Annotated in this window: 49 protein-coding genes, 1 pseudogene and 1 riboswitch (2 of these 51 cut by a window edge); of the genes and pseudogenes, 29 read left to right on the top strand and 21 right to left on the bottom strand. The window is 60.1% G+C overall.

Annotation, left to right across the window (positions count from 1 at the left end; genetic code table 11):
• A protein-coding gene (gene puuE / locus B2J69_RS11970) for a 4-aminobutyrate transaminase (RefSeq protein ID WP_081139514.1) crosses the window boundary here: on the bottom strand, positions 1-1,263 show its 5' portion. The gene continues 12 nt to the left of window position 1, outside the view; 1,263 of the gene's 1,275 nt are visible here — the first part of the coding sequence; the start codon lies at positions 1,261-1,263; the stop codon falls past the left edge of the window.
• A 101-nt stretch (positions 1,264-1,364) separates the two neighbouring features.
• Here puuE and pdxR point away from each other — a divergent pair, with 101 nt between their 5' ends.
• From pdxR to B2J69_RS11955, 3 genes are all read left to right on the top strand, one after another.
• Positions 1,365-2,837 (top strand): MocR-like pyridoxine biosynthesis transcription factor PdxR, encoded by a 1,473-nt coding sequence (gene pdxR / locus B2J69_RS11965; protein ID WP_081139513.1) that lies wholly within the window; start codon positions 1,365-1,367, stop codon positions 2,835-2,837.
• Between the two features lie 587 nt (positions 2,838-3,424).
• Positions 3,425-4,750, top strand: a complete 1,326-nt coding sequence (locus B2J69_RS11960; protein ID WP_081139512.1) for an APC family permease — start codon at positions 3,425-3,427, stop codon at positions 4,748-4,750.
• A 59-nt stretch (positions 4,751-4,809) separates the two neighbouring features.
• The gene (locus B2J69_RS11955; RefSeq protein WP_081139511.1) at positions 4,810-6,237 is read left to right on the top strand and encodes an NAD(P)/FAD-dependent oxidoreductase; all 1,428 of its coding nucleotides are present in this window, start codon (positions 4,810-4,812) and stop codon (positions 6,235-6,237) included.
• A 40-nt stretch (positions 6,238-6,277) separates the two neighbouring features.
• Here B2J69_RS11955 and B2J69_RS11950 read toward each other — a convergent pair whose 3' ends face one another.
• A complete protein-coding gene (locus B2J69_RS11950; RefSeq protein ID WP_081139510.1) occupies positions 6,278-7,294 on the bottom strand; it encodes a LacI family DNA-binding transcriptional regulator in 1,017 nt (338 codons plus the stop codon).
• Between the two features lie 65 nt (positions 7,295-7,359).
• Entirely contained in the window at positions 7,360-8,859 is a 1,500-nt protein-coding gene (locus B2J69_RS11945; protein WP_081139509.1) for a PTS transporter subunit EIIC, read from the bottom strand.
• Between the two features lie 347 nt (positions 8,860-9,206).
• A riboswitch (guanidine-I (ykkC/yxkD leader) is annotated at positions 9,207-9,305 on the top strand.
• A 60-nt stretch (positions 9,306-9,365) separates the two neighbouring features.
• Between B2J69_RS11945 and B2J69_RS11940 the strand changes: the two genes are divergently transcribed.
• The 12 genes from B2J69_RS11940 to B2J69_RS11890 all read left to right on the top strand — a co-directional run bounded on the left by B2J69_RS11940 (position 9,366) and on the right by B2J69_RS11890 (position 23,474).
• Positions 9,366-10,424, top strand: a complete 1,059-nt coding sequence (locus B2J69_RS11940; RefSeq protein WP_081139508.1) for a putative urea ABC transporter substrate-binding protein — start codon at positions 9,366-9,368, stop codon at positions 10,422-10,424.
• Between the two features lie 21 nt (positions 10,425-10,445).
• Complete coding sequence (locus B2J69_RS11935; RefSeq protein ID WP_081139507.1) at positions 10,446-11,261, top strand: ABC transporter permease; 816 nt, start codon at positions 10,446-10,448, stop codon at positions 11,259-11,261.
• Positions 11,258-12,037: an ABC transporter ATP-binding protein gene (locus B2J69_RS11930; protein WP_081139506.1), complete on the top strand. Its 780-nt coding sequence runs from the start codon at positions 11,258-11,260 to the stop codon at positions 12,035-12,037. Before B2J69_RS11935 ends, B2J69_RS11930 begins: the two co-directional genes overlap by 4 nt.
• A gap of 3 nt (positions 12,038-12,040) precedes the next feature.
• Positions 12,041-12,769 carry an urea amidolyase associated protein UAAP1 gene (locus B2J69_RS23630; RefSeq protein ID WP_094078505.1) on the top strand — a complete coding sequence of 243 codons (729 nt, stop codon included), beginning with the start codon at positions 12,041-12,043 and terminating at the stop codon, positions 12,767-12,769.
• Between the two features lie 12 nt (positions 12,770-12,781).
• The gene (locus tag B2J69_RS23625) at positions 12,782-13,417 is read left to right on the top strand and encodes an urea amidolyase associated protein UAAP2 (RefSeq protein WP_094078504.1); all 636 of its coding nucleotides are present in this window, start codon (positions 12,782-12,784) and stop codon (positions 13,415-13,417) included.
• Positions 13,418-13,550: 133 nt separating this feature from the next.
• Complete coding sequence (gene uca, locus B2J69_RS11920) at positions 13,551-17,156, top strand: urea carboxylase (protein ID WP_081139505.1); 3,606 nt, start codon at positions 13,551-13,553, stop codon at positions 17,154-17,156.
• 114 nt (positions 17,157-17,270) lie between these two features.
• On the top strand, positions 17,271-18,293 hold the full coding sequence (locus B2J69_RS11915; RefSeq protein ID WP_081139504.1) for a LacI family DNA-binding transcriptional regulator: 1,023 nt from the start codon (positions 17,271-17,273) through the stop codon (positions 18,291-18,293).
• Between the two features lie 144 nt (positions 18,294-18,437).
• Positions 18,438-19,889, top strand: a complete 1,452-nt coding sequence (locus B2J69_RS11910; protein WP_081139503.1) for a sugar porter family MFS transporter — start codon at positions 18,438-18,440, stop codon at positions 19,887-19,889.
• Positions 19,886-20,809, top strand: coding sequence for a TIM barrel protein (locus B2J69_RS11905; protein ID WP_081139502.1), 924 nt, complete (start codon positions 19,886-19,888; stop codon positions 20,807-20,809). Before B2J69_RS11910 ends, B2J69_RS11905 begins: the two co-directional genes overlap by 4 nt.
• A 10-nt stretch (positions 20,810-20,819) precedes the next feature.
• Positions 20,820-21,989: a Gfo/Idh/MocA family protein gene (locus B2J69_RS11900; protein WP_081139501.1), complete on the top strand. Its 1,170-nt coding sequence runs from the start codon at positions 20,820-20,822 to the stop codon at positions 21,987-21,989.
• A gap of 131 nt (positions 21,990-22,120) precedes the next feature.
• Positions 22,121-23,092, top strand: coding sequence for a LysR family transcriptional regulator (locus tag B2J69_RS11895; protein WP_081139500.1), 972 nt, complete (start codon positions 22,121-22,123; stop codon positions 23,090-23,092).
• 172 nt (positions 23,093-23,264) lie between these two features.
• Positions 23,265-23,474, top strand: a complete 210-nt coding sequence (locus B2J69_RS11890; RefSeq protein ID WP_081139499.1) for a YdgH/BhsA/McbA-like domain containing protein — start codon at positions 23,265-23,267, stop codon at positions 23,472-23,474.
• A 109-nt stretch (positions 23,475-23,583) separates the two neighbouring features.
• Here the strand turns inward: B2J69_RS11890 and B2J69_RS11885 are convergent.
• From B2J69_RS11885 to B2J69_RS11870, 4 genes and pseudogenes are all read right to left on the bottom strand, one after another.
• Positions 23,584-24,612 (bottom strand): annotated as a pseudogene (locus B2J69_RS11885) (alpha/beta hydrolase).
• A gap of 94 nt (positions 24,613-24,706) precedes the next feature.
• Positions 24,707-25,297, bottom strand: coding sequence for a helix-turn-helix domain-containing protein (locus B2J69_RS11880; RefSeq protein WP_081139498.1), 591 nt, complete (start codon positions 25,295-25,297; stop codon positions 24,707-24,709).
• A gap of 69 nt (positions 25,298-25,366) precedes the next feature.
• The gene (locus B2J69_RS11875) at positions 25,367-26,488 is read right to left on the bottom strand and encodes a porin (RefSeq protein ID WP_081139497.1); all 1,122 of its coding nucleotides are present in this window, start codon (positions 26,486-26,488) and stop codon (positions 25,367-25,369) included.
• Between the two features lie 104 nt (positions 26,489-26,592).
• Positions 26,593-27,036: a helix-turn-helix domain-containing protein gene (locus B2J69_RS11870; RefSeq protein ID WP_158083432.1), complete on the bottom strand. Its 444-nt coding sequence runs from the start codon at positions 27,034-27,036 to the stop codon at positions 26,593-26,595.
• Between the two features lie 332 nt (positions 27,037-27,368).
• Here B2J69_RS11870 and B2J69_RS11865 point away from each other — a divergent pair, with 332 nt between their 5' ends.
• Positions 27,369-27,578 (top strand): YdgH/BhsA/McbA-like domain containing protein, encoded by a 210-nt coding sequence (locus B2J69_RS11865; protein ID WP_081139495.1) that lies wholly within the window; start codon positions 27,369-27,371, stop codon positions 27,576-27,578.
• 345 nt (positions 27,579-27,923) lie between these two features.
• Positions 27,924-28,553 carry a response regulator transcription factor gene (locus B2J69_RS11860; protein WP_081139494.1) on the top strand — a complete coding sequence of 210 codons (630 nt, stop codon included), beginning with the start codon at positions 27,924-27,926 and terminating at the stop codon, positions 28,551-28,553.
• Between the two features lie 35 nt (positions 28,554-28,588).
• Here the strand turns inward: B2J69_RS11860 and B2J69_RS11855 are convergent, their stop codons facing one another.
• The 5 genes from B2J69_RS11855 to B2J69_RS11835 are packed head-to-tail and all read right to left on the bottom strand — an operon-like array spanning position 28,589 to position 35,830.
• Positions 28,589-34,150: a trifunctional serine/threonine-protein kinase/ATP-binding protein/sensor histidine kinase gene (locus B2J69_RS11855; protein WP_081139493.1), complete on the bottom strand. Its 5,562-nt coding sequence runs from the start codon at positions 34,148-34,150 to the stop codon at positions 28,589-28,591.
• A complete protein-coding gene (locus tag B2J69_RS11850) occupies positions 34,147-34,533 on the bottom strand; it encodes a response regulator (protein ID WP_081139492.1) in 387 nt (128 codons plus the stop codon). Before B2J69_RS11850 ends, B2J69_RS11855 begins: the two co-directional genes overlap by 4 nt.
• 44 nt (positions 34,534-34,577) lie before the next feature.
• Positions 34,578-34,832, bottom strand: coding sequence for a DUF1427 family protein (locus B2J69_RS11845; protein WP_081139491.1), 255 nt, complete (start codon positions 34,830-34,832; stop codon positions 34,578-34,580).
• Positions 34,833-34,834: 2 nt separating this feature from the next.
• Complete coding sequence (locus B2J69_RS11840) at positions 34,835-35,080, bottom strand: DUF1427 family protein (protein ID WP_081139490.1); 246 nt, start codon at positions 35,078-35,080, stop codon at positions 34,835-34,837.
• Positions 35,081-35,137: 57 nt separating this feature from the next.
• Complete coding sequence (locus B2J69_RS11835) at positions 35,138-35,830, bottom strand: hydrolase (RefSeq protein WP_033755763.1); 693 nt, start codon at positions 35,828-35,830, stop codon at positions 35,138-35,140.
• Between the two features lie 338 nt (positions 35,831-36,168).
• Between B2J69_RS11835 and B2J69_RS11830 the strand changes: the two genes are divergently transcribed.
• Genes B2J69_RS11830 through B2J69_RS11820 form a run of 3 tightly spaced genes read left to right on the top strand, consistent with a single transcriptional unit; the run spans position 36,169 to position 40,086 of the window.
• Positions 36,169-38,046 (top strand): amidohydrolase, encoded by a 1,878-nt coding sequence (locus B2J69_RS11830; protein WP_081139489.1) that lies wholly within the window; start codon positions 36,169-36,171, stop codon positions 38,044-38,046.
• Between the two features lie 5 nt (positions 38,047-38,051).
• On the top strand, positions 38,052-38,474 hold the full coding sequence (locus tag B2J69_RS11825) for a DoxX family protein (protein WP_081139488.1): 423 nt from the start codon (positions 38,052-38,054) through the stop codon (positions 38,472-38,474).
• Entirely contained in the window at positions 38,461-40,086 is a 1,626-nt protein-coding gene (locus B2J69_RS11820) for an MFS transporter (protein ID WP_081139487.1), read from the top strand. The genes B2J69_RS11825 and B2J69_RS11820 overlap by 14 nt, the downstream gene beginning before the upstream one ends.
• 97 nt (positions 40,087-40,183) lie before the next feature.
• Here the strand turns inward: B2J69_RS11820 and B2J69_RS11815 are convergent, their stop codons facing one another.
• From B2J69_RS11815 to B2J69_RS11800, 4 genes are all read right to left on the bottom strand, one after another.
• Positions 40,184-40,561: a type II toxin-antitoxin system death-on-curing family toxin gene (locus B2J69_RS11815; protein WP_081139486.1), complete on the bottom strand. Its 378-nt coding sequence runs from the start codon at positions 40,559-40,561 to the stop codon at positions 40,184-40,186.
• Positions 40,558-40,782, bottom strand: a complete 225-nt coding sequence (locus B2J69_RS11810) for a type II toxin-antitoxin system Phd/YefM family antitoxin (protein ID WP_081139485.1) — start codon at positions 40,780-40,782, stop codon at positions 40,558-40,560. Before B2J69_RS11810 ends, B2J69_RS11815 begins: the two co-directional genes overlap by 4 nt.
• 236 nt (positions 40,783-41,018) lie before the next feature.
• Positions 41,019-42,455: an amidase family protein gene (locus B2J69_RS11805; protein WP_081139484.1), complete on the bottom strand. Its 1,437-nt coding sequence runs from the start codon at positions 42,453-42,455 to the stop codon at positions 41,019-41,021.
• Positions 42,456-42,545: 90 nt separating this feature from the next.
• The gene (locus tag B2J69_RS11800; RefSeq protein ID WP_081139678.1) at positions 42,546-43,034 is read right to left on the bottom strand and encodes a GNAT family N-acetyltransferase; all 489 of its coding nucleotides are present in this window, start codon (positions 43,032-43,034) and stop codon (positions 42,546-42,548) included.
• A 94-nt stretch (positions 43,035-43,128) separates the two neighbouring features.
• Here B2J69_RS11800 and B2J69_RS11795 point away from each other — a divergent pair, with 94 nt between their 5' ends.
• Entirely contained in the window at positions 43,129-44,052 is a 924-nt protein-coding gene (locus B2J69_RS11795) for a LysR family transcriptional regulator (protein WP_081139483.1), read from the top strand.
• On the opposite strand, the gene B2J69_RS11790 is transcribed toward B2J69_RS11795, so the two are convergent.
• Positions 44,039-44,977, bottom strand: a complete 939-nt coding sequence (locus B2J69_RS11790; RefSeq protein ID WP_081139482.1) for a LysR family transcriptional regulator — start codon at positions 44,975-44,977, stop codon at positions 44,039-44,041. The two genes, B2J69_RS11795 and B2J69_RS11790, sit on opposite strands and share 14 nt — an antisense overlap.
• Positions 44,978-45,143: 166 nt before the next feature.
• Here B2J69_RS11790 and B2J69_RS11785 point away from each other — a divergent pair, with 166 nt between their 5' ends.
• The 3 genes from B2J69_RS11785 to B2J69_RS11775 all read left to right on the top strand — a co-directional run bounded on the left by B2J69_RS11785 (position 45,144) and on the right by B2J69_RS11775 (position 48,795).
• Positions 45,144-46,481: an MFS transporter gene (locus B2J69_RS11785; protein WP_081139481.1), complete on the top strand. Its 1,338-nt coding sequence runs from the start codon at positions 45,144-45,146 to the stop codon at positions 46,479-46,481.
• Positions 46,482-46,498: 17 nt separating this feature from the next.
• Complete coding sequence (locus tag B2J69_RS11780; RefSeq protein ID WP_081139480.1) at positions 46,499-47,674, top strand: M20 aminoacylase family protein; 1,176 nt, start codon at positions 46,499-46,501, stop codon at positions 47,672-47,674.
• A 74-nt stretch (positions 47,675-47,748) separates the two neighbouring features.
• A complete protein-coding gene (locus B2J69_RS11775) occupies positions 47,749-48,795 on the top strand; it encodes an SDR family oxidoreductase (protein WP_081139479.1) in 1,047 nt (348 codons plus the stop codon).
• Positions 48,796-48,844: 49 nt separating this feature from the next.
• Here B2J69_RS11775 and B2J69_RS11770 read toward each other — a convergent pair whose 3' ends face one another.
• The 4 genes from B2J69_RS11770 to B2J69_RS11755 all read right to left on the bottom strand — a co-directional run bounded on the left by B2J69_RS11770 (position 48,845) and on the right by B2J69_RS11755 (position 53,240).
• Positions 48,845-50,140: a CitMHS family transporter gene (locus B2J69_RS11770; RefSeq protein WP_081139478.1), complete on the bottom strand. Its 1,296-nt coding sequence runs from the start codon at positions 50,138-50,140 to the stop codon at positions 48,845-48,847.
• Positions 50,141-50,430: 290 nt separating this feature from the next.
• Positions 50,431-51,561, bottom strand: a complete 1,131-nt coding sequence (locus tag B2J69_RS11765) for an L-dopachrome tautomerase-related protein (RefSeq protein ID WP_081139477.1) — start codon at positions 51,559-51,561, stop codon at positions 50,431-50,433.
• Positions 51,562-51,573: 12 nt separating this feature from the next.
• Positions 51,574-52,266, bottom strand: a complete 693-nt coding sequence (locus B2J69_RS11760; RefSeq protein ID WP_081139476.1) for an RraA family protein — start codon at positions 52,264-52,266, stop codon at positions 51,574-51,576.
• Positions 52,263-53,240: a hydroxyacid dehydrogenase gene (locus B2J69_RS11755; protein WP_081139475.1), complete on the bottom strand. Its 978-nt coding sequence runs from the start codon at positions 53,238-53,240 to the stop codon at positions 52,263-52,265. Before B2J69_RS11755 ends, B2J69_RS11760 begins: the two co-directional genes overlap by 4 nt.
• A gap of 94 nt (positions 53,241-53,334) precedes the next feature.
• On the opposite strand from B2J69_RS11755, the gene B2J69_RS11750 reads away from it, so the two are divergent.
• The 5 genes from B2J69_RS11750 to B2J69_RS11730 all read left to right on the top strand — a co-directional run.
• Complete coding sequence (locus B2J69_RS11750; RefSeq protein WP_081139474.1) at positions 53,335-54,222, top strand: LysR family transcriptional regulator; 888 nt, start codon at positions 53,335-53,337, stop codon at positions 54,220-54,222.
• A 107-nt stretch (positions 54,223-54,329) separates the two neighbouring features.
• On the top strand, positions 54,330-54,743 hold the full coding sequence (locus tag B2J69_RS11745) for a DoxX family protein (RefSeq protein ID WP_081139473.1): 414 nt from the start codon (positions 54,330-54,332) through the stop codon (positions 54,741-54,743).
• Between the two features lie 45 nt (positions 54,744-54,788).
• Positions 54,789-55,448 carry a sugar dehydrogenase complex small subunit gene (locus tag B2J69_RS11740; RefSeq protein ID WP_081139472.1) on the top strand — a complete coding sequence of 220 codons (660 nt, stop codon included), beginning with the start codon at positions 54,789-54,791 and terminating at the stop codon, positions 55,446-55,448.
• On the top strand, positions 55,445-57,037 hold the full coding sequence (locus tag B2J69_RS11735; RefSeq protein WP_081139471.1) for a GMC family oxidoreductase: 1,593 nt from the start codon (positions 55,445-55,447) through the stop codon (positions 57,035-57,037). The genes B2J69_RS11740 and B2J69_RS11735 overlap by 4 nt, the downstream gene beginning before the upstream one ends.
• A gap of 2 nt (positions 57,038-57,039) precedes the next feature.
• Positions 57,040-57,671, top strand: partial view of a cytochrome c gene (locus B2J69_RS11730; RefSeq protein ID WP_081139470.1) — the 5' end (the start) only. It continues 745 nt past the right edge of the window; only the first 632 of its 1,377 coding nucleotides appear in the window; the start codon lies at positions 57,040-57,042; its stop codon lies beyond the right edge, outside the window.

Below are 57,671 nucleotides of genomic sequence, written 5' to 3'. Positions count from 1 at the left end.
GATTTTTGTCGCAGATGCGATGATCTTCAGCGCCTTGTCAAACTGGGCGTCGGGAATGGTTAAGGGATAGAGAAAGCGGATCACGTTGCCATACTGGCCGCAGGTCAGCAGCAGCAGCCCCTGCTCAAGCGCCCGCTGCTGGATTTTCTGCGCGGCGGCGGCGGAAGGCTCGCCGGTCTGCGCATCGCAGAATTCAGCCGCGATCATCGAGCCCAGCCCGCGGATCTCAGCCAGTTCAGCGCACCATTCCTGACAGTCGCGCAGCGCCACGCGCAGACGCTCGCCCAGCGCGTCGGCACGCTGACAGAGCTGTTCATCTTTGATGATATCCAGCACCGCGTGCGCTGACGCCACCGCCATGGGGTTGCCCGCATAGGTGCCGCCCAGGCCGCCTGGCGCAGGCGCGTCCATGATCTCAGCTTTGCCCACCACGCCAGAGAGCGGCATACCGCCCGCCAGGCTTTTCGCCATGGTCATCAGGTCGGCCTGATGCTGATAGTGATCCATAGCAAACAGCTTGCCTGTGCGGGCGAAGCCGCTCTGCACCTCATCCGCGATCATTACAATGCCATGCTCATCGCAGAGGCGACGAATAGCGGCGATCAGTTCCGGCGGTGCGACATTGAACCCGCCCTCGCCCTGCACCGGTTCAAAGATAATTGCCGCCACCTGACTGGCGTCGATATCGGCCTTAAACAGGCGCTCGATGGCGATCAGGGTGTCGGCGGTGGTGACGTTATGAAGTTCTGACGGATAGGGCACGTGAAAAACCGAGCCAGGGAAAGGACCGAAGCCTTTCTTATAGGGCGCGACTTTGCCGGTCAGCGCCATGGTCATATAGGTGCGGCCGTGGAAGCCGCCGCCGAAGGCGATGATGCCAGGCCGTCCGGTGTAGGCGCGCGCGATTTTCACCGCGTTCTCTACCGCTTCCGCACCCGTGGAGAAAAACGCGGTTTTCAGCTCGCCTTCAACAGGCGCGGCAGCATTGATTTTTTCCGCCAGTGAGATGTAGCTCTCATAGGGGACGATCTGATAGGCGGTATGGGTAAAAGCCTTGAGCTGCTGCTCCATCGCCGCCACCAGACGAGGATGACGATGGCCGGTGTTCAGCACCGCAATGCCCGCCGCAAAATCGATATATTCATTGCCCTCGACATCCGTCAGGGTGCTGTTTTCTGCTGAGCTGGCGTAGAAGTTGCACATTACGCCTACTCCGCGTGGAGTGGCATTCAGACGACGCTGCTGAAGATTGTGATTACCCATTGTAAGCCCCTTCTATCCAAATTTATTTGAAGTACGGGAGACAATCTGTCAGCGTTTGGTACCTTATTCGAGAGCCAAATCATTTTATTTACAGGATCCAAATGCGCTCACTTGCCGGAGATGTGATCAGACAAGCATTTTTTAACCGCGCCGAAGAGAAGCTGCACAAGCGACTCTATCTCGCCATCTGTGACGCTATCCTGTCAGGTAATCTGACCCCTTCCTCGCGCATGCCGCCGACGCGCGATCTGGCTGAGGAGCTGACGCTGTCGCGCAATACGGTGTTGCGGGTTTATGAGCAGCTGCAGGCAGAGGGCTATATTTCATCCCGTACCGGTAGCGGGACATTCGTGACGCACAGCGTGCTGGATAATTTAGAGTGCAGGCCTGCCATCAGAAACCAGGAGGCGACTGTTGAGGAGTATTCACCCCTTTCGGCGCGCGGCTTGCAGCTGCTGGAGCATGCCAGCGCGAGCCCCAGGCAATGGGGCGCGTTCTTACCCGGCGTGCCAGACGTGGCGAATTTCCCGCATCGCGTGCTGAAAAAATTCACCGATCGCCAGGCTCGTCAGCTCTCTCCCGAACTGTTGACCTATGACACCACGGGCGGCTCAGAGCGGCTTAAAGCTGCGCTGACCGATTATCTGCGCACCGCGCGCGGGGTGCAGTGCACGCCGGATCAGATTTTGATCACCGAAGGCATTCATCAGGCGCTCGACCTGGTGACGCGTTCGCTGTGCAACCCTGGAGACAAGGCCTGGACGGAGGAGCCGGGATACTGGGGTATTAAAAATATTCTCCGTATGAACAGCGTCGAGATTGTCACCATGCCGGTGGATGAACAGGGCCTGGTTCCCGACGGTGAAGAGAGCGAGCCGCCCAGGCTGATCTTTGTTACCCCTTCTCACCAGTATCCGCTGGGTTCGGTGATGAGCCTGAGCCGCAGGCAGCTACTGCTGGCGCAGGCACGAAAAACCGCAAGCTGGATCGTCGAGGATGACTATGACAGCGAGTTCCGTTTTGCTGGCCAGCCTATTCCTGCCTTGCAAGGCCTGGAGGCTAATAGCCCGGTGATCTATGTGGGCACCTTCAGTAAAACCCTCTATCCGGCGCTGCGGCTCGGCTATATGGTCTTGCCAGAGCAGTTGAAAACGCCGCTAAAAAGAATGCATAGCGAACTCTATCGCGGCGGCCATCAGCTGACGCAGGCTGCCCTGGCGGACTTTATCCGGGAAGGCTATTACGCGGCTCATATACGTAAAATGCGTCAGCTATACAGCCGACGCAGGCAAATTTTAGTGAATTTAATCAGTGAAAAACTCGGCAGCTGTTTTCTGGGCCAGTACAACAGCAATGCCGGACTGCATTTGATTATGCAGTTACCTGCAGAAGTTGATGATGTCAGTCTGGCGCAGCGCGCAAATGAGCAGGGCATTCTGGTGCGCGCCCTGTCGAGCTACTATGCCAGCGATAAAAAGCTATCAGGATTACTGCTGGGGTTTGCCAGCATGGAAGAAAGCGAAATCAAAACCAGTTTTCATCAACTCGCCGCGCTGATCAACGCGGCGACATAGGTCTATTGCTCTCATTCTGGAGCCGCTTAAGCAAAGCGGCTGCTGTTTATCCTCTCACGCACGCCTTCCCTTACAAACGACCTAACTGATTGAATTTAAATTTATTAATCATCCTAAAGCGATGGGTTTCGTTGGCCAGCTAAAAAAGCTTACAGAACATTAAGATAAAAGAAATTTAACATTTTTGTGACACTAAGCATATACATATATAATATTATGTTTTATATATTACCCCACTGGATTACGCCATTTGATTACCCAGTTAGTAAAGAGATGGATGTTTAAGATAATTCTCAAGATAACGCAGCGAGTAAAGGCGGATCCAGCCAGAAGATGCTCGCTATAAAAATCCTGTGACTGGGGTAAATATCGCTACAAAAATTGCAGGGAGTTTTCGCTACGACTCTTCTCGCGGATTTAGCCACGCGGGCGATAACGTGGTTATCAAAGAAGAACAGCAGGGATGATAAAAAGCCTGAACGGGACACGCTGAGCCGCCGCCCGTTAAAGGCCAGGCATCTGTTTAATTTTTTCCATGCAGCAGAGGTTAAAAGTCATCTAACTGAACGTCTGAGTGAGAGATTGCCATGAGATTAAAAGAGACCAATAAGGCCGGCCTGTCATTATGGCAGGTTGTGATTATCGGCATCGCCTATATGACGCCAATGACGGTATTTGATACTTTTGGTATCGTGTCAAATATAACAGAAGGACGCGTACCACTTGCCTATCTGTTAGCGCTGGCAGCGGTATTACTGACGGCAATAAGCTATGGCAGAATGGTTCGCCTGCACCCCTCGTCGGGATCGGCCTACACCTATACTAAAAAGGTGTGCGGCGATAAATCGGGCTTTATCGTCGGCTGGTCTTCCCTGCTGGATTATGTTTTCCTTCCGATGATTAATTCACTGCTGGCCGGGATCTATTTACAGACTCTGTTGCCAGAGGTGCCGGTATGGCTCTCTATTTTAGTTTTTACCGCACTGGTGACCTTTGTTAACTGCTGCAACATCAAAACGCTGGCAAACGCCAACTTTATTTTTGTCGGCATTCCGGTGATCCTGATGGGTGTGTTTATCTATTTCGTGATCCACAACATTCTCAGGGATTATGGCGACAGCCACCTTTACACCACGCAACCCTTATTCAATGGGCACACCAGCATTATCCCCTTGATAAGCGGCGCGGCGGTGCTGTGCTTCTCCTTTCTGGGCTTTGACGCCGTCACCACGCTGACGGATGAAACCAAAAGCCCGGTCAGCACCATACCCAAAGCCGTGTTTTACACCGCCCTGAGCGGAGGCTGCATCTTCTTTGTCGCCGCATGGTTTATTCAGCTTTACTTCCCGGACAACTCCCATTTTAAGAATCCCATGGAAGCGCTGCCGGAAATTGTGTTAAATGTTGGCGGCAAATTGTTTCAAACGCTGTTTCTTATTGCGATATTGCTAAATACTTTCGCCTCGGCTCTCGCTTCCCATGCCAGCGCCGCCAGACTGTTGCATATCATGGGGAAAAATAATCAGTTAACCCACCGCTTTTTTGGCTATCTGCATCCGGAAAATAATAACCCGGTCTACTGTATTTTATTGATCGGCCTGGTCTCGCTGACCTCGATATTTATTCAGCTTGATACGGCCGTCTCGCTCATCAGCTTTGGCGCGCTGGTGGCTTTTAGCGCCGTCAACCTGTCGGTCATTATCCACTTTGCCTTTAAGGAAAAGGATAACCGCGGCATCAGGCAAATCTTCTGCAATATACTCCTGCCGCTGGCAGGGCTGGGCTGCGTCGCCCTGATGTGGGTTAATCTGAGCTTTGACGCCTTTATATTAGGCGCCACCTGGGCAACTCTGGGCCTGGGCTGGATTGTTTACTGTAACGTCACCAAAAAAGAGATCGCTATTTCTGAATAACCCTGTTTTGCATTCACAGTGACCTTGCCTGTGGTAAATTCTACTAACTGAGATAATGTATGAGTGGAAATAAAAAATTAATCAAACCTGAATTAATATCTGACGCGCAAACCTCCATGATCAGCCATGCCGATCCCGATGGAGACTGGAACTGGGTCAGAAATAAAGATGATACGCAAATCAGCGATCCTGGAAACCCAGCAAATTACTACGAGTCGACACTTGCCCCCTGGATCGACTTCCCCTCTTTAACAAAAGAGCAAGAGTGTGAACTCGTAGTGATCGGTGGCGGACTGCTTGGCGCGTCGACCGCGCTGCATCTTTCTGAAGCGGGTATCGATACCATCCTGCTGGAAAAGAACACCATCGGTTCTGGCGCTTCAGGACGCAATGGCGGACAGCTCACGCCCGGCCTGGCGCGCTGGGAAGCGGAGTCCATGATCGAGAATCTCAGCTTCGAAGAGGCGAAACGGCTATGGCACTTTACCTCAACCGAAGCGATGACGCTGATTGACGAAATAGCCTGCCGTTACGACTTAAATTTCGATCGTCATCACGGCCATATTACCGCCGCCGTTCATCCTGGCCATATGAATGCGCTGGTACAGGGCGTTGATGCCAGGAAATTCCTCGGAGAGGATAATGTCGACGTGCTTGGCAGCTATGAGCTACAGGCGCATATCAATTCCGATCTCTATTATGGCGGCGTGCTGGATAATCTGGGCGGTCAGGTGCACTCACTGGCCCTGAATCGCGGGCTGGTTTATGGCTTCGTGAAAAATGGCGGCAGCGTCTATGAACATAGCGAGGTCATTAAGATTGAGCAAACAGGCAGCGGCACCCGCGTTATCACCCCGGGAGGGGTGATCAACGCGAAAAAAGGGGTGGTGATTGCGGTACATGACGCCACCCATAAGCTGCTCGACGAAAACAGAGAAACGACGATCCCGTTTTATACCTATGTCGGCGTGACCTCGCCCGTGGAAGGCGGTTCGCGAACCTTACTGCCAACGGGCAAACCGGTTTACGATACGCAGCTGCAAATCGATTATTACCGCCCGGTGCGCAATGAAAGGATACTCTTTGGCGGCCAGGGAACCGGGCTGCGCTGGGATGACAGTAAAACCGTCGACTATTTAACCTCGCGTATTCGCGCCGTTTTTCCCGACAGAGAAGATATCCAGCTCGATTTCGCCTGGAGCGGCACCACTGACCTGACCCTGAACGGCGCGACGGACTGCCGCAGAAACGGCAATATTTATTCGGTGCACGGCTGGAGTGGTCATGGCATCGCGCAAACCGTCAGGATCGGCAAAGCAATTAAAGATGATATCCTCAATGCCAATAAAGATTTTGCTATGCTGACCGCCATCAAGCACACGCCGTTGATGATAGGCCGCGCGCTGGCGCCGGTGGCGATCCCGCTCGCCAAAACCCTGTTAGGGATCAGCACCAAAATTGCCCCAGGCAAGATGATCTCCTTCTAAAACGCGCCTGCCGCTGCGGCGGCAGGTTTTGCCGTTTTTCCTACGCCGACTCCCGCACCACCAGCTCCCCGCTCAGCAAAATGCGCTGTGCCGGCAGATTGGGCGTTTTAACCTGACTGATAATCAGCTCTGCCGCCTGTCGGCCGGTTTCTTCGCTGGCGGAGGAGACATAAGAGAGTGACGGCGAGGTGAGATTGACATGCAGCATATCTTCAAAGCCCATCAGCGCCACCTGCTGCGTCAGAAACAGATCCTTGCCCAGCGTGCGTCCGACCTGATGGATACCGCTAATGGCGCCGATCAGCGCCGTTGGCGAGTGACACAGCAGCGCGGTAAAAGTGTTGTTTTTTTCCAGCAGCTGGCGCGTCGCCTGGCTGGCGGCAAAGGTATCTTCGCTGCAGGCGGGCGACGCCTCCTCCTTCAGCACAATGCCGTGCTGCTGCAGGCTGGCGCGAAATCCCTGCAGCCGCTGCAGGCGCAGCAGGCAGTCCGCCTCTCCGCCGATGTAGCCGATATTGCGGTGCCCGCGCTCCAGCAGATAGCGCGTTGCCAGCGCGGCAGCCTGGCGGTTGTCGCGCATCACCAGATTGCACGCCTCGTCGATCAGCGTCTGGGAGACGACAACCAGCGGCAGCGCGCACTGCCGCAGCGGTGCCGGCAGCGCACCGTGCCGGGTGTCGGAGGTGAGGTAAATCACGCCCGCCACGCCCTGCTGATGAAAAGAGAGCAGGCAGCGTTCCAGGCCGTCACGGTTATCCTGCGGCTGGCCAAGAAACACCATAAACCCCTGCTTCTCCAGCGACATGACGATGCTTGCCATCACTTTGATGGCGTAGCTGTCGCTGAAGTCGCAGAGGATTAGCCCGATCAGATTAGAGGTGCTGGCGCGCAGGTTCGCCGCCGCCACGTTATGCACGTAGCCGAGCTGCTGAATCGCGGCCTGCACCTTTGTGATGGTCGCCTCAGAGATCTTGCCTTTTTGCCGCAGCACCAGCGAGACGGTAGAGACGGATACGCCCGCCTCTTTGGCGACATCGATGATGCTGACTTTTTTCAAACCTGCTCCTGAAAGGCTCATCCTGCTCTCTGCGTCTTATCTCCAGCGAACGCTGGAGATAATGGTTATTTCGCCAGCATGGTCTGCATGGTTTGCGCGATAAACTGCGCGCGGGCGCCGAAAATCACCTGAATGCCGGTATCACCGATAAAGACCACGCCACGCGCGCCCACGCCGTTAAGGCCATCTTTATCCACCAGCTCGCTTTTCACCACGTCGAGACGCAGGCGGGTGATACAGGATCCCACAGTATGAATATTTTGCGCCCCGCCAAGCAAGCCAATGATTTCCGTGGCGACCTCATTATCCGATTTATCGTTCACGCTGGCGGTGATCTGGGTGCGTCCTGGGGTTTTGATATCCAGACGGCGGATCACATAGCGGAAGGTGAAGTAGTAAATCAGCCCCATCGGCACGCCGATGATCACGGCGTTCAGATAGTGGGTCTGGTAGCCGTTGAAAGAGGGCAGGATGCCAAACGACAGGTAGTCGATAAAGCCGGCGGAGAAGGATTTCGCGATATGCGCATGCAGCAGGTACATCATCATGTAGGCGAGGCCTGCCATGATGGCGTTAAAGACGTAGAGCACCGGCGCCACGAAGATAAAGGTAAATTCAACCGGCTCGGTGATGCCGGTTAAAAAGCAGGTCAGCGCGGCGGAAAAGAGGATCCCGGCGGCGATTTTCTTATTGGCGCTGTGCGCTTCGTGATACATGGCCAGACAGGCGGCGGGCAGCGCGAACAGCATCAGCGGAAACTCCCCCTGCATAAACTTACCGGCGTTCTGGTAGGTGTCGCTGCTGAAGGATTTGACGCCCTCTTCCAGCATCTTAAACCAGATGGTTTGATCGCCATGAATAACCTGCCCGGCATGGGTGGTGTAGTCGCCGAACGAGTACCAGAACGAGGGATACCAGATGTGATGCAGGCCGAGCGGTATTAGCGCGCGCTCCACCAGCCCGAAGATAAAGGTAGACGCCGCCTGGTTGTCGCCGTTCACCATCACCGATAGCGCGTCGATGCCGGACTGAATATGCTGCCAGACATAGGGCAGCAGCAGCCCCATTAAAAAGGACAAACAGGCGGTGGCGATAGCGACAAAGCGTTTGCCGGAGAAGAAGCCGAGAAACTCAGGCAGCTGCAGCGTGTGGAAGCGGTTATAGCACCAGGCGGCGAGAATGCCGCAGAGCAGGCCGCCGAACACCCCCATTTGCAGCGTCGGGATCCCCACCACCATGACATATTTTCCCCCTTGCGACGCCATTTCCGGGGTAATGTCCATCACCGTGCCGATGGTGATATTGGTGACGAAGACCGACACCGCCGCCGAGAGCGCCGCAATGCCCGACTCAGACGCCAGCCCCACCGCCGAGCCGATGGCGAACAGCATCGGCAGATTATCGAAGATCACGCCTCCGGCGTTCATCATCAGCGGCAAATGAAATTTGTCGCCGAACGCCAGCAGCAGGCCAGCGGCAGGCAGCAGCGAGATAGGCAGCATCAAAGCGCGACCTATCATCGACAATTTTGATAACGATTTGATCAATCCTGAGAACAGACTCATGCTGCTTTCCCCGATTTAAGACCCTGGAAGACACTTTTTAGGTGCTGTTATTGTGAGTAGAACGTTCTACTAAAACGTTCTACTCACTATTCGATAGAGTGGATCAAACAGGCAACTGAATTTTTGCCGTTACCCAAAGGATTTACTGATAGTTTGAAGTGGATCGTAAAAGTGCGCGGCCTCTGGCTGACGCCCGCTGATGGTGCACTGCCCGCCATCCGCGCCTCGTTATGGTGTGTCCCCGCCGCAACTTCAAATTAACCATATGAAAAATCACTGTTATTTTCCTGGCACACAAGTTGCTTATTCCATGCATTACGCAGCGCAACAGACAATCTGTGTTTGAAACAATAGCTGGCTAGGGTTCCGGTTCACCTAAGTGAACGTCTGGTCCGAGAGCTGGCGACCTCGACGAGGTTACACGGCGGGATAAAAGCCCGGGAGACAGCAGCACCTTGTGGTGTCGCGCTGCCCCTGCTTTTTTTGTGCCAACCCAGAGGTCAATGATGAAAATACGTCCGTTGCTCCACTCCCTCGCGCTCTCGCTGGCGCTGCTGACCACCTTCCCCTCTTTCGCGACGGTAAAAAAAGAGTTCACTGTCTGCTGGACCATCTACGCCGGCTGGATGCCATGGGGCGCCATCAGCAACGAAAAAATCATCGACAAATGGGCCGATAAATACGGTATCAAAATCCATATCGTCCAGCTCAACGACTATATCGAATCCATTAACCAGTACACCGCCGGCCAGTTCGACGGCTGCACCATGACCAACATGGATGCGTTAACCATCCCGGCGGCGGGCAGCGTTGACAGCACGGCGCTGATCGCCGGCAGCTACTCCGACGGCAACGACGGCATCGTGTTAAAGGGCGGCGGCAAAACCCTGGCCGATCTCAAGGGCATGCAGGTTTATCTGCCGGAGCTGTCTGTCTCACACTATCTGCTGGTGCGCGGGCTGGAGAAAGCGGGCCTGCAGGAGAAGGATGTGCAGGTAGTGAACACCTCTGATGCGGATATCGTCTCCGCCTTTGGCACGGACAACGTTCGGGCAGCGGTGGCGTGGAATCCGCAGCTCTCCGCCATTAAAAGCGCGCAGCAGACCACGGAAGTGTTCAGCTCTTCTCAGGTGCCGGGCGAACTGATCGACCTGATGGTCGTCAACACGCAAACCCTTGCGGATAACCCGGCGCTGGGCAAAGCGCTCACCGGCGCCTGGTTCGAGATGATGAGCAAAATGCAGGCGGGCGATGAAGCGGTGCTGAGCGCCATGGCCGCAGACGCCGGCACCGACCTCGCAGGCTACCGGGCGCAGCTTAAAACCACCCATCTGTTCTGGACGCCGGCCGACGCGCTCACCTTCGTCACCTCCGCCGATCTGCCGCACATCATGCAGCGCGTGGCGCAATTCTCTTTTGACAAAGGATTACTGGGCGAAGGGGCGCAAAGCGCCGAGGCCATCGGCATGCGCTTTCCCGGCAACGTGACGCAGGGCGATAGCGGCAATATCAAACTGCGCTTTGACGACAGCTTCCTGAAGATGGCCGCCGCGGGCGAACGCTAACGCCTGGCAACGGAGAGAGTTATGCGACATATCAATCGCCATCCCCGCCAGGGCATGCAGATCCTGCTGCTGCTGCTGCCCTTTGTGCTGATTGCCGCCGCCTGGTTTATGGGATCCGCCGTCCGGCTGGAGGCCAACCCGCACGACAAGCTGCTGCCCGGCCTGAGTCAGATGCTGGACGCGGTGCAGCGCATGGCCTTTACGCCCGATAAGCGCAGCGGCGACTACCTGCTGTGGACGGATACCGCCTACAGCCTGCTGCGTCTGCTGACCGGCCTGGCCATCTCGGCGCTGCTCGGGCTAAGCATCGGCATTATGGCGGGCGTTTTTCCCCTGATCCGCGCCTCGCTGTCGCCGCTGATGACGGTGATCTCCATGATCCCGCCGCTGGCGATTTTGCCGATGCTGTTTATCGTCTTCGGTCTGGATGAGCTGTCAAAGGTGATGCTGATCGTTATCGGCATCACGCCGATGCTGGCGCGCGATCTGGAGCAGCGCGCGCGTGAAATCCCGGCGGAGCTGTTTATCAAGGCGCAAACCCTCGGCGCCAACAGCTGGACGCTGGTGCTGCGCGTGGTGCTACCGCAGCTGCTGTCGCGGTTAATCACCTCGCTGCGTCTGCTGCTCGGCTCGGCGTGGCTGTTCCTGATCTCGGCGGAGGCGATCTCCGCCACCGCCGGCCTCGGCTACCGCATCTTCCTGGTGCGCCGCTATATGGCGATGGACGTCATTATCCCCTATGTCATCTGGATCACCCTGCTCGCCTGGCTGATGGATCTGACGCTGCGCCAGCTGCACAAACGCTGCTTTCCCTGGGCGGAAGGAGGTCGGGCATGAGCTTTATCACCATCAACAATCTCTGGCAGGAGTACGGGGACCATACCGTGCTGGAGCGGATCAACCTGCAGGTTAACGCCGGGGAGTTCTGCTCGATGGTGGGCGCATCCGGCTGCGGCAAATCGACCTTTCTGCGCCTGCTGCTGGGTCAGGAGCGTCCGAGCCGCGGCGAAATTACGCTGGACGGCGCGCCGCTCAGCGCCGAACCGGATCGCCATCGCGGCGTGGTCTTCCAGCGCTACTCGGTGTTCCCGCATCTGAAGGTGCTGGATAACGTGGCGATCGGCCTCGAACTGCCGGCGTCGCCCTTGCTGGGCCGCCTGTTCGGTCGACGGAAACAGGCGGCGCGCGAGCAGGCGGCGCAGATGCTCGATCGCGTCGGCCTGAGTCACGCGCTGGATAAGTATCCCGCTCAGCTTTCCGGCGGCATGCAGCAGCGGCTGGCGATCGCCCAGGCCTTTATGATGCAGCCGCGTGTGCTGCTGCTGGACGAACCCTTCGGCGCGCTCGATCCTGGCATTCGCAAAGAGATGCACACCCTGCTGCTGCAGCTGTGGCACGAAACCCGCATGACGGTGTTTATGGTGACCCATGACCTGGCCGAGGGTTTCAATCTGGGCACCCGGCTGCTGGTGTTCGATAAGGTGCGCCACGATCCGCAGGCGCCCAACGCGTACGGCGCGCGCATCACCTATGACATTCCCCTCAATGAAACCCGCCTGTCGCAGATGCGATCCGCCAGCGGCGACAGCAATGTGTACGCACTAAGGAGTTAGACGATGACGCAACTTTTTCACTCCGCCCCTTCCCTGCGCGAAGAGCGCGTACCGGGCGGTGGCCACACGTCGTTTATTTTACGGCGCGGGCAGATCCTGCGCATGACCGATATTGAAGGCGGCGGCAACGTCAGCATGATGATGCTCAATCCGCATGAAAAGAGCGAAAGGCTGAATCTGCCGGACACCCTGAAGGGCCAGCACACCGCGCGCCTGACGGCCGGACACTGCTTCTATTCCGATATGGGACGCGTGCTGGCCGGTATTCTGGTCGACAGCTGCGGCTGGCACGATCCGTTCGGCGGCGTGCTGAACGCGCAGGAAACCCAGGAAAAATATGGCGCCGGCCGCTATCAGGATCTGCGCAACGCCTTTTACCGCAACGGCACCGATAACCTGCTGGTGGAGATGGGCAAATGGGATCTGCGCCAGGAGGATCTGCTGATGGTGGTCAACTTTTTCAGCAAGGTCACGGTAGAGAGCAGCGGCCGCTTCACCTTCTGCGCCGACCATGCGGCGCCGGGCAGCGTTGTCGAGCTGTTCGCGCCCATGGATGTGCTGATCGTCCTGACGGCGCTGCCGCATCCGCTCGATCCCGCCGCCGTTTATGCGCCGCGCCCGGTGCAGCTCAGCTGGTATCAGGCGGACAGCGAGCAGGCGGCGCTTCAGGCGCTGCATACCCGTCCGGAAAATGTGCGCGCGCTGACCAATACCGCGCAGTTTGTACGCTAACAGGAGCCAGCAATGAATCTTGTCACCAGTAATCTCAATCCGGCGGATGCGCTGTTCCGCCACGTTATCCCGGCTGGCGAACCCTTTCTGTTCGAGCTGAAAGAGGGGCAGACGCTGCGCCTGGTCGACCTCGAAGGCAATCAGGCGATCGACACCCTGTTCTACCACGCCAGCGAGCCGCGCGAACGCTACGATGCGCAGCGCACCCTGCGTCGTCAGGGCAACGCCTATCTTAGCGCCGGCAGCGTGCTCTACTCCTGCTTCGGCAATCCGCTGCTGACCATCGTGGCGGACACCTGCGGACGCCACGATACGCTGGGCGGCGCCTGCTCGCAGGAGAGCAACACCGTGCGCTACCACGCGGACACGCGCTATATGCACAGCTGCCGCGACAATTTCCTCTGTGCCTGCCTGCACGACGGCCGCCTGCAAAAGCGCGACATCGGCGCCAACATCAACTTCTTTATGAACGTGCCGGTCACGCCGGAAGGCGGGCTGACGTTTGAGGACGGCATCTCAGCGGCGGGCAAATATGTCGAGCTGCGCGCCCACTGCGACGTCATCGTGCTGATCTCCAACTGCCCGCAGCTGAATAACCCCTGCAACGGCTGGAACCCGACGCCGGCCGAGGTGCTGGTATGGAATTAACACGCTGCCCGTCTTCTCTTTTGGTGTAACCCGCTCTCTTCCGCGCCCGCCCCAGGCATCCGGCCGGCCCTGAGGACGACCTCAGGGAAAACGAATTTTTGCGGGACGACCCGCCAAAATGCGAGTGCATGCTATGTTCAGCAAACTGCTTATTGCCAATCGCGGCGCGATCGCCTGCCGCATTCTTCGCACCCTGCGCGCGATGCAGGTTCAGGGCGTCGCCGTCTATTCAGAGGCCGATCTCAGCAGCCTGCACCTGCGCGAGGCGGATGAGGCGATCAGCCTCGGCGAGGGCGCGGCGGCGCAAACCTATCTGGCGATCGAGAAAATTATCGCCGCGGCGCGTCGCGTTGGCGCCACCGCTATCCATCCTGGCTACGGCTTTTTATCGGAGAACGCGGCGTTTGCCGAAGCGTGCGAAGCGGCGGGCATCGCCTTCGTCGGGCCGACCCCGCAGCAGCTGCGCACCTTCGGGCTGAAACACACTGCCCGCGCGCTGGCGAAAGCGCACGGCGTGCCGATGCTGGAAGGCACGGCGCTGCTGGCCGACAGTGGAGAAGCGTGCCTGGCGGCGGAAACGATCGGCTATCCGGTGATGCTGAAAAGCACCGCTGGCGGCGGCGGCATCGGCATGCGCGTCTGCGACAACGCCGAGGCGCTGACGGAGGCGTTCGACGCGGTGCAGCGGCTGGGCCAGAACAACTTCAGCGACGCCGGGGTGTTTCTGGAGAAATATATCGCCCACGCGCGGCACCTGGAGGTGCAGATCTTCGGCGACGGCCAGGGCGAGGTGATCGCGCTGGGGGTTCGCGACTGCTCAATTCAACGCCGCAATCAAAAGGTTATCGAGGAAACGCCGGCGCCCGGCCTGCCGGCGGGCATGGACGAGGCGCTGTGCGCAGCGGCCGTGGCGCTCGGCCAGGCGGTCAGCTACCGCAGCGCGGGCACCGTCGAGTTTGTTTATGACAGCGCGGCCGAGCGCTTTTATTTTCTCGAGGTCAACACCCGCCTGCAGGTCGAGCACGGGGTCACGGAGCAGGTGTGGGGCGTCGACCTGGTGCGCTGGATGATTGAGCTGGCGGCGGGCGAGCTGCCACCGCTGCGCACGCTGATTGCCGGGCTGCGCCCGCGCGGCCACGCCATCCAGGCGCGTATTTATGCGGAAGATCCTGGCCGCCAGTTCCAGCCGTCGCCGGGCCTGCTGACCGAGGTGGTTTTCCCCGCCGCCGACGGCGACGCGCTGCGCATCGACCGCTGGATCGAGGCGGGCTGCGAGGTGCCGCCCTTTTTCGATCCGATGCTGGCGAAAGTCATCGCCTGGCGCGAGGACCGCGACAGCGCCATCGCCGCGCTGTCGGCGGCGCTGGCGTCAACGCGCCTCTACGGCGTGGAAACCAACCGCCATTATCTGCTGCAGATTCTGGCGTTCGCGCCCTTCAGCGAGGCCCGTCCCTGGACGCGCTGTCTGGAGCAGCTGACCTACCGCGCGGCCACCGTCGAGGTGCTGAGCGCAGGCACCCAGAGCAGCGTGCAGGATTATCCCGGTCGTCTCGGCTACTGGGCGGTGGGCGTTCCACCTTCCGGGCCGATGGACGACCGCGCCCTGCGGCTCGGCAACCGCCTGCTGGGCAATGCTGAAGGCGACGCGGCGCTGGAGATGACGCTGAACGGACCCGCTCTCCTGTTTAACACCGACGCGCTGGCGGTGATCAGCGGCGCGCCAGTCAGTGCGACGCTGGATGGCACGCCGCTGGAGATGAACACCGTTTTCCCCATTACGGCGGGATCCACGCTCAGAATGGGCGCGGTCACGGGCGCGGGCGTCAGAAGCTATCTCTGCCTGCGCGGCGGCATTCAGGTGCCCGACTATCTTGGCAGCAAAAGCACCTTTACCCTCGGGCAGTTCGGCGGCCATGCCGGGCGAGCGCTGCGCAGCGGCGATGTGCTTCATCTGGCGGAAACCGCGCATCAGGCCACTGGCGCAGCCTTGCCCGCCGCGCTGCACACCTCGCTCGACGCGCTGCGCACCCTGCGCGTGATCTATGGCCCGCACGGCGCGCCGGAGTTTTTCACCGACGCCTATATCACCACCTTTTTCGCCACCGACTGGGAAGTGCACTTTAACTCCAGCCGCACCGGCATCCGTCTGATCGGCCCTAAACCGCTCTGGGCGCGCGACAGCGGCGGCGAAGCGGGCCTGCATCCCTCAAATATCCATGACAACCCCTACGCCGTCGGCGCCGTTGATTTCACCGGCGATATGCCGGTGATCCTCGGGCCGGATGGCCCCAGCCTCGGCGGCTTCGTCTGCCCGGTAACGGTGATTGAGGCGGATCTCTGGCATCTCGGCCAGCTGAAAGCGGGCGACAAGGTGCGCTTTGTCGCGGTGGATCTGGCGACGGCGCGTCGGCTGGCGCAGGCGCGCCGCGTCGAGAGCGACACCCTGACGGCGGCCGAGGTTGACTGGCAGCCCGCCCCGCTGGTCTCACCCGTGGTGATGAGCTGCGGCGAGCGCGACAAGCGCCTGGTCGCGCGCCTGTCGGGCGACACCCATCTGCTGCTGGAAGCGGGCGACGCCGAGCTGGATCTGGTGCTGCGCTTTCGCATTCATGCGCTGATGCAGTCGCTGGAGCGCGCCGCGCTTGCCGGCATTATCGATCTCACGCCCGGCATTCGCTCTTTGCAGCTCCATTTTCAGCCGGAGCGGCTGCCGCTGACGACGCTGCTTGAGCAGGTGCAGCGCCACTGGCTTGCGGTGTGCGACAGCGACGATCTGCAGGTGCCGACACGTACCGTCCATCTGCCGCTGTCATGGGACGATCCCGCCTGTCGCCAGGCGATCGACAAATATATGACCACGGTGCGCCGCGACGCGCCCTGGTGCCCCAGCAACCTGGAGTTTATCCGCCGCATTAACGATCTGACCGACGAACAGGCGGTGTGGAACACGGTGTTCGACGCGAGTTATCTGGTCATGGGGCTGGGCGACGTCTATCTGGGCGCGCCGGTGGCGACGCCGCTCGATCCGCGTCATCGTCTGGTCACCACCAAATACAACCCGGCCCGCACCTGGACCGCAGAAAACTCGGTCGGCATCGGCGGCGCCTACCTTTGCGTGTACGGCATGGAAGGCCCTGGCGGCTACCAGTTCGTCGGTCGCACCCTGCAGATGTGGAATCGCTATCGCGACGTCGCCGATTTCGACGGCAAGCCCTGGCTGCTGCGCTTTTTCGACCAGCTGCGCTTTTATCCGGTCTCTGCGGAGGAGCTGCTGCAGATCCGCCGCGACTTCCCCCTTGGCCGCTATCCGCTGCGCATTGAGCACGGCACGCTGCGGCTGGCGGAGTATCAGCAGTTCCTGACAAACGAGGCGGAGAGCATCGCGGCGTTCCGCGACCATCAGCAGCGCGCCTTTAACGCCGAGCGCGAGCGCTGGATCGCCAGCGGCCAGGCGCATTTCGACAGCCAGGAGAGCCCGCCAGAGGCGGTGGACGAGCCGCCGCTGCGGCCGGGCGAACAGGCGGTGGAAAGCGCTATTTCGGGCAATCTGTGGCAGATAGCGGTGAAAGCGGGCAGCAAGGTGCGCGCGGGCGAGGTGATGATGATTCTGGAGTCGATGAAGATGGAGATCCCGCTGACCGCGCCCTGCGACGGGGTGATCCAGCAGATTGGCGTGCAGCCGGGATCGGCGGTGCGCGCCGGTCAGCGCGTCGCGGTGATCGTGGAGGCGACGCCCTGACCTCAATACGCTGAGGTCAGAGGTTTGCCGCTGGCGCAGGCCAGCGGCCGCCGATTTCCCCCGCCGCCCGATTTCAGGTAGCATGATAGTTATCTATCATTAAAGGGGAATAACATGAAAAAGCCCTCTATGTCTGACATTGCGAGAGAAGCGGGCGTCGGCGTCGCGACGGTGGATCGGGTGTTAAACCATCGCGCGCCGGTGCGGGATGGAACCCGTAAAAAGGTGCTGCAGGCGGCGGAGCGCCTCGGCTATGGCGAAGAGCTGTTTAAAGCCCTGCTGCGCGAAGAAGACGCCAGCACGCCTCCGGCGCGCATGGGGTTTATTCTGCTATCGCAGGATCACTCTTTTTATCGCACCTTCGCCGAGGCGTTAAGCCGTGCCGCCACGCAACGCGCGCATCCCGCGCCTGAGTTTTTAGGGTTCGATATTGAGGATGTGGAGCGCATGGTGCTTGCGCTTGAGTCGCTGGCGCAGCGGGTCGATATCATCGGCGTGGTGGCTCTCGATCATCCTCTGATACGCCACACCATCAAAAAAATCGCCGCTTCCGGCGTGCGGGTTTACGCCCTGTTCTCCGATTTTTCGCCTTGCGGCCATGCCGGCTATATCGGGCTGGACAACCAAAAAGCGGGCCGCACCGCCGGCTGGTTCGCTCATCGCCTGCTGGATAAAAACGGCGTGATCGGCGTGCTGCTCGGCGACCATCGCTTTAGCTGTCAGGAGAGCTGCGAAATCGGCTTCCGCTCCTATCTGCGCGAAAACAACAACGGCTACGTGGTGCTGGAGCCGCTGAAAACCCATGAAAGCGAGGCGGGTGGCTACGCAGCGACGCAGGCGTTGCTTAGCCAACACCCTGACCTGTCGATGATCTACGCCCCTTGTGGCGGCATCGAGGGCGTGATCGCCGCCATTAAAGAGAGCGGCAGGCGCAACATCAGGCTGCTGTGTCACGGACCTGTCGCCAATGGCGAACTGGCGCTCATCGACGGCGATATCGAAGTGATGATCCGCCATCCGCTGAATCAACTGGCCGAGACCATCGTGCACGCCTTTATCAACGATCTGCGCGAGCCGAACCTTAATGCAGTCAACATCACCGTGCCTTTCGAGCTGATCACGCGCGAAAACATGTAAAAGACGCGCCGCCTGAAAGATAGATATCTATCATTTTATGATAAAAATAAATCATGATCGATATCAGAAAATGAAATATTCATAGTTGTTGCGAATGAAATGTTTGTTTGATACTGCCTGCACTTCACACTGCAGGAGAACTCTATGCCACCCTCTCAACAGCGCCATAATATCGCCTATGTTATGTCGGTCTGCTGCGTCGCCGCGCTGGGCGGACTGCTGCTCGGCTACGACTCGTCGGTTATCTCGGGCGCCATTGAGCCGCTGAGCCAGCACTATCGCCTGTCGCCAGCGGAAACCGGCTGGGCGGTCTCAAACGTTATTATCGGCTGCGTGGTGGGATGTCTGGTGGCGGGACAGTGCGCGGATCGCTACGGGCGTAAGAAAACCCTGCTGCTGACCGCCGTGCTGTTTGTCGCCTCGGTCATCGGCACGGCGCTGGCGCCCGATTTCAAACTCTTCGTGCTGTTTCGCATCCTCGGCGGTTTGGGCATCGGCATGGCGTCGGTGGTCTCTCCGGTCTATATCGCCGAAGTGGCGCCGAAAGATTACCGCGGGCGCGCCATGACGATGCATATGATCTGCTGCGTCGGCGGCCAGGTGCTGGTGCTGCTGACCAACTATCTTATCGCCCGAGACGCCTCGCCGGAGTGGCTGAGTCAATCCGGCTGGCGCTGGATGTTGGGCTCCGCCTTCGTGCCCTGCTTTCTGTTTTTTATCTTTGTCAGCTTTATTCCCGAAACCCCGCGCTGGAACGTGATGGCAGGCCACGACGATCGCGCCCTGAAAACCCTGACCCGGATCTCATCCGCCGCCCATGCGCAGAATGTTCTGCGGGAAATCAAAGCCTCCTTGCCCTCCGCCACCGACGTCAGGCAACCGCGCGAAGCCGTGCGCTTTACCAAAAAGAACCTGGTTTTTCTGGTGATCGGCGTGGGGCTGGCGCTGTTCAACCAGCTGACCGGCATTAATGTCATTCAGTATTACGGCCCTTCGCTGCTGCGAAATATCACCGGCAGCATGCAGGAAGCGATGTTCATGACGATCTGGCTGGCCGTTATGCAGTTTATCGGTGTGCTGGTGGGGATGGCGCTGATCGATCGGCTGGGAAGAAAAATTTTACTTTCGGTGGGCTCCTGGGGCGCGGCGCTCTGTCTGACACTCACCTTCGTCCCGTTTTATAGCGGCGCGCAGGGCATGGCGTCCGTTATCGGCCTGTTCGGCTTTATGTTGATCTTCGGCGCCACCTGGGCGCAGGTGGTGTGGACGGTGATTGGCGAAATTTTTCCCAACCGGCTGCGCGCGACGGGGATGGGTTTCTCCATCAGCGCCATGTGGATCGCCAACTTTTTGGTCAGCCAGACCTTTCCCATGATGAATGAAAACCCCTGGCTGATGGCCCATTTCAGGGGCGGCTTTCCGCTGCTGATTTTCGCGGTGTGCTGCCTGATTTCCTGGGGCTTTGTGCGCAAATACCTGCCGGAAACCAAAGGCGTCGCGCTGGAAAAAATGGAGCAGCTGGTCCTTGACCGCTTTTCCCTGACGCCGGGTAATGCCTCGCATCCCTCTGTACAACCTGATGAGAAAACCTTATGACAATCATGATCGCCAACGCGCCCTGCAGCTGGGGTGTAGACGACCCTAACAATCCCTGGCTGCCGTCGTGGCAAAAAGTCCTGCATGAAGCGGCGCAGGCTGGCTACAAAAGCATTGAACTCGGCCCTTGGGGCTATCTTCCCACCCAGGCGGATGAGCTGGCGGATGCCCTTAACCAGCAGGGATTGTCGCTGGTGGCCGGCACCATTTTCGACGATCTGGTCAGCGAAGAGAACTTCCCGACGATGATGGCGCTGACGCATCAGATTTGCCGCAATCTCAGCGCGGTGCCGCGCGCCGAGCCGATACACGGCGAGAATGTTCCCGCGCCCTATCTGGTGCTGATCGACTTCGGCAATCCGCAGCGCGCCGCCCTGGCCGGACAGTCGGAAAAAGCGCCGCGCCTCTCCGCCGCCGACTGGCAAACCATGATGAAACACATCACGCTGCTCAGCGAGATCGCCTGGAACGAATATGGCGTTCGGCCGGTTATTCATCCTCATGCCGGCGGATGCATCGAGTATCAAGATGAGCTGGCGCAGCTGGTTCAGGACATTCCGCACTCTGTCGCCGGTCTCTGCCTCGACACCGGCCACCTCTACTACTCCGGCATGGATCCGCTGGCGGCGCTGGATAAATACTGGGCGCGCATCGACTACCTGCACTTCAAGGATATCAACGAGGCGGTGTGGCGCAGCGCCATCGCCGACGGGCTCGACTTTTTCACCGCCTGCGCGCGCGGCGTGATGTGCCCGCTTGGCAGCGGCGCCATTGACTATCCGCAGATACGTCAGTTTTTGCGGCAGCGTGAGTATCAGGGCTGGATCACCATCGAGCAGGAGCGCGATCCGCGTGATGCCGACACCAGCCTGCGCGACGTCACGGCCAGTCTGCACTATCTGCAATCGGTTGGATTTTGAGGAGAAAACAATGATTAACGGCATCAAACCTCTCGAACACTCGCTGCGCTGGGGCATGGTCGGCGGCGGCGGCACCAGCCAGATTGGCTATATCCACCGCTCGGCGGCGCTGCGCGACAATACGTTTACTCTGGTGGCGGGCGCCTTTGACATCGACGCGGCGCGCGGTGTGGCGTTCGGCACCGCCCTTGGCGTAGCGCCGGATCGCTGCTATCCCGACTACGAAAGCCTGTTTGCCGGGGAGGCCGCCCGGCCGGACGGCATACAGGCCGTCTCCGTGGCGACGCCGAACAACACGCACTTCGCCATTTGCCGGGCGGCGCTGCTGGCCGGCCTGCATGTGGTGTGCGAAAAACCGCTCTGCTTTACCGCGCAGGAGGCGGACGAGCTGGAACGCCTGAGCGTCGAGCGCAAAAAGATCGTCGGCGTCACCTATGGCTACGCCGGCCATCAGCTGATCCAGCAGGCGCGCGAGATGATCAGCGCAGGCGAGCTGGGCGATATCCGCATTATCAACATGCAGTTCGCCCACGGCTTCCATAACGAAGCGGTCGAGTTGCAAAACCCCAGCACCCGCTGGCGCGTCGATCCGCGTTTTGTTGGCCCCAGCTACGTGCTGGGCGATCTGGCGACTCACCCTCTTTTTATCGCCGAAACTATGGTGCCCGGACTCGAGGTGAAACGCCTGCTGTGCGCCCGCCAGAGCTTTATCGCCAGCCGCGCGCCGCTGGAGGATAACGCCTATGTTCTGATGGAGTTCAGCAACGGCGCGGTGGGAAGCATGTGGGCGTCTGCCGTCAACTGCGGCTCGATGCACGGGCAAAAAGTTCGTATCGTCGGCTCCCGCGCGAGCCTGGAGTGGTGGGATGAGCAGCCGAATCAGCTGCGCTATGAGGTGCAGGGCGAACCGGTGCGCATCCTTGAGCGGGGCATGGGCTATCTCGCGCCGCGCGCGCTGGAGGAGGATCGCATCGGCGGCGGCCACCCGGAAGGGCTGTTCGAAGCCTGGTCCAACCTTTATCGCCGTTTCGCGCTGGCGATGGATGCGACGGATCGCGGCGACGCCGCCTTTCTCAGCTCGTTCTGGTATCCCGACGTGCATGCCGGCCTGGCCGGAGTGCGCTGGGTAGAGAACTGCGTGCGCTCGGCAGAGGCGGGAGCGACGTGGGTGGAGTGCTAAAGCGCCGGGAGAGCCGGGCGAGTGGTCTCGCCCGGTGGCGCAAGACCGCTGTTTCTGTTACAAAAAAGGCATTCTGGCCGGCGTGACGCGTTCGGCATCGACCGGCTTTGCCTGCGCCTCCCGGAGTCTGCATGATTCGTCTTGAAGATGTTACGCTGTTTGTCCGTTCCGCCGCGCTGGGCAGCTTTTCCAGCGCGGCCCGCGAAGCCGATATTCTTCCCGGTCAGGTCAGCGCGGCGATAAATCGCCTCGAGCGCGAACTGAATAAACGCCTCTTTGCCCGCTCGACGCGCAGCCTGCGCCTCACCGCCGAAGGCGAAGCCTGGCTGCCCTACGCGCAGGAGATGCTGGCTATCCTGCAGGCGGGCGCGGAGCGGCTGCAGGGCAGCGACGATGAAATGCAGGGTGAGCTAAAAATGGCCATTCCCTCTGATATCGGGCGCAACATTATCTTGCCGGCGATCACCGCCTTCTGTGCAAAACATCCCGGCATTTCGCTGCGCATCTCGCTGTCCGACCAGGTCAGCGACGTGTTTCGCGATCCGGTGGATATCGCCATTCGCTACGGCAGGCTGGAGAACAGCAGCTATGTTGCCCTGCCGCTGGCGGAGGATAACCGCCGCGTGCTGGTCGCCTCGCCCGCCTATCTGCAACAATTCGGCAGGCCCGCGCAGCTGGACGATCTGCTGGCACATCACTGCCTGCTCTTTACCCTTAACGGGCAGGTCTACGATAAATGGTCGTTTCCGGAAAACGGCATGAAGCGTCAGCTTACCGTCAGCAGCCGCATGCTGTGCGACGATGCCGATCTGGTGAGGCGCTGGGCGGTGGCGGGCATGGGCGTGGCCTACAAATCCTGGATTGACGTCAGCAGCGACGTGCTGGCGGGACGGCTGGAGGTGATACTGCCGCAGCAGCCTGGCGAGAGCGTGCCGCTTAATCTGGTCTGCCCGCATCGCAAACAGTTTTCCCCGGCGATCCGTCAGCTTCACGCGCTGCTGCGCGAGCAGCTAAAGGGGATCACCGCGCTGATGCACTCGCATCCCGCGTTTATCTCTGCGACGGTGGACAGCCCGGCGGCGCCTCAGCGCCTTTCTCGCTAACCGCATCCCTTGACCGGCTCCTCGGCAAGGCGAAAGTGCGCCAGCTTTCATTCAATTTTTTTGAAGTCTTTCAGCAATGTTATCCGGTTTTCAGCACGGCTCCGCAGGTTTAGTATGCATTCCATCGAGGCAAAACGCCTCACACATTAAACTAAACTTTAAGGAATCGACCATGAAAACCATCAAAACTTTCGTTGTAGTTGCCGCCCTTTCTCTGATCTCTTCAGCCAGCTTTGCGCAGACCGTTACCGCCACCGCCTCCACGCTGGACGGCGCCGAAGCGCAAATCGCCGCCAAAGCGAAAATGGCCGGCACCGGCTACAGCATCACCGAAGCCTATGCGGGCAATCAGGTGCATATGACGGCGCAACTGACTAAATAAGGATGGTCGCAAAAGGAGTTGCCAGAAGGGGCTGCCGCAAGGCGGCCTTTTTTGCGTTCAGGCGCAGTAAACCCGCCGCGCCAGGTTAACAGCGCGGCGGGTCGCCTTTTTAGCGCGTCGCTTCCAGATGCAGCCTGATCTCCGACGACGCCTGCTGCAGCGCCGTGCGTACCGTCGGCTCCTGGCTGAGGGCGTTCAGCAGACCGTAGTCGTGGATCATACCGTTGTAGCGCGTGACCGTGACCGGCACGCCAGCCGCATCCAGCCTGCGGCCAAAGGCTTCGCCTTCATCACGCAGCACGTCGAGTTCGGCGGTCTGGATCAGCGTCGGCGGCAGCCCCTTTAGCTGGGCGGCGCTGGCGCGCAGCGGCGAAGCCAGAATATTATTGCGATCCTGCTGTGACTGGGTGTAGTTGTCCCAGAACCAGCGCATCATATTTTTCGTCAGGAAGTGGCCCTCGGCGAACTGGTTATAGGAGGCGTCAGAGAAGTCCGCATCGGTCACCGGCCACAGCATTACGCTATAGCGAATGGCGGGCGTATGGTTGCGCAGCGCCTGCAGCGCCACCGAGGCGACCATATTGCCGCCGACGCTATTGCCGACCAGCGCCAGACGCGCGCCATCTACGCCAATCTCCGCGCCGTGCTGCGCCACCCACTTCGTCGCCTCGTATGCCTGGGTGATCGCCACCGGGAAATGCGCCTCCGGCGAAGGGGTATAGTTGACGAATACCGCCGCCGCGCCGGAGCCGTTAACCAGATCGCGCACCAGACGTTCGTGCGTCGGGTAATCTCCCAGCACCCAGCCGCCGCCGTGGAAGAACATAAATACCGGCAGCGTGCCGGAGGTATTTTCAGGCTTTACGATGGTCAGGGTCAGCGGCTTGCCCAGCACTTCGATGGTTTTTTCCGACACGCTGGCCGGCGGCAGCGTGGCGCCCTTCTGCGCGCCGGTCAGCACCGCGCGCGCCGCCGCGGGCGAAAGCTGCTCGATCGGCTTGCCGCCGCCGCTGTTTAACGCCTTAAGAAACGCGGCGACGCCCGCCGTTGGCGCAGGGGTGTTTTCCGCTGTCGCCGCCTAGACGGCGCCTGTCTGCATCGCCAGCAGCAGCGCAATGGCTTTCATTTTTGATTTCATAGGTATCCCGGTCAGTGTTGAAGGTTAAATGGTGCCCTATATACGTTTATCGCCACTGTTATCAGGCGATAAGCGCAAATAACGCACCACTCGGCTAGCAGGCAATGTCGAGCGGCTGCGGGGCGATCACCGTTTTGATCATCTCGATCCACTGCTGAGGATGATGGCTGAACTGTCGCCTGATTTTTCCCGGCGTATAGCCGGTTAACAGCCTAACCGTGCGGGTAAAAGAGGCCTGACAGTTAAACCCATTCTCGACGGCAATCTCGAGGATCCCCTTGTCGGTGGTGGTCAGGGCGAAAGTGGCGGCGATGATGCGGCGGATGCGCACATACTCATAGACGTTCAGGCCGGTAAACTGGGCGAACTTGCGCTGAAAATGCCAGACGGAATAGCCGCTCCGGCTGGCGATAGCGTCGACCGACAGCGGCTGATCCAGATGATCTTCTATCCACGCGATCATCGCCTGAATCACGCTAAAGACCGCCCCGTCGCGCACGCCCGCGCGGGCAGCGACGCCGCTGGCGATCCATATTCCCTTGCCATCGTGCAGTGAGGAGGGAATAAACAGGTTCAGCGTGCTGCGGCGCTGGTTCAGGCTGAGCGTAACCTGTGGCCGGGAGGCGTCAAAAGGGTGACCGGAAAACCGGGGTGTCACGCTCGATTGAACAGAAGTCTGTAACATCGTGATACCTGCGCGTCAGGACGGTTTAAAGATGCAGAGAGATCGGTTCTCTCTGCGCGCAATAACGGCTCAGAACTGATACACCAGCCCGACCGCCAGAATGTCATCCGTTGATACGCCAGCCGCCTGCGAGAAGTCGCTGCGATCGATCAGGTTAAGCTTGTAATCGACGTAGGCCAGCATGTTGCGGTTAAAGAAAAAGGAGCCGCCAAAGTCGACGAACTTCACCAGATCCTGTGAGCCATAGCGCCTTCCGTTGCCCGCCTGCCCCAGATCCGTCGCCCGCGCCTGGTTATAGGCGATAAATGGCGCCCATCCGGCGTCGAAGGTGTACTGCGCAAAGGCTTCGAAAAGAGCGGACTGGTTGGCGTAGCCGTAGATGCCTGAACCGAGGCGGCTGCCAAAGCGCGAGGCATTAGTCGCCTGCGTGTACATCACACCCAGATAAACCCGGTGCGCGTCATATTTAAGCGACGTCGACCAGGCTTCCGCCATATCGCCGCGTCCCATAATGCCGGGGCTTTCATTCTGTTCACGGGTGCGATCGGAGCGGCTGTAGGCGCCCACCGCCCTAAACCCTTCGCCGAAGGCGTAGGCGACCGACAGGCCATAACCGTCGCCGTTCTGACGCAGCACGTCGCGGCCGCCTGGCTCGCCGCCGCCCGCATTTTTACCCTGATACTGCAGGGCAAAGTCGAGTCCTTTCACCAGACCGAAGAAGTCGCTGTTGCGCCAGGTCGCGAGGCTGTTGCCGCGACGAAACATAAACTGATCGGTGTTATAGGTTTGCGCGTCGAACTCCGGCTCCATATCGGTCTGGCTCAGCGCGTCGTACAGCACCCCGACGTTGCGGCCATAGTCAAACGAGCCGTAATCACCTACCTTAATGCCGGCAAAACCGAGGCGCGTAAACATGGCACCGCTGCTGCTTTCCGGCTGGCTGGCATTAAACTGGCTCTGCCACTGGCCGTAACCGGTGAGCAGATCGGAGATTTGTGTCTGCCCTTTAAAACCGATGCGCATATAGGACTGGTCGCCGTCCTGGCTTTTATCGTCGCTAACGTAGCGCAGCCCTGACACCAGCCCGTAGAGATCGAGTTTGTTACCCGCTGTATTATAAATTTCCGCAGCGCTGACCGGCCCGGTTAGCAGCGCGCAAGACGCCATCAGCGCCCACATATGTCCCTTCATTGCTTCCTCTTCGGGATGAACGACAACTTTCCCGGTAGAACCGGTCAGCTAACATCCCCATGGTTAAATCTGACAGCCAGCGCTGTTTTTGCCGCCGCTGGCAGCTACCTGAAAAACAGAAAAGCGTAATCCCGATGCAGATCTAAGGTTAATTGTCTAAAGGCCGCTTCTTGCCCTGAACAGGCCTGGCGAAAAAAGATCGGCGACAGATTTAAATATTCTTTAAATGTTCGGCTGAAATTTTGCTGGCTGGAAAATCCATTCTCAATCGCGATATCAAATATATGCTTATCCGAAAAGGCGACCGAGAACGCGGCGCGGATAATACGCCTGACCCGAATATAGGTTGCCAGATTAATGCCGGTGTGCTGGCGAAACAGACGCTGAAAATGCCAGTGACCGTAACCACTGCGCGCCGTCACGCTCTTGATCCTCAGAGATTCATCAAAAAGATTCTCTTCAATCCAGGGAAGAATATCGTTGATAACCGCGTCCATGATGTCACGTCGCGTGCTGACACGCTTTTCAGCACAATTAACGGTGCTCATCGCCGCTCCCATTAAAGCCATCGTTGTCACAAACGCTGTGGAACAGACGGCCAGCCGAACCGGTGGTAAAGAGAGAAGAGAGTATCGAGGCAGCGGCGTAAAAAAGGAAGTTATACAAAAGGATAGGTATACAAACAGATAGTTATACCAAGAGATAATTGCAAAAGATTTTTCCCGAGTCTTTTGGCCGATGCACCGGCTCCTGAGTCGTTCAAAAATTCTGATTTATTTCACCACGCCAGCGCTCTTCTCAATGTGGCGTCAGCGGCATAATATTTATCTCAACGGCGCCAGACGCGCCATCACAACCTTTAAATCGACTGGAGACGACCATGAAAATCATCAAAAAATTAGCCATCACCTCTGCCTTTATGCTGGTTTCTTTCTCAGGCCTGGCGCAGAGCATTACCGCCAGCGGCGCAACGCTGGATGCCGCCGAAGCCGCCATCGCGCAGCAGGCGAAACAGGCGGGTGCCTCTTATAAAATAACCAGCGCGCGTTTTACCAACGGCGCCTATATCTCCGCTGAGTTGATTAAATGATGTGGCTGGCCGCAGAGAAGGCATCAGTTTCTGCGGCCGCGATTAAGGAGAGGGTGATGAACAGCGTTAAAATTTGCGTGGCGCTCATTGTGGTAGGGCTGTTCCTGCTAACGTTAAAAAAGTGCGGCAGAGTCTCAGAGTAAATTCTTATATTTAGAAAAGGGAGATATTGCAGTCAGGGATTTATAGCCCGCCAGAAAGGAAAGTGAGACCATCGGATGAAATCGCACAGAAAGATAATAAAGCCGCCAGCAGAGAACAATTGCCGATTCTACCAGCCCTGCTTTCAGGTTATATTTAACCGCCTGTAAAAAACAGAACTCGTAAGAGTCAAAATGAGTCTTTATGGATAAAACAATTTATCTGGTTGATGATGATGAATCGGTCATCAGTTCGCTGCACAACCTTCTGAGCGCCGAAGGTTATACCCTTTCAACTTTTACCTCTCCGTCCGCGTTTTTAAACCTGACGGATTACCGCACGCCTTGTTGCCTGATTGTCGATCTGAACATGCCGGGGCTTGACGGCTTTGACGTTTCGCTTGATCTCACCGAACGCGGTCACGCTATTCCCACCATTTTTCTCACCGGCTTTGGCACCATTCCGCTTACGGTACGGGCGATGAAAGCGGGCGCGTTTGAATTTCTCACCAAGCCGGTCATGCCGGACGATTTACTACGCATCGTCGCCGACGCGCTCGCTCTGTCGGAGAAAAGCGCGGCGCTCTCACAGGAAAAACGGCTGTTCACCGAGCGCTACGCGTCGCTGACCCCGCGTGAGAAAGAGCTGATGCTATTGATTATCAGAGGCTTGCTGAATAAACAGATTGCGGCCGAAATGGGGATCAGCGAGATCACGGCGAAAGTGCACAAGCGCCGGGTAATGGAGAAAATGCAGGTGCGCTCCGCCTCTGAGCTGGTGCGGATAGCGGAACGGCTGGGTCTGCTGAACGACGCCTGGCCGTCGCCAGGGTAGCGCTCCCGCTACGTCGAGCAGGAGCGGGAGCGCCTTCATTTCCCCTCTTCCAGCGGCAGAGTAAACCAGAACAGGCTGCCGCCTTCCGGGCGGTTCTCGGCGCTGAGTTCGCCGCCGTGCCGCCTGATGATCTCCCGGCTGATGGTCAGCCCCATGCCCATGCCTTCCGCCTTGGTGGTATAAAACGACTCGAAGATGCGTCCGATCACCTCATCTGAGACGCCGGTGCCGTTATCGGCGACGTCAATGCGGATCAGATTGCTGGCGGGATGCGAGGAAGAGAGCCGTAACAGCCGCGTGCCGCTGTTATCGCTCATCGCCTCGATGGCGTTAATCACCAGGTTAAGCAGTACCTGCTGAATCTGCACGCTCTCGCAAAAGACCCGATCGTTTTTGGCCGCCAGATCCAGCTCCAGCGCAACGAACCGGCGCTCCAGTTCCAGGCGCGAAAGCACAAGGATGTCGCGCGCGATATGGTGCAGCCTGGCCGAGGCGAACTCCGCGGTCTGGTTGCGCGTCAGCGCCTGCAGCCCGCGGATAATATCGCCGGCCCGGCGCCCTTCGCGAATGATCTCGTCGAGGCTGTGGCTGGCGTTTTGCAAATGTGCCGGCTCGCGCTTTAGCCACCGCAGGCTGGCGCCGGCGTTAGAGACGATAGACATCAGCGGCTGATTGATTTCATGGGCGATAGAAGAGGTCAGCTGGCCGACCGTGGTGGCGCGCGCCACGCGGGCGAGATCCGCCTGAGCGATCCTGACCGCGTCTTCCGCGTGGCGCTGCGCGGTAATGTCCGTCAGCGTGCCGAAATATTCCGCCACCTCCGGCCAGTTTTCATTGGGCTCGCCGATGCCCTTAATGTAGCGGCATTCGCCGTCATCCCGGACGATACGAAACTCCGCCTGCATCACATCGCCGGTTCGCACCCAGTTTTCAATCTTCTCTCTCAGGCTGACGATATCATCCGGATGAACCCGGCGCTGAAACTCCGCCATCGAGGTGGTTTCCTGCGCCTCCGGCAGCCCCATAATGCGCTTGTACTCATCGGAGATATATTGAATATCCGGCTCGACATGCCAGCGCCAGGTGCCGGTATGGCTGATTTTCTCACCCAGCATCAGCGAAGTCTGGCTGGCCCGCAGCTGCTTTTCGATTTTGCGTCGCTGAATGTTCTCATCCACCAGCTCGGCATAGAGACGGGCGGTCTCCAGCGAAACCGCCGCCTGCGCGCCGAGCATCGCCACGATCCTGGAGTGATCGGCGGTAAAGATGTCGGGCATCAGACGATTTTCCAGATAGAGCACGCCGACCATCTGCGCCTGTCTGAACATCGGCACGCACATTACCGCGGCGCCTGAGGCGACAAGGTAATTATCCTGACTGAACGGGCTGAACGCGTCGGGCTTGCCGGTGCGGATCTCCTGACCGGTGCGGATCACCGCCGACAGCACCGACAGCGGCAGATCGGTGGCGGTCGGCAGCTCGCGTACGATGCGCACCTTTACCCCTTCGACGGTGGTCGAGGCGCGCGCCTGAATTTCCGGGATATTACCCTCGGTCAGCCGGATCAGCATGCAGTGCTGCGCGCCGGCGCGCTCCACCAGCAGCATCATCAGCGTATGAATAAGGCGATCGAGGTTAATTTCTTCGGTGAGCGCGCGCATCACCGTCACCATGCTTTGCAGGTCGCTGATCACCGCGCTCGGCTCAAAGGAGAGCGTGCTCAGCGCGCTCTGGGGGTCGGGTTTAGCCAGCGCAGGATAGCGCGTTTCCAGCTGGCGCACCTTGGCGCCCGCGCCCCAGCGCTCCCAGGCGGCGAGCGCGCCTTTCAGGTAGGCTTCGCCGGCAAACGCCATCTCCCGGTCTAAGGCCAGCCGCGCCGCCAGCTCGCACGCCGTTCCGTTAATCGAGTGGAACTGCCCTTCGCGCGACAGCGCTATCGCGTTCTCAAACTGTTCCGCCGCCAGCGCCGTCGCGCCCTCGAGGCGCAGCATCTCGGCGCGCAGCAGCGCCTCTTTGTCGGCAAAGGTTTTACTGTTTTCGTTCGACCAGATGGCAATTTTGTCGAGATGCGGCTGCAGGCGCAGACGCAACGGCGCATCCATGCTGCCCGTCTCTCGCGGCACGGTGAGTGAGAGCGCGCTGTAGAGATGGAAGTCGAGCATATGCACATGGCCAGGGATGCGCTCGGTCAACGGCGCCGCCTCGCTGAAACAGAGCGCCGCCGCGCTATATTCCTGCGCGAAGAAGTGGGCCATACCTTTATAGAGCAGGGACCAGAACTGCATCAGGTACAGGGGGGCGCCGACGCTATGCGGATCACGCTGCGCCAGCGACGGCGGCGTAAAGTTGTCGCCGGAAAAACCGCCCTCTGCCGGCTTGCGCAGGAAAAGGACGTAATCGAGCTGCATCGCCAGGATCACTTCCACGTCGCGATACTGCGCCTTTTGAACGAACAGCATCCCGCGCGTCAGTGAGGTATGCACCCCATCGAGGTGATCGCCGCGCGCCAGATAGTTCATCACCATATGGCGCAGCGCCAGACAGGCCGAGGTCCGGTCACCGGTTTCGACGCCTACGTCGAAGGTCGCCTTCGCCCGCTCCACCGCGTAGCTCAGCGGCATGGTCCAGACGCTGACCTGATCGAGCGGCAGCAGCGTGCGCGCTTTAAAGCCAGTGAAATCGTGTTTATACGCCAGCTCGCGCGCCAGCAGCGTGCTGGCGAAGCCGCGGCTGTATTCGTCGTACCTGTCGCCGCACGCCACGCCGTACCAGGAGAGCGCCAGCGTGGAGGCGCCGCTCAAACCCTGCGCCAGCGTCAGATGAAGCAGCCGGCACAGGATTAGAAAATGCAGCCGGGGATTGATAAAGGCCGCGAAGGTGCTGGCGCTGGCCATCAGATTCATCACGGCTTCGCTGTTTTTGCAACTCACCAGCGGCAGAGAGCGGAAGCGCGCGTAAGGGTTTTTACCCACGTCCTCTTTCAGCAGCGCCCTGGCCGCGTCGCACGCCGCCTGATCGGGATGGCGGTTCAGCTCGATGCCGAACTTCGCGAGCCAGGCCAGCGCGGTTTCCAGCGCCCGCTGGCTGTCCGACTGGCGCATGTGGATCTCCGCGATCAAGCAGGCCGCTTCGGCTTTATCGGTTATCTCGCCGGGAGAGGCTTCTATTCGGGCGCTTAGCGCCAGCGCGGCCGGCAGGTTGCCGTTGAGAAATTCGCACTCCGCCTCTTCCAGCAAAAACTCGCCGCTTTCCGCGCTCGCCGCGCGGCTGTTAAGCAGGCGCGCCCTCTGCAGGTAGCGCAGCGCGGAGAGATAGTCGCCGGTGGTTTTCGCCCGGCGGCTCGCCCTGAGCAGCAGCTGGCTGAACCTTTCCGCCTCCTGCGTCAGCCGCGCCAGATCGTTAACGGCGAGCAGGTGATGCGCCGCTCTGAACAGCAGCGCATGGATCATATCGGGGCTGGATGCCTGCATGTAATAGCGCGTCGCGGCGAGGTGAAAGCGATCTTTCTCCTCGTCGCTTAGCAGGTTAATCGCCGCCTCGTGCATGCTGTCATGCATAAAGGCGTATCCCGCGCCATTGAGCGCAATCAGCCTTGCCGACACGGCCGGAAGCAGCGTTGCCGCGATAGCGGATGCCGAGAGCGCGAGAATGTTGCCAATGGTCTCCCGTTCGCCCGCGCTGCCCAGCAGGGCTAATTTGCCCAGCAGCTGGCGCGTCGGGCGCGGCAGCGTGGTCAGATGCTGCAACAGGCTGGCAGCGACGTTCGCCGTATAGTGACGGTTCTTTAACGCGTCGGGATCGTAGCTCCAGCGAAACGGCGCCGTATGGGTAATCAGCCCTTCGCGCAGCGCCTGGCGAAAAAATTCCTGCGTCGCCAGCGGGTTGCCGGCGGTTTTTTCGTGGATCATCTGCGCCAGCTCCGCCGTCGCCGCGCTGCGGGTATGAAACATGCCCGCCAGCCAGCCCGCGATATTTTTTTCAGTCAGCGGTTCAGGCGTGATATCGGTGATGCGCGCGGCGCAGGCGCGGATGCGCCGCAAATTGTCGGCGATGGTCGGACAGGGCAGCGAGACGCTGTCCCGATGGGTGATCGCCAGCAAAAGCGGGATATCTTCGCTCAGGCTGAGCAGGTTCTGCAGCAGCTGCAGCGTCGCCCGATCGGCCCAGTGCACGTCATCGATCAGCATCACCAGCGGACGCCCGGGCGCGGTAAACGCCTTCACCAGGCTACAGGCCACGCGCTCAAAGCGATTTTTCGCCTCAAGCGTCGACCTGTGGGTTTCTGGCGCCGCTTTCCGATCGAGCAGTATGCCCAGCTCCGGCACCAGACTGACCGCCAGCCCGGCGTACTCTCCCAGCAGACGCGCGATATGCGACTTCCAGCGCGTCATCTCCTCGCTCGGCAGGCCAAGCACGTGAAGCGCCAGCGTTTTAAACGCGGCGCTAAATACCGCATAGGGCAACAGCGGGGAATGCTGATCCGCTTTAACCACCGTCAGCAGGGCGTTCTTGTTGCGCAGCAGCTTAAGCGCCGAGGCAATAAGAGAGGATTTGCCCGCGCCCGGCGGCCCGCCTATCGCCACCAGGCTGTGCTTTCCGCTGCGGCTGACCTCGTCGAACGCCGCCAGGATATCGGCGGCCTGCGGGTGGTCGGTGCAGAGGGCATCGGGTGCCAGGCTAGCGGGCTGCGCGTCCTGCAGCCCGAGCGCGAACGCGTCGATCATGCCGTCCGGCATCAGCGTCGCCGCGCAGCGTCGCAGATCCGCCAGCACGCCCTCCGCCGTCTGGTAGCGGTACTCCGGGGATTTGGCGAGCAGCCGCAGCAAGAGAGAGGAGAGAACCAGCGGAACGTCGGGGCGCAGGCTATGCGGCGGCAAGGCTTCCGAGGCGATGTGATGATGCACCCACTCCGCCTGGCCGCCGTCCGCGCTGCCGTAGGGCAGTCGGCCGGTCAACAGCTCATACAGTACGATGCCGAGGCTATAAAGATCGCTAACGCGACTGACCGGATGGCGCGAGCGCGAGGTATGTTCAGGCGACATATAGGCCAGGGTGCCGCCTGCAAAAGGCAGCCCGGTCTGCTGCAGCAGGTCGCTCTCCGGCGCCGAGAGCCCAAAGCCGCCGAGCCGCACCCGGCCGTCGTCGCCATATAAAAAGTTAGCGGGCTTGATATCGCCGTGCACCAGCCCCTGCTGATGCATCATGCTTAGCGTGCCGCAGAGCATCACCGCGCGCGAGAGAAACTCCGTCAGAGAGCCAGGCGGCGTACACATCACATCCGCGAGGGTGCGGTAGTGAAAAAGGCGATAGACCAGGGCGTAGCGCCCCTGATAATGCGTATGCCGCAGCGGTTTAAGCGCCCAGCTTTCCGCAAGCCTGTGGCGCAGATCCCAGCTATTCTTCAGCAGCTGCGTGACCTGAAAAACCGCCGCCTCGTTCGCTGCCGTGGCGAGCACCACGCTCTCCCCGGTCGCCGCGTGTCGGCCGAGCAGCCAGTCGATACTGCCCTCCTGCGCCAGCGGGCTGAAGCAAAACTCATCCGACAGCGGATAGCCATCGCTCTCGTCTGCGTCTAATTCCGGCGAAGAGGCGCTCACTGACGTGCGCCCCTTGAGGCAAACTCGTCGCGGATATGCTCGAACAGGGCGTCGATTTCGATAGGCTTGGGTAAAAACGCGATCGCCCCGAGATTGATGGCGTAGCGCAGCATGTTCTCATCGCCGTTGCCGGAAATAATAATGCCCGGCGGGTTTTTCAGCCGCCGGGTCAGATTAATGAAAAGCTCGAAACCATTCATGCCCTTCAGTTGCACATCAATGATAAAAAGCGCGGCATTCGCCATCGCTGCTTCATCAAGGAGAAGAGATTCTGCCGACTCAAAATCCTGGGTCAGATACCCCTCGGACTGGAGTAAATTAGTCAGACCGCTACGGACAGAACGTTCATCATCAACGACGACAATGCGCTGCGACAGCTGCATGCTGTTTTCCTTTCATAAAGCTCAGGCCTGCGTGAGGCGCTTCCTTAGGAGGCTTTGTCACCTGAGGGCGGGGTCGTGTCACCGATTTTATGGTGATACTCGTGACGAAACCAGCGCAGGTTAACCGGCTGACGATGAATCAGGCGTTTCGCCAGCGGAAGGAGATGTTCACCCACCTGCATGCCAAACAGCCCTAGCAGCGCAATAATGGGCGGCGCGGGCGAATTAACGTCGATCAGGGCATAAATAAAGCCGGCCAGCGCACCTGCCGCCAGCGAAATAGCATAGGTTTTCAGCATGGTTATCCCGCCTGTTTCGCTGTTAGCGGCGAGGTCGCCCGCCGCTCTCCGGTAGCGGACTGCGTCTGCGCCGGGACAGCGGCGGACGTCTCGCTGTGAAACAGTTTGCCGCCCAGCGTGCTGCCAACGATCATGCCCAGCAGCCCCACCAGCGCCACCGCCGGCGGTGCCGGAGACTGCACTTTGATCAGCGCGTAAACCAGGCCGATCAACACGCCCGCGCCCAGAGAGATGACGAAAGGACTCATGGGTCCTCCTTGTATGCATGGCTGGCCAGCCCGTTACGTGCCGGCCAGCTGAACAGATTAGCGGACGTTGGCGGGAACCGGCGCCAGGGTACGGTGCTCGCTTTTCTGACGAGAAGGCGCTTTATGTACCATGGTGTAGGCGTAATCGACGCCGATGCCGTAGGCGCCTGAATGCTCTTTGGCGATGTCCATTACGGCGTTGTAGGTCTCTTTGTGCGCCCAGTCGCGCTGCCACTCCAGCATCACCTGCTGCCAGGTCACCGGGATCACGCCCGCCTGGATCATGCGCTGCATCGCGTAGTCGTGCGCTTCTTTGGTGGTGCCGCCTGAGGCGTCCGCCACCATATAGATTTCATAGTCGCCTTCCAGCATGGCGCACAGCGCGAAGGTGTTATTGCACACTTCGGTCCACAGTCCTGACACCACGACTTTTTTCTTGCCGTTGGCCGCCAGCGCGTCACGCACTTTCTGGTCATCCCAGGAGTTCATTGAGGTGCGCTCAAGGATGTCCTGGCCCGGGAACACGTCCAGCAGCTCCGGGAAGGTGTTGCCGGAGAAGCTTTCCGTTTCGACGGTGGTCAGTACGGTCGGAATATTGAAGACTTTGGCCGCTTTCGCCAGCGCCACAACGTTGTTTTTCAGCACCTGGCGATCGATAGACTGCACGCCAAAGGCCATCTGCGGCTGCTGGTCGATAAAGATGATCTGGCAGTTTTGCGGCGTCAGTACTTCAAGTTTGCGGTTGGTCATGTTTGTGCCCATTGAGGTTAATGTTGCTGAGTTCCGGGGAAAAATTTAACGGCGTCAATTAACAGCCACCCTGCTGGCCGGATGGCGTCTCATCGCGCTGCCGGTCGGTCACTGTCTGAGCGCAGTGTAGGAACCTTTTTTTTGCCGCACTATTATCTTTAGGTATAACTATACGAAGGTATACCTATACAAAGGTATACCTATCCCTTTGTATAACTAGACCTTCTTCTCGTCTCGCGATCATAATCCCGCTATCCCAGCATCCTGCCTACAGCGCAGGACAACTCTCTGTCTGCGGCCGCTCCTTCCGCTGCGGGCAACTCAATTCAGGAGATCCTATGGTTACCCTTGGTAAAGCCGACGTCATTCTCACCAACGGCAGGTTTCACACCGTCGACCGCGAAAACCCGGTGGCGGATGCGGTGGCGATCCGCGACGGCAAATTTCTCGAAGTCGGCAGCCTGGCGGACGTGATGCAACACCACTGCGAAGGCACCAAAGTCATCGACCTGAAGGGTCATACCGCCATTCCGGGGCTGAACGACTCGCACCTGCACCTGATCCGCGGCGGCCTTAACTACAACCTTGAGCTGCGCTGGGAAGGCGTACCGTCGGTGGCCGACGCGCTGCGCATGCTGAAAGAGCAGGCGTTGCGTACGCCGTCGCCGCAGTGGGTGCGCGTGGTAGGCGGCTGGACCGAGTTTCAGTTCGCCGAGCGCCGTATGCCGACGCTGGACGAAATCAACGAAGCCGCGCCGGATACGCCGGTATTCGTGCTGCACCTTTACGATCGCGCCCTGCTCAACCGCGCGGCGCTCAAAGTGGTGGGCTACACCAAAGATACGCCCAACCCGCCGGGCGGCGAGATCCAGCGCGACAGCAACGGCAATCCGACCGGCATGCTGATCGCTCGTCCCAATGCGATGATCCTCTACGCCACCCTGGCGAAGGGCCCGAAACTGCCGCTGGAGCAGCAGGTCAACTCGACGCGCCAGTTTATGCGCGAGCTGAACCGTCTCGGCCTCACCAGCGCTATCGACGCCGGCGGCGGCTTCCAGAACTATCCCGAAGACTATGAGGTGATCGCCGAACTGCACGCCAAAAAGCAGATGACGATCCGCATCGCCTATAACCTCTTTACGCAGCGACCCGGCCACGAGCTGGAAGATTTCGAGAAGTGGACCGATATGCTGACGCCAGGCCAGGGCAGCGACTACTTCCGCCATAACGGCGCAGGCGAGATGCTGGTCTTCTCCGCCGCCGACTTCGAGGACTTCCTTGAGCCGCGTCCCGATCTGGCGCCGGGTATGGAGGATGAACTGGAGCGCGTGGTGCGCCACCTGGTAGAGCACCGCTGGCCGTTCCGCCTGCACGCCACCTATGATGAGTCGATCAGCCGCATGCTGGACGTGTTCGAAAAAGTTAACCGCGACATTCCGTTCAACGGCCTGCACTGGTTCTTCGACCACGCCGAGACCGTTACCCAGCGCAATATCGACCGTATCAAAGAGCTGGGCGGCGGCATCGCAGTGCAGCACCGTATGGCGTTCCAGGGCGAATATTTCGCCGAGCGCTACGGCATCGAAGCGACCCGCCATACGCCGCCGGTGGCGCGCATGCTGGAAACGGGCGTGCCGGTTGGCCTCGGCACCGACGCCACGCGCGTCGCCAGCTACAACCCCTGGACCGCACTCTACTGGCTGGTTTCCGGCCGCACCGTTGGCGGCATGCAGATGTATGACGTCAATGCGCGTCTGGATCGCGACACCGCGCTGATGCTGTGGACGCAGGGCAGCGCCTGGTTCTCCAGCGAGCAGGGCAAAAAAGGGCAGATCAAAGCGGGCCAGCTGGCCGATATGGTGGTGCTGAGCAAAGACTACTTCAGCGTGCCGGAAGAGGAGATCAAAGGCATTGAGTCGGTGCTGACCCTGGTGGACGGCAACGTTGTCTATGCCGCAGGCTCCTTCAGCGGCGAGGCGCCGCCCTCTATTCCGGTGCTGCCTGAGTGGTCGCCGGTGGTGAAGGTGCCCGGTCACTACCGCAGCGCGCCGCCGACGGCGGCGACGCGCGTCGGCATGCAGCAGATGCCGCACCAGTGCAGCGGCCCGTGCGGCGTGCACAGCCACGCTCATGACGTGGCGCGCGGCGCCAACCTGCCGGTGTCCGAGGAGAACGCCTTCTGGGGCGCGCTCGGCTGCAGCTGCTTCGCGTTTTAATCATCATGACGCGCGCTTTTTCTCAGCCGCCCCGCGTTAATGCGGGGCTGTTCTTCCTGCGCCTCACCGGCTGTCTGCTGCTGCTGTACGTGCACGGCCTGCCGAAGGTGTTCCACTTCAGCGAAGAACTGACGCGTATCGAGGATCCCTTCGGCCTCGGTCCCTGGATGAGCCTGTTGCCGGCTATTTTTGCCGAAGTCATCTGCCCGCTATTTATTCTGACTGGCGTGTTCGCCCGCCTCGCCTGCCTGCCGATTATCGGCGTGCTGCTGGTGGCGATGCTGGCGGTGCATCCCGGCTGGAGCATCGCGGAGGGCCAGTTTGGCTGGCTGCTGCTGATTATCTTCACCACGCTGGCGTTAACCGGTCCAGGCCAGTGGCGACTCGGCGCCGTCGCGCCCGCAGAGGTACCTCATGGCGCAGGTTAACGATGTTCATGATGTGACGCCGGGCGAGGATAGCCCGCCTGCTGCCGCCGCGTCGCCCTGGCAGCCGCTGCGGCAGCCGGTGTTTCGTATGCTGTGGATCGCGACGGTGGTCTCCAATATCGGCTCCTGGATGAATGACGTTGGGGTTAACTGGACCATGCTGACGCTGAGCGCCGATCCGCTGAGCGTGGCGCTGGTGCAGGCGGCCAGCAGCCTGCCGATGTTCCTGTTCGCCCTGCCGTCGGGCGTGCTGGCCGACATCGTCGATCGGCGCAAGTACCTGCTGTTTTCGCAGCTGTGGGTGTTTATCGCCGCCGCCGGTTTGACCGCGCTCTCTTTTACCGGGCACGTCACGCCGCTGGTGCTGCTGATCGCTGCTTTTCTGATGAGCGCGGGCGCCGCGATGAGTTCGCCGCCGTTCCAGGCCATCGTGCCGGATCTGGTCAGCAAGCGGGAGCTGGGGCCGGCGATTGCGCTTAATTCGCTCGGCATCAACATCAGCCGCGCCATTGGTCCGGCACTGGGCGGCCTGATCCTGTCGTTCGCCGGGCCGTGGATGGTGTTTCTGCTCAACGCGCTGTCGGTGCTCGGCGTCGCCTGGGTGCTCTATCGCTGGAAAGAGGCGCCCAGCGTGCAGCGTCTGCCGCCAGAGCATTTCTTCGCGGCGGTGCGCGCCGGGCTGCGCTACGTGCACGCCGCGCCGGTGCTGCGCAACGTGCTGGTGCGCACCGTCGCCTTTTTCCTCTTCGGCAGCGCCGGCTGGGCGCTGCTGCCCTTAGTGGCCCGCCGCGAGCTGGGGCTGGGTCCTGGCGGCTACGGCATCATGCTGGCCTTTATCGGCGTGGGCGCCATCTGCGGCGCGGTGCTGCTGCCGCGGCTGCGTAAACGCTTCAACGCCGATCGGCTGATGGTGCTGGCCAGCCTGCTGTTCGCTGCTACCATGCTGGCGCTGGCGTTTATCCGCCAGTTCTGGCTGCTTAACGCCTGTGAGTTCTTCACCGGCTTCGCCTGGATTGCCGTGCTCTCCACGCTCAACCTCGGCGCGCAGCGTAGCGCGGCGAAATGGGTCAAAGCGCGCGCGCTGGCGGTCTATCTGACGGTGTTCTTCGGCTCGATGACGCTAGGCAGCGCCATCTGGGGGCAGCTGGCGTCGCGCTACGGCATTCCGGTTTCGCTCTGCGTCGCGACGCTGGGCATGGCGCTGGCTTCGCTTACCGTGCTGCGCTGGCGGCTGGATAAAGATCCCGATCTCAATCTGGACGTCAGCGAGATGGGCGAGTCCGTTCCGGCGCTCGATATTCATCACGATCGCGGGCCGGTCAGAGTGAGCTATGAATATCAGATCCGCCAGCAGGACGCGCATGACTTTACGCTCTGCATGCAGGAGATGCGCCGCGTGCGCCATCGCGGCGGCGCCATCAACTGGGCGGTATACGAAGATATTCTTCAGCCGGGTATTTTCGTGGAGACCTTTGTGGTGGGCTCCTGGATGGAGCATCTGCGCCAGCTTGAACGCTATACCATGAACGATCAAAAGATTCAGACGCGCGTTTATGCTTTTCATCAGGCGGAGCAGATGCCGGTGGCACGTTATTTGATTGCCCCGGAATAAGGGCTGCCGCCAGTAATCGCAGCGATCATCAGCAAACGTCTTCTCATTCGCCATCCGTCATGGATTAAAAAAGCCCGCATCAGCGGGCTTTCTCGTTTCAGGGTGCCGCGAGCTGCCGCAGCCGTCCAGCAACCTCCGGCCGGTCATGCAGCCCCTGCGCACACTCCGCGATGTAATCCTCCAGCCCTGGCGGAAACGTCAGGTCGATACCGTTCATCAGCAGGAAGACTTCAGCGCACGCCAGCGCGGTGCGTTTGTTGGCATCCGAAAAGCAATGCCCTCGCGACACGGCCAGCAGATAAGCGGCGGCCAGCTCAAACAGGTCGGACACGTTGTCGTAATAGTGCTGCATCTGAACGCGGGCGACCATACCCTCCAGGCCGCCACGGTCACGCACACCCGGCAGGCCGCCGTAACGCTCGATCTGGTCATCATGCAGCGCTTCCACCTGCGCCAGCTCCAGAAAAAAGATCACTTGTCGGCCAGCGCCTTATATACCGCCTGATTGGTGTCGTTGCCGCGCATCTTCTGCATCGCCAGTTCGAAGCGGGCCTGCTGGAGGACGGCATAGTCGGCAGCGGAAAGCAGCACCATATCCGGCGCGCTGCGGCGGGTTATCGTTACCGGCTGCGACTGCGCCTGATCCAGTACGGTGCGAAGCGACTGGCGCGCTTCACTCATGGAAATCGTAATCATCAGGGTTTCCTCTGCTGTATTTGTCGGTTGAATTGTACAGTTTAACCGTGCAACCAACAAGCTGTTAAGAGGTTGTTATGAATTCAGTAAATTATTGTCTCCCGCCTGTTTAACAACGATGAATGCTCAGTACCATTCAATGGTTATATCAGGCTAAGCCGGGCGTTTTAAGGGCCGCTCTATTGCCCGCAGACTGGATAAGCCTGCGGGCCCGTTATCTAACGATCAACACAGCCTCAAAAGGAGGGCAAAACGCGCTGGCCGATCGCGGCCTCCACCGCCTGCGCCACCTCAAGCAGCTTGAGATCCTCGCCCGGCGCGCAGAACAGCGTCACGCCAAACGGCAGCCCTTGCGCATCCTGTCCGACAGGGATGGCCACCACCGGCGCGCCCGCCTTGCCGGTGCATTTAGCCGCGGCCGATCCCGGCGCGAGCAGCACATCTGCGCCGCTGGCATTGAGCGCCGCCAGAATCCCTGCATCGAGACTGAGCGCAATATCCTGACGGCGATCGCGGCGGTAGTGCGCGGAGAGGATATCCGGCGCCGCCTCGGCCGCCTCCAGCAGAGACTGCCCATAGGGAATCGCCTCTGGATGCGCCTGGTTCCAGTGAATAATGTCGCGCAGCGACCTCATCCCGCACGGCGTAAAGGTCGCCAGCAGGCTATTCAGGCTGGCCTTAAATTCGCTGCGAAATACGCAGGATCGCACCTGGTGCAGCTGTTCCGCCGAAGGCAGGTCGCAGGGATCGACGATAATAGCGCCCGCCTGCGCCAGCGCCGCCAGCAGCTGTGAAAAGATCGCCTTGCGGCTGTCGATCAGGGCGCCGTCGGCGATAAACCGGCGCGGCACGCCGATGCGTACCCCCTGCAGCGTGCCCGCGCGCGGGTATTCAAGCGGAAAGTCGGCGAGGGTCGCCGTATCTTTCATGTCCGCTCCCGCCATCGCCTGATAGACCAGCCGCGCGTCGTCGACGGTGCGCGTCAGCGGTCCCGGCGAGTCCTGGCTGGGAACCAGCGGGATCAGGCCGTAACGGCTGACGCGTCCAACCGTAGGCTTGAAGCCGACCACCGAGCTGTGAACGGCCGGCGCCTGAATCGAGTTTTGCGTTTCAGAGCCGATAGCGAAACCGCACAGGCCCGCAGCGACAGCGGCCGCCGAACCCACGCTGGAGCCTTGCCCTCTGCCATAGGGCAGGCCGAGCGGGTTGCGCACCACGCCGCCGGCGCCGCTGAATTCAGCAGGCATAGTATCCGATACGAAGTCAGCGAATTCCGTCAGGTTGGTTTTGCCCAGCAGCACCGCGCCGGCGTCGCGCAGACGCGCCACCAGCGTCGCTTCAACCGGCGGCAGAAAGGTCGCCAGCGCGCGGGCGCCTGCTGAAGCGAAGCTGCCGTCCACCGTAAAGACATTATCTTTCACCAGCCAGGGCACGCCGTGCAGCGGGCCTCTGATGTAGCCAGCCGCCCGTTCGGCATCGGCGCGTTTCGCCTCCTCCCGCGCGAGACGGGAGAGGCTTCTGACGCAGTTGAGGCCGTCAGCGCCGCCGTTAACGCGCTCGATGCGGCTTAAATACCATTCGGTGGCCGCGAGCGAGGTCAGCTCACCGGCCGCAATGGCCGCGCCAATGGCTCGCGCCGATCCCAGCGCCAGCAGAGAAAAGAGATCGTTCATTGAAGGGATTCCGCAACGTCCAGACAGGCCCCCAACTTACAGGATACGCGCCCCTGCCCTTAGACAGTTTCACGCATTTACCGGCGAGGCTTAACGAAGGTCGCTGGATGCAAACCGCTGCAGCGCGGGGCCGTCCAGCCGATAGCGAACCCACTCGTTCAGCGGCAGCGCATCGATGCTCGTGTAAAAGTCCTTTGCGGATTTGTCCCACTCCAGCGCGTTCCACTCAATACGGCTGCACTGCCTGTCGAGGGCAACCTGAGCCAGATATTGCAGCATCGCCTTCCCCGCGCCGCGCCCGCGATAGTCGGGCAGCAGGTAGAGATCCTCCATGTTCAGGCTGTAGCGCGCTAACCAGGTGGAATAGCTCATGGCGATCACCGCGTAGCCGGCAATCACGCCGTCTACTTCGCAAATACAGGCCTCTGCGCCGGTTTTCGAAGAGAAGAGCGAGTTTTTCATCTCTTCAATGTCCGGCAGGTTTTCCAGCGGCGCCTCGCTGTAGACGGATAAGCCGTTGATCATGTTATAGATCGCATCAGTATCATCCGGGACCGCCTGTCGAATAATAACGCTCATAAACATTCTCTTCGCTGCACAGTTTGATGAGCGTAACGATAAACGGTATCGTTCAATGAATTAAGTGCAATAAAATCAACGAAAGGTGAATTTCATGCATCATGTGCTGAGGCGTCTCGATCTTAACCTCTTGCCGGTTTTTGATGCGGTTTACCGACATCGTTCCGTCAGGCTGGCGGCGGCAGAGCTCTCAATGAGCACCTCAGCGTTGAGCCACGCCCTGACACGGCTGCGCGACTTTCTTCAGGATCCCCTTTTCTTTCGTGAAGGGCATAAAATGTGCCCCAGCGTTTATGCTCACCAGCTGGCGCCCCATATCGCCGCCTCGCTGGCCGCCCTTAATCACACCCTCAGCCCGGTGCAGCCATTCGAGCCCTTAACCAGCCAGGAAACCTTTCGCATCGCCGTTACGGATTACACCGCCTGGTGCGTCTTTCCCGGCCTGATCAGCGAGCTGCAAAAAACCGCGCCAGGCATCGCTTTTGAACTCTGCCATCTTCCCAACAATCCGGCGCTCAACGAGCTACTGGCGGGGGAAATCGATCTGGCGCTGAGCTTTAGCGAGCCGGATGAGGTCAGCCATCCCGATCTGGATGAAATTGCGCTGTTCAGCGATGAATTTGTGGTGATTAGCCACGCCCGCCGTCGCAGCCTGACGCTGGAAGATTATCTGGCGGCGGGACATCTGGTGGTGACGCCGTGGAATGAAAAAAAGGGCCTGCTGGACAGCCATCTTGCGCGCCTGGGGCTGACGCGCCGCATCGTTATCAAAACGCCTTCGATGCTCGGCTCGCCGTTTATCGTGGCGGAGAGCGAATTACTGATGGCGATCCCTTCGTTTGTCGCCGACACCATGATGCAGGTCGCGCAGGTAAAGGCGTTTACCCTGCCTTTTTGCGCGCCCCGTTTCACGGTGAAAATCTACTCGCATAAAAGAAGCGGCAAAAAAGCCTCTTCCGACTGGCTGAAAGTCAATATCCAGCGCGCTATTCAGCGTCAGCGCATTACTCCTCTCTGACCACCATCTCATGCGCCTCGCGCTGTTGCAGCCAGTCGCGGCTGTTGACGCGCAGCATATCGATAAAGGCGTGCCCGGCGCGGGAGAGACGCCCGATATCGGGGCAAAGGATGCCGATGCTGGTCGCCGGCAGCACCTCTTTGAGCGACAGCGGCCGCAGTCGCTCCTGATAATCGGGAAAGCGCAGGCGCACAGAGGTCCACATGCTCACCATCGGCGCTTCATCCAGCATGCGCGCCATAATCCACGGCGATGAGCAATGAACGATCTGGCTGGGCAGCGGCAGGTTATAGCGGCGAAACACCTGCGCCAGAATCGAGTGCTCTCCTGGCTCGTCCCAGTCCAGCCAGGTGTAGTCGAGCAGATGGCGCAGTGCGACCCGGTGCGTCACAGGATGATGCCGCCCGGCGATAAGGGTATTTCCCAGCGCATACAATATTTCCCAGTACATCGGGGCGATACGCATGCCGGTGGTGGCGGAGATAACGGCGAGATCGATGCGATTATTTTCCAGCGCCTCATAGAGCTGATGCGGGCGCGCCTCCATCGCAATCAGCTTCACCGTCGGAAAGCGCTGCTGAAAATGCAGCAGCGTGGTGGTAAAGGGGCCATACGCGGCGGCAGAGGTAAACCCGACGCGCAGCTGGCTCAGCGACTGGCCGAGCAGGCTGTCGATCTCTTCCCGCGCCTGGCTCAGAGAGCGATCGATATCGCGCGCATGGCGCAGCAGCACCTGACCATAGTCGTTCAGCGTTACGCCGCGCGAGCTGCGATCGAGGATCGGCATGCCGATTTCAGACTCAATCTCCTGAATCGTTTTACTGATGGCGGGCTGAGTCAGGTGTAGCGTTCGCGCCGCCTTGCTGAGGCTGCCTTGCGCCGCCACCTCCAGCAGCACGTCCAGCTGGTGCAGCTTAATCCTCATGGTGCTCCCTCTTTAGCGGGCTGAAATGGTGCAAAAAACGCCCTGTTAAGGTACAGCAAACATAACCTGGCCCATAACAATTACTCATAGTTGATATGTATTTATATTATGGCAATAGTGCAGTCTGTCGCTTTTTTCCCCGTTCAGCTACCGGAAGGACACGCCGATGAAACAGACTGTCCGCTATGCCTCGACCGACGCGGAGATCGCCGCGCCGCTCGCCTTGACGCCAGACGCGCAGCCCCTCAGGCGCAGCCAGCAGGCTAAATCGCTGCTGGCGGTAACGCTGGGAAACGGCCTGGAGATTTATGACTTCACCGTTTACAGCTTTTTCTCGGTGATCATCGGCCACCTGTTTTTCCCCGCCAGCAGCGACTCCGCCTCGCTGCTGCTGGCCGTCGCGACCTTTGCGGTGGGCTTTATTATGCGTCCGCTCGGCAGCCTGATGCTTGGCCACTACGCGGACAAAAACGGGCGCAAAGCGGCCCTGACCTTGATCATGAGTCTGATGGCGCTCGGCGTGATGCTGGTGGCGTTTGCCCCCACCTATGCGCAGGTGGGGCTATGGGCGCCGCTGCTGCTGGTGATCGGGCGCATGCTGCAGGGCTTTTCGGCGGGCGGCGAAGTGGGCGCGGCCACCAGCTGGCTGATGGAGGCGGGAGATAAATCGCAGCGCGGCGTGCGGGTCAGCTGGCAGATGGCCAGCCAGGGCGGCGCCGCGTTAGTCGGCGCGGCGCTGGGCGCGCTGTTGACTCACACCCTTAGCCAGCAAGCGCTCTACGCCTGGGGCTGGCGCGTGCCGTTTATCATCGGTCTGGCGATTATGCCGGTGGGGATCTATATCCGCCGCCACCTGACTGAACTGCCTGTGATACATGAAACCCGGCAGGAAACGCCGGCGCGCGAAATCTGGCGCGCGCATCGCCGCCCGCTGCTGCTGGGCATTCTGCTGGTGATGAAAAGCACCACCACCTTTTACCTTATCGTCTACTACATGCCGGCGTATATGGTCAACACGCTGCGCCTGCCCGCCGCCGCCTCCTACTGGATTAGCCTGATCGCCGCGCTGCTGACGCTGATCGTGCCCTTTTTTGCCGGCAAGCTGGCGGACAGAGTGCCGCGCCGCAAACCGGTTTTGCTCATCTGCGCGCTGGGTTCGATGCTGCTGGTGTGGCCCATCTTCGCCACGCTGCAACAGGGCGCGTCGCTGGCGCTGACGCTGCTGCTGATTGCGGCGGATCAGGTGCTGGCCAACATTAGCGCCGTGGCGTTCTTTTTGCTGATCCTCGAAGCCTTTCCGCGCCGGGTGCGCGCATCCGGCATGGCGCTGGTGTATGCCATCGGCGTCACGCTGTTCGGCGGCTTCGCGCAGTTCAACGTCACCTGGCTGCTGAACGTCACCGGCGAGGCGATGGCGCCCGCGTGGTATCTGCTGTTTAGCGCCGTCGTCTCGCTGGCGGCGCTGCTGGCCTGGCGCGAGCGGGCCGTCCATACCGACGACTGAAACCTGGAGAAGAGCGTATGTTGATCAAAGAGATCCTCGACCATGAAGCAGAGATGATCGCCATTCGTCGCGATTTTCATCAGCACCCGGAGTTAGGATTTGAAGAGTATCGCACCAGCCAGCGTATCGCCGAGCTGCTGACGGCGTGGGGATATGAAGTGCATCGCGGGCTGGGCGGCACCGGCGTGGTCGGCACCCTGAAAAACGGCAGCGGCGGCAAACGGCTGGGCCTGCGGGCTGATATGGACGCGCTGCCGATGCAGGAGCTGACCGATCTGCCCTGGCGCAGCACGGTACCGGGCAAAATGCACGCCTGCGGGCATGATGGTCACTGCGCCATTCTGCTGGCGGCGGCGCGCTATCTGGCGGAGAAACGCCCTTTTTCCGGCACGCTGCATCTTATTTTTCAGCCTTCCGAAGAGTCGGTCGGCGGCGCACGACGCATGATGGAGGATGGCCTTTTTACCCTGTTTCCCTGCGATGCGATTTTCGGCCTGCACAATATGCCGCTGCTGCCCGCTGGCGCGTTCGTCACCAAAAGCGGCGCGCTGATGGCCTCGTCCGACAGTATGACCATTACCCTGCAGGGCAAAGGCGGCCACGGCTCGACGCCGGAAAACTGTATCGATCCCATTGTTGCCGGCGCGGCGATGATTATGGCGCTACAGACCATTGTGTCGCGCAATGTGGATCCGCAGGATGCTGCGGTGGTGACGGTCGGCAGTTTGCAGAGCGGCGCCACCCACAATATTATCCCCGACCACGCGGTGCTGAAGCTGAATATGCGCACCTTCAGCGAAACGGTGCGCCAGGCGGTGAAGGCACGCATTGAGACGCTGGTGCGCGCTCAGGCGGAAAGTTTCGGCGTCACCGCCACCCTTCAGCCCGACTTCGGCTATCCGGTCACCGTCAACCACGCGGCGGAAACAGCCTTTGCGCTGCAGGTGGCGCGCGACACCTTCGGCGCCGAACGCGTGGCTGACCCGCAACAGGTAAAAAGCGTGATGGGCAGCGAGGATTTCGCCTTTATGCTGCAGGCCTGCCCTGGATGCTATATCTGGCTGGGAACCGGAACCGGCGAGAACGACTACGCGGTGCACCACCCGCTCTATCAGTTTAACGACGCCTGTATTTCCACCGGCGCGACCTACTGGGTGCGGTTAACGGAGGCGTTTCTGCGTCAGTCGTCCTGACGCTATTTTCCGCTGGTTTTCGCACAGGCTTCTACGATTAAGGGTCCCTATGCTGAATTCAGACGGAGAGAAAAATGAGCAACAGGCACGTTCTTTTGGTGGGCGCCAGCGGCGTTGTCGGCTTTGCCGCGCATGACGCCTTTCACCTGGCGGGCTGGCGTATTACTACGCTGGGCCGCTCACCGCATAGCCCGCACGCTTCGCCCCATCTCAGCGCCGACTTGTCCTCTTCAGAGGATCTCAACCGCCACCGTCACGCCTTTGAATCGGTCACCCATATCTTTTATGCCGCCCTGCGCCAGGATGCCAGCCCCGGCGTAGAGGCGGATATCAACGCGCTGATGTTTGAAAACCTCATCGCGGCGGTGCGCGCCTCTGGCTCGTCGCTGAAGCAGATTATTTTCATTCAGGGTGGCAAGGTTTACGGCGCCCACCTGGGCGTCTACCGCACGCCGGCGCGGGAAGAGGACAGCCGCCATTTTCCGCCAAACCTCTATTTCCGGCATGAAGACTATGCCAAAAAAATCGCCGACGAAACGGGTATTGGCTGGACGGCGCTGCGCCCGGATATCGTCATCGGCCACTCTTTCGGCTCGCCGATGAATCTGGGCAATTTGATTGGCGTTTACGGCACGCTGTGTCGTGAATCGGGCACCGCGCTGCATTTTCCGGGTCCCGACGCGGCGTGGCGCAATACGCTGGTGAATATCACCGACAGCCGCATTCTCGGCCAGAGTGCTATCTGGGCGGCGGAACAGGAAAAATATGGTGCCTTTAACATCACCAACGGCGACGTTTTCCGCTGGAGCCACGTCTGGCCGAAGCTGGCTGAGTGGTTCGGCGTGCCGGTCGGCGAAGCGCAGCCGATCTCGCTGAGCGAGCGTCTGAGCGCGCTTAAGCCGCTCTGGGCGTCGATTGCCGACCGGGCGCAGCTCAAAGAGCGCGATATCGATCGGCTGGCGCTGGGCGGCTTCGGCGACTTTATCTTTCACGTTGAGAAAGATGCGATCTTCGACGTCACCAAAGCGCGTCAGGCGGGCTTTAACGGCATGATCAAACGTTCCGACGAGGTGCTGATTGCGCATCTCGACGCCATGCGCAGCAGCCAGCTGATCCCCTGAGACTGGCCTGACAGCATCGCGCTGTCAGGCCTCGGCCGGGATTCCGCTATTAACCGGCGTTCTGATAAAAAGGAAACGCGCCCAGCAGCAAACAGCTGGCGAAAAACACCATGCTGGTGATAAATGACCAGCGCAGGGTAAAGCGCTGCGTCTGCGCGTAATCGAGCTTCAGCATCCCCACCAGCAGATAGGTCGAGGCCACCAGCGGGCTTAAAATATGCACCGGCTGTCCCACCAGCGCGGCGCGCGCCATCTCCACCGGTGCGATACCGTAATGGCCCGCCGCCTGCACCAGCACGGGCAGCATGCCGAAATAGAAGACGTCGTTGGAGACCAGCCAGGTCACGGGCACGCTGATCAGGGCGGTGATCACCGCCAGATAAGGCCCCAGCGCGGCGGGAATGATATTAACAATCGCCTGCGCCAGCGCATTCGCCATGCCGGTCCCGGCGAAAATGCCGGTAAACACCGCCGCCGCGAAAATCAAGCTGGCAACGGCGAGGATGGCGGGCGCATGCCGCGCCAGCTGCTCCTGCTGCTGACTGAGACGGGGAAAGTTGACCAGAAACACGATCGCCGTCGCCAGCATAAACAGGTAGGCCATCGGCACGATATCCAGCACCAGCAGGGTAATCAACGCCACGGTAAGCGCCCAGTTGGTCCAGAAACGCCAGGGGACGCAGGGCTTCTCCTCTAATACGATATCGTGCTTTTCCGACGTATCAGGATGCCAGCCGAGACGTTTGCGTTCATGACGTCCCAGTATCCACGCCATGATAAACGTCCAGACGACGCAGGCGAGCAGCGGCAGTAATAGCGGAACGAACAGCGTGCTGGTTTCAGCATGAACGGCGGTGGCCGCGCGCGCCGTCGGACCGCCCCAGGGCAGCATATTGCCCAGCCCGGTGCACTGCAGCAGCAGGCAGGCGACTTTCAGCGTCGACAATCCCGCGCGCTGATAAATCGGCAGAAAGGCGGCGAGCACGATCATATACACCGTCGCGCCGTCGCCATCCAGCGCCACCAGGAACCCCAGCAGCACGGTGCCGGTAAATATCTTTACCGGATCGCCGTCGACCGCCGAGACGATGCGGCGGATAACCGGATCGAACATGCCTGCATCCGTCACGCTCATAAAATAGAGCATGGCGAAAATCAGCATCACGCCGGTCGGCGCAACGGTGCGCAAGCCTTTTATTACCATATCGCCCGTTTCGGCGCCAAAGCCGGCCACCAGCGCAAAAAAGGTCGGCACGATAATTAAAGCGGTTAGCGCGGAGAGTTTTTTGGTCATTAATAAACCAATAAACAGCGCTATCATGAGCAGACTGACGATCAGCAGCATAGTTTTATCCTGTTGCAGGGACATTGCGCGTTTGTCAGCGACAAACGGGAAACGTATCGGAATTTAAAAAGGAAACAGCCAAAGCAATTATTATTAGTAAGTCACTATATTTCATAAAAACAGCAACTTAAGCAACCAGTAAGAAGGTCGTCACTGTGCGCTGATTCATGTTTTTTATAAATTTAAAATGACGTCGGGTGATAATAAACAGGCGTGAAACTTAATAAGAAAAATTTTATTTCTCTCTTGCCGACTGTTTATTATTGGGCCCGCGCGTGCGGGCCGGTTAATTAATGATGATCGCGCGGCGAAGGCTGCAGCGGTAAATTGAGTCGATAAAGTTTCACCGGGTATTCGACGGTAGAGGGCTTTCCGCCGGTGGTCGCTGGCGTGCGGTTGATCTGCGCGGAAGGCATCCACAGCGCGCCCTGCGAAATCCACATCGCATCGATCCAGACCAGACGCGGATCCTGCACCACTGTGCTGACTTCGCCCTGCGGCGTGATGCGCTTTATCGCGCGGGTATTGATATCCGAGGCGTAAAGATTGCCGTCCGCGTCTATCGCCGTGCCGCCCGTGCTCCAGGTGTCGACAAATTTTTGCGCATGGCGCGCCACTTCGTCGCCCGACAGCGAGGCGTCATTCAAGTAGCGCGTTTCGATGCGTGCCATCGGTCCAGGGATCGCCTGGTAATAGAGCCATTTACCGTCTGGCGACACCTCCAGCTGATCCAGCCCGACCCGCTTTTCCCGGCCGTCGCGCAGAAAGAGTTTTTTGCCATCTGCATAGATAGGCTGATGGTCAATCGAGAGCGGATGGTTATCCAGCACGCGCCAGCTTTGACCCGATTTCAGATTCAGCACCACCAGGCCCACCGCACCCGGATCGGTGATATAGGCGAAATCACCGTTGAAGCGCACATCGTCGAGATAGCTTTCCGCTTTCAGCGTCGGCGCCTTTAACAGGTAGCTCGCCACCACTTTGCGGCTGTGAATATCAATGCGCACCAGCTTAGCGCCCTCTTCCACCGCCTTATCGCCGGTTCCGATGCCTTTATTGCCGGCATCCATTACCCAGAGGTCGCCGTCCGGGCCAAAGCGCAGCGCGTTAACGTGCAGAAAATGCTGCGACGGATGCTGCGCATCCCAGCGGTTCCACTCTTCATCGGGCCAGGCTTCAAGCTGGCCGTTCTTCACCTCGACCAGCTGCGGGCCCGCCCCTTCCGACTGCGTCAGCGACGCGAAAATACGCCCTTCAGGACTGACGGTGACGCCATTCCAGACGCGCGGCGAGGTCTCGACCTGCTGCAGTCGGCTATCCTGTTGAGTCGGCAGCGTCACCGGCAGGCGATCCTGCGCGCCGGCCTGACCAGTCACAAGCATTGCCGCCAGCAGCGACATTATCCTGGTGCCTTTTTTCATCTTTCCTCTCCTTTACAGCGGGCACCCTTTGGCGCGCAACACGGCGTTGAAACGCTCGGGATCGGCGGTTCCGCTGCGGTTGGTTTCACGGATGCGCGCTTCGCGCTGCTCATGTTCGCGCACGCGCGGCAGCAACGCAGCCAGCTGCGACTGCGGGATACTGATCACCCCGTCGGCGTCGGCCACGATCAGATCGCCTGGATTCACCACCAGGCCCGCGCACTGGATGGTGACGTTGATTTGGCCTGGCCCCTCTTTGCTCGGACCGCGCAGCGTATTGCCGCGCGCCCAGAGCGCCACGCCGCCTTCGGCCCACTCATTGACGTCGCGAATGGCGCCATCGATCACAAAGCCGGCAATTTTTTTGGCGATGGCGGAGGTGCGCATCAGCCCGCCGATCAGCGCCTGGGTCAGGTCGCCGCCGCCGTCGATCACCAGCACATCCCCTGGCTGCGCCATTTCAATCGCCTTGTGGATCATCAGGTTGTCGCCGGGACGCACCTTCACCGTCAGCGCCGGGCCGCACAGCACATGCTGCGGATCGTTATGCCAGGCCTGCAGCCCCAGCGCGCCGCAGGAGCGGCCCATGCAGTCGCCGATATTGGGTACCGGCAGGCGGCGAAAGGCGTCAATAGTCTCTGCATCAGGCAGCGTATCGCGCTGTCCGATAAAGTAGCCGGCTGGCCAGGTGTCAGATGGGGTCATGAATGCTCCTTAAGTACCGCGCGGTTAACACAGGTGCGCGGATCGACCGCCGCACCCTTGAGAAAGTCGAGACACTGGCGCGCCGCGAAGAGGGCGACCTTATCCAGCGCTTCCGGAGTGGAGCCGCCAATATGCGGCGTCATCACCAGGTTAGTCAGGCTGCGGAAAGGGTGATCGGCGGGCAGCGGCTCCACGGCGACGGTATCGAGCCCGGCGGCAAACAGCTGACCGCTGCGCAACGCCGCGTCCAGCGCCGCTTCGTCAATCAGTTCGCCGCGCGAGGTATTGATCACCAGCGCGCCGGCCGGCAGCAGCGCCAGCGTTCGGCTGTTCAGCATCTGGCGCGTGGCGGCGTTGACCGGGCAGTGCAGGCTCAGCACCTGACTCTGCGCCAGCAGCGCGTCGAGGGATTCAACCTGCTCATCGGGCGAGAGGTCCTGCACCTGCGCCGCCGGATCGTAAAAGCGCACCCGCATGCCCATCGCCCGGGCGATGCGCGCCACGCGCTGGCCAATCTCGCCCATGCCCACCAGACCCAGCGTTTTTCCGCTCAGCTCCATGCTGCTGCCGTTGCGCGTCCAGCGACCCTGCGCGATCTCCTGCTCAAGCCAGCTGATGCGCCGCGCCGCGCTGAGCATCAGGCCCAGCGTTAGCTCCGCCACGGACTGCGCGTTGGTGCCGGGCGTGGTGAACACCGGAATGCCGAAGGAGGTCGCCGCCTCCACGTCGATATTGGTCACGCCGACGCCATGCTTGCAGATCACCTTCAGCGTCGGACAGGCGGCAATCGCCGTGCGGCTGAGGGTAACGGTGCGCGAAATCACCGCGTCGAACGGGATGCGCGCCATCAGCGCCTCGACCTCGGCCGCATCCTGGCTGTCGCGCAGGTAGTGCACCTCGCACCCCGCTTCCGCCAGTGCGCGTTCGCCTCCGGCGCCCAGAACAGGCGCGGTCATCAGAATAGTCCAGCTCATGTGTTACTCCCTTGTTAATTTTCATCTAGCCTGGCAGGATGAAACGATAAATAGTATTCCGCTTATTTTATTAATCGATTCCTGAGAGGAATAAATGGAGCTGAAGGATCTGACTTACCTGCTGGTGGTGCGCGAAACGGCGCATCTGGGCAAAGCCGCGCAAGCCCTTGGTATCACCCAGCCCGCGCTGACCAAATGCATACAGCGCCTGGAAAAATCGTGCGCGACGCGGCTGATTTTGAAGATCGGGCGCGGTATCAAACTGACGGAAGCGGGGTTGCTACTTTGTGAACGTGCTCAAAAAGTGCTGCACCTGATGCAGGTCACACAGCAGGATCTCAAGGCGCTGGGATCGGGCGCGGCGGGCGTGATCCGCCTCGGCGTAGCCGCGACCGCGGCGGAATTCATGCTGCCCAATCTGACGCGCGAGCTGCTGCAGCACGCCCCTTCGGTGGTGCTGGAGGTGCAGGTCGGCCTGAACGATCTGCTGCAGTCGCGGCTGCGGGAAAACAAGCTGGATTTGATCCTCGGCTTTTTGCCTGACGACAATCATGAGTTCGTCACCCGGCCGCTGACGGAAGATCCGGTGGTGGTCGCGGCGAGCAGTTTTCATCCGCTGGCGGGCGTGCACCCCACGCCTGAGCAGCTGGACCGCTTTCAGTGGCTGCTGCCGTCGCCGCAGGTCGCCACGCGCCAGTGGCTGGAGCAGCGTCTGCGCAGCGGCGGCTACGCTCCGCCGCGCGTGCAGATGGAAAGCAATACGCTGTCGCCGCTGCGTCAGGTGCTGGCCCAGACCCACCTGCTGAGTTTTCTCTCGCGGCGGCTGCTGCAGGAGGATATGACGCAGCACGCGCTGGTGGAAATCCCGCTGCCGCTGGTGATGATGCCGCGCACCTTCGGCTGGCAATATCGTTCGCTCAGCGAGCTCTCCCCAGCCGCGCGTCTGCTGGTGGATCTGGCTGAAAAACGCTGGCAGTGGTAAGGCGTATTTCTGACGCGGTGAAATTACTCACCGCACAAAATGTCAAAAAAAACTTTCTGGACAAAGCCTATTTTAAAAATAAGAACACTTACCCCTAATAAATAAAAATGCGAAAAGTAAAAAACAGCATCTGGGCATTATCGCGCCTGTTTGCGGTCGGACTTTTTTTCACCTCCGGCCTCGATAAAATAACGGGCTATGAAGAGAATTTAATTTTCATGCGCGAGCATGGTGTATCGGCTTATTTTTTACCCTGGGTTATCCTGCTGGAAATTGCTGGAAGCATCTGTATAACTCTCGGATTTGTAACGCGTTTTATCAGTGCATTTCTGGCTGTCTTTTCTGTTACTTCCGCCCTGTTATTTTATCCTGAATATTCACATGCGCACCTGATGGTCTGGCTAAAAAATATCTCCTGCTGCGCAGGGTTTTTAATGCTGCTTATTCACGGCGCCGGCGACTGGAGCGTCGATAACTGGCTTAAATCTTTTTTCAAAAACAATAAGCGCGTCTCAATTTAAATAAAAAGTCGTTATTTTCTTTTACCTGCCCTACCCGGAGCCAATATGAACAGGCGTACCTTTCTGCGCATGATGCTTGCATCAGGCATCATCATAAGCGTGCCCGCTACCGGCGCATCGGCCCTGTTTGCCGATGAACCGGCCGAGACGTTTCACGTGGTCAGTCAGATGTTAACCGGGCGACAGCAGCTGGATGCGGCCATCAGCCAGCGGCTCTATGCGCTGCTCGCCGCCCAGAACCCGCATTTTTCCTCACGGCTGACCCGGCTGGCGCAACGGCTGGGGCGCAGCGGCGACCTCACTCCCGAGGCACGGCTGGCGGCACTTTCCGACGAGGATGTGGAAACCGCGCTCGCCGTTATCACTCCCTGGTACCTAGGCTATACCGGCAATCCGGCCACCACGCGCGCCACGGACGATGCGCACTTCGTCAGCTTTCTCTCTGCGCTGATGTATGAACCCACAGCCGACGTCACGCCGCGCCCCTCTTATTCGCAGCGGGGCAGCGACTACTGGCAGGCGGTGCCGGAAGGCGTCACGGCGCCGCCGATGCCGGCCAATATTCATGTCTGGGGCAAAGCGTCGCCGCGCGCGGCGTCGCATATTCCCGAGCCGCAGCCCGCGTGGCTGGCGATGGTCGAAGGTCGCGCCAGGACCTGGCAGGACGCGCAGCGCCTGACGCGCGGCGAAGGCGGTGACGCATGAGCCAGTTTGACGCCGACGTGGTGATTATCGGCTCCGGCGCGCTGGGCGCTAACGCGGCATATCAGCTGGCGAAAGCGGGCAAGTCGGTGATTATGCTGGAAGCGGGCCCCTATATCCCGCGCTGGAAAGTGGTCGACAACTATCGCAACAGCGCCAGCAAGCGCAACTGGTGCGCCCCCTACCCTAACCTGCCCTGGGCGCCCAACAGCTACAGCGAAGGCTATATCGAGGCGCAGGGCGACGACGATTTTCACTATGTCACCAGCTTCCTGAAAGTGGCGGGCGGCAGCACCCGCCACTGGGCGTCCGCCTGCTGGCGGCTGTTGCCCAACGACTTCAAGCTGAAAAGCGTTTACGGCGTCGGCCGCGACTGGCCCATCGCCTACGATGATCTGGAGCCCTGGTACCTGCGCGCGGAGCGCGAAGCGGGCGTGGTCGGCACGGCAGAGGAGGATCAGAGCGGTCAGGGACGCGACGCCTGGCCGCCGCGCTCCGCGCCCTATCCCCTGCCGCCGGAAGCGAAGCCCTACATGGTGCAGCGTATGCAGGCGAAACTCGGCCCGCTCGGCTATCAGGTGATCCATGAGCCGCACGCGCGCGTGTCGCGTCCCTATGACGGTCGCCCCGCCTGCGCCGGCAACAATAACTGCGAGCCGGTTTGCCCTATTGGAGCGATGTACTCCGGGGATATGCACGTGGATAAAGCGGTGGCGCGGGGCGTCGACCTGCGCACCGAGTCGGTCGCCTGGAAGCTGGAGAAAGGCGCCGGCAACCGGATCGTCGCGGTGCACTACCGCAAACCTGACGGCAGCGACGTGCGCCTGAGCGCCAGGGCGTTCGTGGTGGCCGCGCACGGGCTGGAAACCCCCAAGCTGCTACTGATGTCTGGGGTGGCGAACAGCTCCGATCAGGTCGGCCGCAACCTGATGGATCACACCGGCCTGAGCATGACGTTTCTGGCTGACGAACCGCTGTGGACGGGCCGCGGCTCGGTGCAACATGGCAGCATCGTCACGCGGCGCGATGAGCCGAGTCGCGCGCAGCACTCCGCCATCCGCTACTCGCTGCGCAACCTGGTGCCAAATATCGACGTCACGCCCTCCCTGCTGAAGCAGGGCCTGATGGGACGCGAACTGGAGGCGGCGATACGCGACCGCGCCTCACGCGTCATGAACATCAGCACCATGAGCGAAACCCTGCCCAGCCCGACGAACCGGGTGATCCCGCATCCCACGCGGCGCGACGGCGCCGGCCTGCCGACGCTGCAGGTTAATTATCAGCTCGACAGCTATGTGCGCGGCATGCGGCCGCAGGCCTATCGCGATTTCGCCAATTTTCTGATGGCGTTCAACGGTGAGATGGTCGAAGCGCCGACCGGCTGGCGTAACCAGTACCACATTATGGGCACCACCATTATGGGCGATAACCCGCGTGACTCGGTGGTCGATGCGCACTGTCGCTGCTGGGATCACGCCAATCTGTTTATCGCCTCTACCGGCGTAATGCCGACCTCCGCCACCGTTAACCCGACCCTGACGGGCATCGCGCTCGCGCTCCGTCTGGCCGACACGCTGATTCAGGAGCTGTGAACATGCGAACAGCGACTTTGCTTCTGCTGTTTTTCTCTGCGCTGGCGCAGGCGCAGCCCGACAGCGCCACGCTTAAACGCGGCGAGTATCTGGCCATCGCGGGCGACTGTTCCGCCTGTCATCGCAACCCCGACAACGGCAACGCGTTTTCCGGCGGCTATCGCATCTCTTCGCCGCTGGGCGATATCTTCGCCACCAATATCACCCCGTCGCGGGTGAACGGTATCGGCGACTACTCGCTGGCGGACTTTCGCCGCGTGATGCGCGAGGGGCGGCGTCGCGACGGCAGCTATCTCTATCCCGCCATGCCCTACACCGCCTTCGCCTCGCTGACCGATGAGGATATCGCGGCGCTCTACGCCTGGTTTATGACCGCCGTGCCCGCAGACGATCATGCCGTGCCCGCCACGCAGCTGCCGTTTCCTTTCTCGATGCGGTCGATGATGGCGGTCTGGAACGCGCTGTTTCTGACGCGGGAGGATCTCGCCAGCGCCAGCGCGGATGAGAGCAGCGAGGCGCGAGGCGAGTATCTGGTCAAAACGCTGGGGCACTGCAGCAGCTGCCATTCGCCGCGCAACCTGATGATGGCGGAGAAGAGCGACGCTTTCCTGCGCGGCGGCGAGGTGGGCAGCTG

This window comes from Pantoea latae (genome assembly GCF_002077695.1).
In the GTDB taxonomy this organism is placed as follows: Bacteria; Pseudomonadota; Gammaproteobacteria; order Enterobacterales; family Enterobacteriaceae; genus Pantoea; species Pantoea latae.
Note: the sequence above shows the minus strand (reverse complement) of the source record. Positions and strands in the feature narration are given on the sequence as shown.

Bases quoted from the DNA above. Each gene is read 5' to 3' on its own strand.
- pdxR (WP_081139513.1), top strand. From the start codon at position 1,365: ATGCGCTCACTTGCCGGAGATGTGATCAGACAAGCATTTTTTAACCGC.
- B2J69_RS11960 (WP_081139512.1), top strand. From the start codon at position 3,425: ATGAGATTAAAAGAGACCAATAAGGCCGGCCTGTCATTATGGCAGGTT.
- B2J69_RS11955 (WP_081139511.1), top strand. From the start codon at position 4,810: ATGAGTGGAAATAAAAAATTAATCAAACCTGAATTAATATCTGACGCG.
- B2J69_RS11945 (WP_081139509.1), bottom strand. From the start codon at position 8,859: ATGAGTCTGTTCTCAGGATTGATCAAATCGTTATCAAAATTGTCGATG.
- B2J69_RS11940 (WP_081139508.1), top strand. From the start codon at position 9,366: ATGAAAATACGTCCGTTGCTCCACTCCCTCGCGCTCTCGCTGGCGCTG.
- B2J69_RS11935 (WP_081139507.1), top strand. From the start codon at position 10,446: ATGCGACATATCAATCGCCATCCCCGCCAGGGCATGCAGATCCTGCTG.
- B2J69_RS11930 (WP_081139506.1), top strand. From the start codon at position 11,258: ATGAGCTTTATCACCATCAACAATCTCTGGCAGGAGTACGGGGACCAT.
- B2J69_RS23630 (WP_094078505.1), top strand. From the start codon at position 12,041: ATGACGCAACTTTTTCACTCCGCCCCTTCCCTGCGCGAAGAGCGCGTA.
- B2J69_RS23625 (WP_094078504.1), top strand. From the start codon at position 12,782: ATGAATCTTGTCACCAGTAATCTCAATCCGGCGGATGCGCTGTTCCGC.
- uca (WP_081139505.1), top strand. From the start codon at position 13,551: ATGTTCAGCAAACTGCTTATTGCCAATCGCGGCGCGATCGCCTGCCGC.
- B2J69_RS11915 (WP_081139504.1), top strand. From the start codon at position 17,271: ATGAAAAAGCCCTCTATGTCTGACATTGCGAGAGAAGCGGGCGTCGGC.
- B2J69_RS11910 (WP_081139503.1), top strand. From the start codon at position 18,438: ATGCCACCCTCTCAACAGCGCCATAATATCGCCTATGTTATGTCGGTC.
- B2J69_RS11905 (WP_081139502.1), top strand. From the start codon at position 19,886: ATGACAATCATGATCGCCAACGCGCCCTGCAGCTGGGGTGTAGACGAC.
- B2J69_RS11900 (WP_081139501.1), top strand. From the start codon at position 20,820: ATGATTAACGGCATCAAACCTCTCGAACACTCGCTGCGCTGGGGCATG.
- B2J69_RS11895 (WP_081139500.1), top strand. From the start codon at position 22,121: ATGATTCGTCTTGAAGATGTTACGCTGTTTGTCCGTTCCGCCGCGCTG.
- B2J69_RS11890 (WP_081139499.1), top strand. From the start codon at position 23,265: ATGAAAACCATCAAAACTTTCGTTGTAGTTGCCGCCCTTTCTCTGATC.
- B2J69_RS11880 (WP_081139498.1), bottom strand. From the start codon at position 25,297: ATGTTACAGACTTCTGTTCAATCGAGCGTGACACCCCGGTTTTCCGGT.
- B2J69_RS11875 (WP_081139497.1), bottom strand. From the start codon at position 26,488: ATGAAGGGACATATGTGGGCGCTGATGGCGTCTTGCGCGCTGCTAACC.
- B2J69_RS11870 (WP_158083432.1), bottom strand. From the start codon at position 27,036: ATGAGCACCGTTAATTGTGCTGAAAAGCGTGTCAGCACGCGACGTGAC.
- B2J69_RS11865 (WP_081139495.1), top strand. From the start codon at position 27,369: ATGAAAATCATCAAAAAATTAGCCATCACCTCTGCCTTTATGCTGGTT.
- B2J69_RS11860 (WP_081139494.1), top strand. From the start codon at position 27,924: ATGGATAAAACAATTTATCTGGTTGATGATGATGAATCGGTCATCAGT.
- B2J69_RS11850 (WP_081139492.1), bottom strand. From the start codon at position 34,533: ATGCAGCTGTCGCAGCGCATTGTCGTCGTTGATGATGAACGTTCTGTC.
- B2J69_RS11845 (WP_081139491.1), bottom strand. From the start codon at position 34,832: ATGCTGAAAACCTATGCTATTTCGCTGGCGGCAGGTGCGCTGGCCGGC.
- B2J69_RS11840 (WP_081139490.1), bottom strand. From the start codon at position 35,080: ATGAGTCCTTTCGTCATCTCTCTGGGCGCGGGCGTGTTGATCGGCCTG.
- B2J69_RS11835 (WP_033755763.1), bottom strand. From the start codon at position 35,830: ATGACCAACCGCAAACTTGAAGTACTGACGCCGCAAAACTGCCAGATC.
- B2J69_RS11830 (WP_081139489.1), top strand. From the start codon at position 36,169: ATGGTTACCCTTGGTAAAGCCGACGTCATTCTCACCAACGGCAGGTTT.
- B2J69_RS11825 (WP_081139488.1), top strand. From the start codon at position 38,052: ATGACGCGCGCTTTTTCTCAGCCGCCCCGCGTTAATGCGGGGCTGTTC.
- B2J69_RS11820 (WP_081139487.1), top strand. From the start codon at position 38,461: ATGGCGCAGGTTAACGATGTTCATGATGTGACGCCGGGCGAGGATAGC.
- B2J69_RS11810 (WP_081139485.1), bottom strand. From the start codon at position 40,782: ATGATTACGATTTCCATGAGTGAAGCGCGCCAGTCGCTTCGCACCGTA.
- B2J69_RS11805 (WP_081139484.1), bottom strand. From the start codon at position 42,455: ATGAACGATCTCTTTTCTCTGCTGGCGCTGGGATCGGCGCGAGCCATT.
- B2J69_RS11800 (WP_081139678.1), bottom strand. From the start codon at position 43,034: ATGAGCGTTATTATTCGACAGGCGGTCCCGGATGATACTGATGCGATC.
- B2J69_RS11795 (WP_081139483.1), top strand. From the start codon at position 43,129: ATGCATCATGTGCTGAGGCGTCTCGATCTTAACCTCTTGCCGGTTTTT.
- B2J69_RS11790 (WP_081139482.1), bottom strand. From the start codon at position 44,977: ATGAGGATTAAGCTGCACCAGCTGGACGTGCTGCTGGAGGTGGCGGCG.
- B2J69_RS11785 (WP_081139481.1), top strand. From the start codon at position 45,144: ATGAAACAGACTGTCCGCTATGCCTCGACCGACGCGGAGATCGCCGCG.
- B2J69_RS11780 (WP_081139480.1), top strand. From the start codon at position 46,499: ATGTTGATCAAAGAGATCCTCGACCATGAAGCAGAGATGATCGCCATT.
- B2J69_RS11775 (WP_081139479.1), top strand. From the start codon at position 47,749: ATGAGCAACAGGCACGTTCTTTTGGTGGGCGCCAGCGGCGTTGTCGGC.
- B2J69_RS11770 (WP_081139478.1), bottom strand. From the start codon at position 50,140: ATGCTGCTGATCGTCAGTCTGCTCATGATAGCGCTGTTTATTGGTTTA.
- B2J69_RS11765 (WP_081139477.1), bottom strand. From the start codon at position 51,561: ATGAAAAAAGGCACCAGGATAATGTCGCTGCTGGCGGCAATGCTTGTG.
- B2J69_RS11760 (WP_081139476.1), bottom strand. From the start codon at position 52,266: ATGACCCCATCTGACACCTGGCCAGCCGGCTACTTTATCGGACAGCGC.
- B2J69_RS11755 (WP_081139475.1), bottom strand. From the start codon at position 53,240: ATGAGCTGGACTATTCTGATGACCGCGCCTGTTCTGGGCGCCGGAGGC.
- B2J69_RS11750 (WP_081139474.1), top strand. From the start codon at position 53,335: ATGGAGCTGAAGGATCTGACTTACCTGCTGGTGGTGCGCGAAACGGCG.
- B2J69_RS11745 (WP_081139473.1), top strand. From the start codon at position 54,330: ATGCGAAAAGTAAAAAACAGCATCTGGGCATTATCGCGCCTGTTTGCG.
- B2J69_RS11740 (WP_081139472.1), top strand. From the start codon at position 54,789: ATGAACAGGCGTACCTTTCTGCGCATGATGCTTGCATCAGGCATCATC.
- B2J69_RS11735 (WP_081139471.1), top strand. From the start codon at position 55,445: ATGAGCCAGTTTGACGCCGACGTGGTGATTATCGGCTCCGGCGCGCTG.